This window comes from Nocardia barduliensis (assembly GCF_013315795.1).
In the GTDB taxonomy this organism is placed as follows: Bacteria; Actinomycetota; Actinomycetes; order Mycobacteriales; family Mycobacteriaceae; genus Nocardia; species Nocardia barduliensis.
In genome coordinates this window covers 113,841-159,525 of record NZ_JABLTE010000003.1, presented here as the reverse complement: position 1 = coordinate 159,525, position 45,685 = coordinate 113,841, and the positions used below count along the sequence as shown (strand labels likewise).

General features: G+C 66.9%; 43 protein-coding genes. 25 read left to right on the top strand and 18 right to left on the bottom strand.

Annotation, left to right across the window (positions count from 1 at the left end; translation table 11 throughout):
• The first annotated feature begins 89 nt into the window (after positions 1 to 89).
• Positions 90 to 788 (top strand): PaaI family thioesterase, encoded by a 699-nt coding sequence (locus HOV91_RS02925; protein ID WP_174183852.1) that lies wholly within the window; start codon positions 90 to 92, stop codon positions 786 to 788.
• A gap of 56 nt (positions 789 to 844) precedes the next feature.
• Positions 845 to 1,744, top strand: coding sequence for an enoyl-CoA hydratase/isomerase family protein (locus HOV91_RS02920; protein WP_174183851.1), 900 nt, complete (start codon positions 845 to 847; stop codon positions 1,742 to 1,744).
• 76 nt (positions 1,745 to 1,820) lie between these two features.
• Here HOV91_RS02920 and HOV91_RS02915 read toward each other — a convergent pair whose 3' ends face one another.
• From HOV91_RS02915 to HOV91_RS02890, 6 genes are all read right to left on the bottom strand, one after another.
• The gene (locus HOV91_RS02915) at positions 1,821 to 2,579 is read right to left on the bottom strand and encodes a TetR/AcrR family transcriptional regulator (RefSeq protein ID WP_174183850.1); all 759 of its coding nucleotides are present in this window, start codon (positions 2,577 to 2,579) and stop codon (positions 1,821 to 1,823) included.
• Positions 2,580 to 2,900: 321 nt separating this feature from the next.
• The gene (locus HOV91_RS02910; RefSeq protein WP_174183849.1) at positions 2,901 to 3,701 is read right to left on the bottom strand and encodes an enoyl-CoA hydratase/isomerase family protein; all 801 of its coding nucleotides are present in this window, start codon (positions 3,699 to 3,701) and stop codon (positions 2,901 to 2,903) included.
• A 4-nt stretch (positions 3,702 to 3,705) separates the two neighbouring features.
• Positions 3,706 to 4,941 (bottom strand): CaiB/BaiF CoA transferase family protein, encoded by a 1,236-nt coding sequence (locus HOV91_RS02905; protein ID WP_174183848.1) that lies wholly within the window; start codon positions 4,939 to 4,941, stop codon positions 3,706 to 3,708.
• Positions 4,941 to 5,705: an SDR family NAD(P)-dependent oxidoreductase gene (locus tag HOV91_RS02900; RefSeq protein ID WP_174183847.1), complete on the bottom strand. Its 765-nt coding sequence runs from the start codon at positions 5,703 to 5,705 to the stop codon at positions 4,941 to 4,943. Before HOV91_RS02900 ends, HOV91_RS02905 begins: the two co-directional genes overlap by 1 nt.
• Positions 5,706 to 5,744: 39 nt before the next feature.
• Positions 5,745 to 6,953, bottom strand: a complete 1,209-nt coding sequence (locus tag HOV91_RS02895) for a cytochrome P450 (RefSeq protein WP_312884444.1) — start codon at positions 6,951 to 6,953, stop codon at positions 5,745 to 5,747.
• Positions 6,954 to 7,156: 203 nt separating this feature from the next.
• Positions 7,157 to 7,942, bottom strand: coding sequence for an SDR family oxidoreductase (locus HOV91_RS02890; RefSeq protein ID WP_174183846.1), 786 nt, complete (start codon positions 7,940 to 7,942; stop codon positions 7,157 to 7,159).
• 160 nt (positions 7,943 to 8,102) lie between these two features.
• Here HOV91_RS02890 and HOV91_RS02885 point away from each other — a divergent pair, with 160 nt between their 5' ends.
• Both HOV91_RS02885 and HOV91_RS02880 read left to right on the top strand, forming a co-directional pair.
• Positions 8,103 to 9,338 carry a cytochrome P450 gene (locus tag HOV91_RS02885; protein WP_174183845.1) on the top strand — a complete coding sequence of 412 codons (1,236 nt, stop codon included), beginning with the start codon at positions 8,103 to 8,105 and terminating at the stop codon, positions 9,336 to 9,338.
• Between the two features lie 73 nt (positions 9,339 to 9,411).
• On the top strand, positions 9,412 to 10,908 hold the full coding sequence (locus tag HOV91_RS02880; RefSeq protein WP_174183844.1) for an acyl-CoA carboxylase subunit beta: 1,497 nt from the start codon (positions 9,412 to 9,414) through the stop codon (positions 10,906 to 10,908).
• A 53-nt stretch (positions 10,909 to 10,961) separates the two neighbouring features.
• On the opposite strand, the gene HOV91_RS02875 is transcribed toward HOV91_RS02880, so the two are convergent.
• Together HOV91_RS02875 and HOV91_RS02870 are read right to left on the bottom strand one after the other, a co-directional pair.
• Positions 10,962 to 12,089 carry an NDMA-dependent alcohol dehydrogenase gene (locus tag HOV91_RS02875; RefSeq protein ID WP_174183843.1) on the bottom strand — a complete coding sequence of 376 codons (1,128 nt, stop codon included), beginning with the start codon at positions 12,087 to 12,089 and terminating at the stop codon, positions 10,962 to 10,964.
• A gap of 45 nt (positions 12,090 to 12,134) precedes the next feature.
• The gene (locus HOV91_RS02870) at positions 12,135 to 12,953 is read right to left on the bottom strand and encodes an enoyl-CoA hydratase/isomerase family protein (protein ID WP_438822621.1); all 819 of its coding nucleotides are present in this window, start codon (positions 12,951 to 12,953) and stop codon (positions 12,135 to 12,137) included.
• A gap of 330 nt (positions 12,954 to 13,283) precedes the next feature.
• Here HOV91_RS02870 and HOV91_RS02865 point away from each other — a divergent pair, with 330 nt between their 5' ends.
• From HOV91_RS02865 to HOV91_RS02815, 11 genes are all read left to right on the top strand, one after another.
• Entirely contained in the window at positions 13,284 to 13,535 is a 252-nt protein-coding gene (locus HOV91_RS02865) for a hypothetical protein (RefSeq protein ID WP_174183841.1), read from the top strand.
• A complete protein-coding gene (locus tag HOV91_RS02860) occupies positions 13,532 to 15,157 on the top strand; it encodes an AMP-binding protein (protein WP_174183840.1) in 1,626 nt (541 codons plus the stop codon). The genes HOV91_RS02865 and HOV91_RS02860 overlap by 4 nt, the downstream gene beginning before the upstream one ends.
• Positions 15,158 to 15,159: 2 nt before the next feature.
• Positions 15,160 to 15,993 (top strand): amidohydrolase family protein, encoded by an 834-nt coding sequence (locus HOV91_RS02855; RefSeq protein WP_246349739.1) that lies wholly within the window; start codon positions 15,160 to 15,162, stop codon positions 15,991 to 15,993.
• 27 nt (positions 15,994 to 16,020) lie between these two features.
• The gene (locus HOV91_RS02850; RefSeq protein WP_174183838.1) at positions 16,021 to 17,073 is read left to right on the top strand and encodes an acyl-CoA dehydrogenase family protein; all 1,053 of its coding nucleotides are present in this window, start codon (positions 16,021 to 16,023) and stop codon (positions 17,071 to 17,073) included.
• A 13-nt stretch (positions 17,074 to 17,086) separates the two neighbouring features.
• A complete protein-coding gene (locus tag HOV91_RS02845; RefSeq protein WP_174183837.1) occupies positions 17,087 to 18,289 on the top strand; it encodes an acyl-CoA dehydrogenase family protein in 1,203 nt (400 codons plus the stop codon).
• A 129-nt stretch (positions 18,290 to 18,418) separates the two neighbouring features.
• Positions 18,419 to 20,077, top strand: coding sequence for a thiolase C-terminal domain-containing protein (locus HOV91_RS02840; protein ID WP_312884443.1), 1,659 nt, complete (start codon positions 18,419 to 18,421; stop codon positions 20,075 to 20,077).
• Positions 20,074 to 20,982 (top strand): alpha/beta hydrolase, encoded by a 909-nt coding sequence (locus HOV91_RS02835; RefSeq protein WP_174183836.1) that lies wholly within the window; start codon positions 20,074 to 20,076, stop codon positions 20,980 to 20,982. Before HOV91_RS02840 ends, HOV91_RS02835 begins: the two co-directional genes overlap by 4 nt.
• A 49-nt stretch (positions 20,983 to 21,031) precedes the next feature.
• On the top strand, positions 21,032 to 21,448 hold the full coding sequence (locus HOV91_RS02830) for a Zn-ribbon domain-containing OB-fold protein (protein ID WP_174183835.1): 417 nt from the start codon (positions 21,032 to 21,034) through the stop codon (positions 21,446 to 21,448).
• 17 nt (positions 21,449 to 21,465) lie between these two features.
• Positions 21,466 to 22,614 (top strand): thiolase family protein, encoded by a 1,149-nt coding sequence (locus tag HOV91_RS02825; RefSeq protein ID WP_174183834.1) that lies wholly within the window; start codon positions 21,466 to 21,468, stop codon positions 22,612 to 22,614.
• A gap of 67 nt (positions 22,615 to 22,681) precedes the next feature.
• Positions 22,682 to 23,695, top strand: a complete 1,014-nt coding sequence (locus HOV91_RS02820) for an aromatic ring-hydroxylating oxygenase subunit alpha (protein WP_174183833.1) — start codon at positions 22,682 to 22,684, stop codon at positions 23,693 to 23,695.
• 37 nt (positions 23,696 to 23,732) lie between these two features.
• Complete coding sequence (locus HOV91_RS02815) at positions 23,733 to 24,350, top strand: cysteine hydrolase family protein (protein ID WP_174183832.1); 618 nt, start codon at positions 23,733 to 23,735, stop codon at positions 24,348 to 24,350.
• Between the two features lie 135 nt (positions 24,351 to 24,485).
• On the opposite strand, the gene HOV91_RS02810 is transcribed toward HOV91_RS02815, so the two are convergent.
• The 6 genes from HOV91_RS02810 to HOV91_RS02785 form a co-directional block, all read right to left on the bottom strand.
• Positions 24,486 to 24,788, bottom strand: a complete 303-nt coding sequence (locus HOV91_RS02810; RefSeq protein ID WP_174183831.1) for a hypothetical protein — start codon at positions 24,786 to 24,788, stop codon at positions 24,486 to 24,488.
• A complete protein-coding gene (locus HOV91_RS02805; protein ID WP_174183830.1) occupies positions 24,785 to 26,305 on the bottom strand; it encodes a class I adenylate-forming enzyme family protein in 1,521 nt (506 codons plus the stop codon). Before HOV91_RS02805 ends, HOV91_RS02810 begins: the two co-directional genes overlap by 4 nt.
• Positions 26,306 to 26,384: 79 nt before the next feature.
• Entirely contained in the window at positions 26,385 to 27,683 is a 1,299-nt protein-coding gene (locus HOV91_RS02800) for an amidohydrolase family protein (protein WP_174183829.1), read from the bottom strand.
• A 91-nt stretch (positions 27,684 to 27,774) separates the two neighbouring features.
• Positions 27,775 to 27,921, bottom strand: coding sequence for a DUF1059 domain-containing protein (locus HOV91_RS02795; RefSeq protein WP_174183828.1), 147 nt, complete (start codon positions 27,919 to 27,921; stop codon positions 27,775 to 27,777).
• Positions 27,922 to 27,961: 40 nt separating this feature from the next.
• Positions 27,962 to 29,182 carry a CaiB/BaiF CoA transferase family protein gene (locus HOV91_RS02790; protein ID WP_174183827.1) on the bottom strand — a complete coding sequence of 407 codons (1,221 nt, stop codon included), beginning with the start codon at positions 29,180 to 29,182 and terminating at the stop codon, positions 27,962 to 27,964.
• Between the two features lie 212 nt (positions 29,183 to 29,394).
• Positions 29,395 to 30,555: a phosphotransferase family protein gene (locus HOV91_RS02785; RefSeq protein ID WP_174183826.1), complete on the bottom strand. Its 1,161-nt coding sequence runs from the start codon at positions 30,553 to 30,555 to the stop codon at positions 29,395 to 29,397.
• A gap of 335 nt (positions 30,556 to 30,890) precedes the next feature.
• Between HOV91_RS02785 and HOV91_RS02780 the strand changes: the two genes are divergently transcribed.
• The 8 genes from HOV91_RS02780 to HOV91_RS02745 all read left to right on the top strand — a co-directional run bounded on the left by HOV91_RS02780 (position 30,891) and on the right by HOV91_RS02745 (position 38,816).
• The gene (locus tag HOV91_RS02780; protein ID WP_174183871.1) at positions 30,891 to 32,381 is read left to right on the top strand and encodes an aldehyde dehydrogenase family protein; all 1,491 of its coding nucleotides are present in this window, start codon (positions 30,891 to 30,893) and stop codon (positions 32,379 to 32,381) included.
• Positions 32,382 to 32,433: 52 nt separating this feature from the next.
• On the top strand, positions 32,434 to 33,282 hold the full coding sequence (locus HOV91_RS02775; RefSeq protein ID WP_174183825.1) for a mycofactocin-coupled SDR family oxidoreductase: 849 nt from the start codon (positions 32,434 to 32,436) through the stop codon (positions 33,280 to 33,282).
• Positions 33,283 to 33,285: 3 nt separating this feature from the next.
• A complete protein-coding gene (locus HOV91_RS02770; RefSeq protein ID WP_174183824.1) occupies positions 33,286 to 33,477 on the top strand; it encodes a rubredoxin in 192 nt (63 codons plus the stop codon).
• Positions 33,474 to 34,757 carry an NAD(P)/FAD-dependent oxidoreductase gene (locus tag HOV91_RS02765; RefSeq protein ID WP_174183823.1) on the top strand — a complete coding sequence of 428 codons (1,284 nt, stop codon included), beginning with the start codon at positions 33,474 to 33,476 and terminating at the stop codon, positions 34,755 to 34,757. The genes HOV91_RS02770 and HOV91_RS02765 overlap by 4 nt, the downstream gene beginning before the upstream one ends.
• A 105-nt stretch (positions 34,758 to 34,862) precedes the next feature.
• Complete coding sequence (locus HOV91_RS02760) at positions 34,863 to 36,044, top strand: thiolase family protein (RefSeq protein WP_174183822.1); 1,182 nt, start codon at positions 34,863 to 34,865, stop codon at positions 36,042 to 36,044.
• Positions 36,045 to 36,157: 113 nt separating this feature from the next.
• On the top strand, positions 36,158 to 36,919 hold the full coding sequence (locus HOV91_RS02755) for a crotonase/enoyl-CoA hydratase family protein (RefSeq protein WP_174183821.1): 762 nt from the start codon (positions 36,158 to 36,160) through the stop codon (positions 36,917 to 36,919).
• A 49-nt stretch (positions 36,920 to 36,968) separates the two neighbouring features.
• Positions 36,969 to 37,739: an SDR family oxidoreductase gene (locus tag HOV91_RS02750; protein WP_174183820.1), complete on the top strand. Its 771-nt coding sequence runs from the start codon at positions 36,969 to 36,971 to the stop codon at positions 37,737 to 37,739.
• 516 nt (positions 37,740 to 38,255) lie between these two features.
• Positions 38,256 to 38,816, top strand: coding sequence for a choice-of-anchor K domain-containing protein (locus tag HOV91_RS02745; RefSeq protein WP_174183819.1), 561 nt, complete (start codon positions 38,256 to 38,258; stop codon positions 38,814 to 38,816).
• 68 nt (positions 38,817 to 38,884) lie between these two features.
• Here HOV91_RS02745 and HOV91_RS02740 read toward each other — a convergent pair whose 3' ends face one another.
• Positions 38,885 to 40,561: a 4Fe-4S binding protein gene (locus HOV91_RS02740; RefSeq protein ID WP_174183818.1), complete on the bottom strand. Its 1,677-nt coding sequence runs from the start codon at positions 40,559 to 40,561 to the stop codon at positions 38,885 to 38,887.
• A 275-nt stretch (positions 40,562 to 40,836) separates the two neighbouring features.
• Between HOV91_RS02740 and HOV91_RS02735 the strand changes: the two genes are divergently transcribed.
• The gene (locus HOV91_RS02735) at positions 40,837 to 41,685 is read left to right on the top strand and encodes an SDR family oxidoreductase (protein WP_174183817.1); all 849 of its coding nucleotides are present in this window, start codon (positions 40,837 to 40,839) and stop codon (positions 41,683 to 41,685) included.
• Positions 41,686 to 41,733: 48 nt separating this feature from the next.
• The gene (locus HOV91_RS02730; RefSeq protein WP_246349736.1) at positions 41,734 to 42,534 is read left to right on the top strand and encodes an enoyl-CoA hydratase/isomerase family protein; all 801 of its coding nucleotides are present in this window, start codon (positions 41,734 to 41,736) and stop codon (positions 42,532 to 42,534) included.
• A 159-nt stretch (positions 42,535 to 42,693) separates the two neighbouring features.
• Here the strand turns inward: HOV91_RS02730 and HOV91_RS02725 are convergent, their stop codons facing one another.
• The 3 genes from HOV91_RS02725 to HOV91_RS02715 form a co-directional block, all read right to left on the bottom strand.
• Complete coding sequence (locus HOV91_RS02725; RefSeq protein WP_174183816.1) at positions 42,694 to 42,942, bottom strand: hypothetical protein; 249 nt, start codon at positions 42,940 to 42,942, stop codon at positions 42,694 to 42,696.
• Positions 42,943 to 43,155: 213 nt separating this feature from the next.
• A complete protein-coding gene (locus tag HOV91_RS02720; protein ID WP_174183815.1) occupies positions 43,156 to 44,121 on the bottom strand; it encodes an alpha/beta hydrolase in 966 nt (321 codons plus the stop codon).
• 20 nt (positions 44,122 to 44,141) lie between these two features.
• Complete coding sequence (locus HOV91_RS02715; protein WP_174183814.1) at positions 44,142 to 45,503, bottom strand: flavin-containing monooxygenase; 1,362 nt, start codon at positions 45,501 to 45,503, stop codon at positions 44,142 to 44,144.
• Positions 45,504 to 45,685: the final 182 nt, after the last annotated feature.

The following is a 45,685-nucleotide window of genomic DNA, read 5'->3' as shown; positions in this document are numbered from 1 at the left end:
GGGATGGGCCATACTGTTATATGTACAGTAGACAATACAGTCAGTCGTCTGCCAAGGTGGCGTGAAGTACCGACGAGAAAAGAGTCGCGATGGCCGAGAACGGGAGCGCACCTTCGGACGACCCGGCGGCCGATTCCGGGCCGCCTCTGCGCTTCGGCGAGAGCCCGTTGCCGCAGACTGTCGCGGCGGCCGCGGCGATACGCCGGATCAGCGGCCTGCTGCTCTCGCTGGAGCATCCGCATCCGGCCGTGGACACCATGATCGCGCGAATGGCCGAGTGGGAGCACGAACTCGCCGCCGCGGCCCCGCCGAATCCGGCACCCAGGGTGGGCGACGACGTCGACGCGCCGTCCCAGCGCGTCTATCTGGACCACGCCTTCGATATCGGCGCGTTCAATCCCTGTTTTCCCGAGTACGTCTTCGACCACATCGATGCGGGCACCGCACGTGGCCGCATCACGTTCCCGCTGGTGCACGAGGGGCCTCCCGGTCTGGTGCACGGCGGATTCCTCGGCGTCTTCTTCGACGCCGTGATCCAGCACCAGAGTTGCGCGGCCGGCCTGGCGGGCAAGACACGGTCGATGGACATCACTTACCGCCGCCCCACACCGATCCTCGTCGAACTGGACTTCGACATCACGCGCGCGGTGCGGGAGCGGGGGATCGAATCGACCGCCCGGCTGCTGCGCGGCGGCCAGGTGCTGTGTTCGGCGGTCGTGCGGACGGTGGCCGTCCCGCTGGACCGTCTGACCACCACGCGTTACGGGAAACGCCAGGCGCGCATCTGACCAGGTCCGAAGGCTCCCCCGCAGAACCCCCGCGAACGAGAAGGAAGAGACACCCGATGACCAGTTCCAGCGCCGCCGACGGCCGCGTGCTCTACGAGGTGGATCCGGACCGCAGGATCGCCACCATCACCCTGAACAACCCCGCACAGCGCAATTCCTACGACGCGGCCATGCGCGACAGCGTCGCGCGCTACCTGGACGAGGTCGCCGAGGACGACGACATCACCGTCGTGCTGCTGCGCGGGGCCGAGGGAGTGTTCAGCACCGGAGCCGATATGAACAACGCCTACGGCTGGTACGGCGAACGCGCTGCGGGCAATGGCGACCGCCCGGCCAAGAGCAGGCCGAGTCAGCGTAGGCGGCTCACGGTCGACCGGAAGTCCTTCGGCTTCTATCACAACTTCATGGGGTTTCCGAAGGTCACCGTCGGCGAGATCAGCGGCTACGCGCTCGGCGGCGGCTTCGAGATGGCGTTGATGACCGACATCTCGGTCATCGCCAGGGACGCGAGAATCGGCATGCCCGCGGCGCGGTTCCTCGGTCCGGCCCTTGGCAGCCTGCACATGTTCTTCCATCGGCTCGGTCCGGTGCTCGCTCGACGGATGCTGCTGACCGGCGACATCATCGAAGCCGGCACCGTGGAACACCTCGGCGTCTTCACCGAGACCTGTGACCCCGGGGCGGTCACCGCGCGTGCGCGGTATTGGGCTCAGAAGGCGGCGAAGATGCCCGCCGACGGCGTCGTCATCGCGAAGGAGGCGTTCCGGCTGGTCGAACAGAGCCAGGCCTATCAGGGCGAAGAGGTGGCGAGCTATCTGTTCCACGCCTTCGGCACCAATCTGCAATTCGCGCCCGGGGAATTCAATTTCGTGAAGACCCGGGCCGAACACGGCACCAGGGAAGCGTTCCGTCTGCGAGACGCGCATTTCCACGTGCCGGAGCCCGACCTGGGGTGACCGCCACCGGATATACCGCGAGGGCCGACGCGATCGCGTCGGCCCTCGCGGTGGCTCTCCTCGGCGTAACCGATTTCTATCCGGTTGCCGCGGCCTTCTCGGCGGTGCGGCGTGGCGCGCGCGGCTTCTGGTTGTTGTGGGTCTCGATCAGTGCGCTCGCGTGATCGAGGATGCACCGGAGGCCGTACTCGAAATTGCGGTCGTCGGGAGCACCGGATTTGCGTCCCTTCGCCATCGCCTCGGCGAGCAGCGGAGTCGTCTCCGGCTCGATGGCGATATCGTCGTAGTAGGCGCCCGCCTCGGAATCCTGCTCTTTGTTCTTGTCGTAGAGCCGTTGCAGGACAACGGATCCACGGATGTGCAGATTCAGCGCCGAATAGGTGTCGAATGCCTCGTCCACCGGCAGTCCGGCCTCGACCAGGCTGGCCACCGCGTACTCCATCGCCTTGGCGCCGAGCTGGGCGGCGTGCGGACTGAGCGCCGACCTGATCAGGATCAGGTCACACAGAATGGGGTTGCCGAGGAAGACGCTGCGCATCGTGCGCGCGTGCTCGCTCAAGGATTCGCGCCAATCGTGGGACTCGACGAACGGCGTGGCGAAGACATACTGGCTCAACGCCCGATCGGTCATCGCGTTGAGTAGGTCGTCCTTCTTGCGGAAGTACCAATAGATACTCGTGACGCCCACGTCGAGGTGCTTACCGAGCAGCGGCATGCTCAGACCGTCGATCGACACCTGCTCGGCGAGTTCGAACGCGCCCTCGATGATGTCGTCCGGATTGAGAGAGCCACGCTCGCGCCTCGGCCGCTTCCCGGCGGCGCTTCGTTTCGTCATTCCCGATCCCACTTCCGTGATAGGTCCACTTACCTGAACACGAACACGTCACTTCAGGTCCAAGCCGATGAGCCTGTGCTGGAATCCAGTCCGCGAAAGGTGTTCCGGCGAACCGTCAGTCCGGGCTGAAAGCAGCACGGTAAATCATACCACGAGTGTTACTGTAGGTACGATTGCCAACTCCTGTGATTCAGATCCCGCGCGCCCGTTGTTTCGGTACGCGGTACCCACGCGTATTCGGTTCCAAGTTGCGTGGGTCACACTTATCCGACCGGTCCTGGAATTCTTTCCGTCATGGCCGGACGGAATTGCCGCGTTCGTCTATCCGCCTGCACCCCAGGTCCCGGTGAAGACCGGAGCGCGTTTTTCCGAGAAGGCGGCAAATGCCTCTAGGACGTCACGTCCGGACAGATTGATGGTCTGGGCGCGTGCTTCGCCGGCCAGGGCCTCCCGCATCGTGTGGTCGGTGCCGTCGTTCAACAGCGCCTTGGTCTGCGCCAGTGCCGTCGGCGGCCCCGCGGCGAGTTCGGCCGCGAGATCGGTGACGAAGGCGTCGATGTCCTGGTCCGGTTTGATCCAGGTGACCAGCCCGAGGGAGTGGGCCTCCTGCGCGCCGATCATCTCGGCGAGCAACGCCAGCCGCTTGGCCTGTTGCAGACCGACCAGCTTGGGCAGCAGCCAGGAACCTCCGCAGTCCAGCGACAGCGCCCGGCGGCTGAAGATCTGGCAGAACCTCGCTTCCGGGGTGGCGACCACCAGATCGCATCCGAGGGCGAGATTCCATCCCGCGCCGGCCGCGACGCCGCGCACCTTGGCGATGGTCGGCACGGGCAGATCGTGCAGACGCAGGACGGCCTCGTTGATGGCGCGCATGTCCCGGCTGGGGTCGGGAAACTCGTCGACACCCGCGGCGTCGGAGATGTCCGCGCCGGAGCAGAAGGCGTCGCCCGCGCCGGTCAGCACCAGCGCGCGGATCTTCCGGTTGTAGGTGGCGTCGTGCAGGGTGTCGCGCAGCGCCGCCCACATGGCCATGGTGATCGCGTTCTTGCGGTGCGGGCGATTGAAGGTCAGGGTGCGTACGGCGCCGACATCCTCGATGAGGAGGGGTGATTCGTCGTTCACGGATTCATCCTTTCGTCTGCGCCGTGTCGGCAGCGGCGGAGCCTATCGCGCCGGATTCGCGGAATCGGTCGATGTCCGTAGCTCCGAATCCGGCTTCGGCGAGCACGGCGTCGGTATGCTCCCCGAGACCGGGGACCGCACCCATGGGTGGGTCGTAGCCCGCAATGATCGGCGGGGGCAACAGCGAGGGCACCGGACCGGCGGGGGTGTCGATCCGCCGCCAACGATCTCGCGCGGCCAGATGCGGGTGCGCGTTCACCTCGCCGGGTGTGTTGTATTGCGAGTTCCCGATTCCGGCGGCGTCGGCGCGATCCTGGATGTCGGCCAGATCGTGCCGTGCGCACCAATCCGCCAAAGCCGCATCCAGTTCCGCGCGGCGCAGCACGCGGTCGGCATTGCCCGCATAGGCGGGGTCGTCGGCCAGATCCGGCCTGCCGATGAGTTCACGGGCCAAGCGCTGCCATTCCCGATCGTTCGTCGTCCCCAGAACTACCGTGTGGCCGTCGGCGGTGGCGTAGGCCCCGTACGGCGCTACCGCGGGTGAGCTCATGCCCAGGGGCTGCTGGTCGACGCCGGTGTGCCTGGTGTAGGTCAGGGCGTACCCCATCAACTCCACGGCGGTGTCGAACAGGCTCACCGAACCCACCGACGGCGCCCCGGACGCCCCGCGTCGTTTGCCGTGCAGCATCGCGAGGATCGCCAGTGCTCCGTACAGCCCCGAGCAGACGTCGGCGATCGGCGGCCCCGGTTTCGCGGGCGCCCCAGGGCCACCGGTGACCGCGCACACTCCGGCCTCGGCCTGGATCAGCAGGTCGTAGGCGCGCTTGTGCGACAGCGGACCACCCGCGCCGTAGCCGTCGATCTCCATGACGACGACATCGGGATGACTGCGTGTCAGATCGTCCGGGGCCAGGCCGAGCGCGGCGGTCGCTCCCGGCGCGAGATTGGAGACGAAAACGTCGGCGTTGTCGAGTAATCGGTGCAGAATCGCCATGCCATCGGGATTCTTCAGGTCGAGAGTCACCGACTCCTTGCCGCGATTGGCCCAGACGAAATGCGCCGCGAGTCCGTGCACGACGTCGTCGTAGTGACGCGCGAAGTCGCCGCCGCGCGGATGCTCGACCTTGATCACCCGCGCGCCGAAATCGGCCAGCGTGCGGGTGCACATCGGAGCGGAGACGGCCTGCTCGATCGACACCACGGTGACACCCGCGAGCGGACCCGTCGTCGGTTCGCCCATCACATCACCAGGCCGCCGTCCACCGGCAGCACCTGCCCGGTGACGAACGAGGCGGCATCGGAGGCAAGGAAGACGAATGCTCCCGCTACCTCCCGCGGTTCGGCCCAGCGGCGCATGGGAATGCGGTTGAGCATCTGCTCGGCGAATTTCGGATCGGTGCGGATGGTGGCGGTCATCGGCGTGGCCGCGGCGGGCGCGAGCGCGTTGACGGTGATCTGCTTGCGCGCGAGTTCCCGCGCCAGGGATTTCGTCATGCCGACGATGCCGGACTTGGCCGCCGAGTAGTTCACCTGGCCGAGCGTGCCGACCAGTCCGGCGGACGAGGTCACGTTGATGATGCGGCCGGTGCCGTCGGTCGCCAGATACGGCAGCGCGGCCTGCGCGCATCGGAACGCGCCCAGCAGGTGGATGTCCAGCATGCGCAGCACCGATTCCTCGGTGGTCGCGCCGAACATCGCCGGCTCGGTGACTCCGGCGTTGTTCACCACGATGTGCAGGGTTCCGCCGGCCAGGCCCGCGGCGGCGGCCGCCGCCGAATCGGCGGCAGCCCGGTCCCGTACGTCGAGCGCTGCGGCGGCGGCACGCCCGCCGTCGGCGACGATCTTCTCGGCCGTGGCCGCGGCTGCCGCCCCGTCGACATCGGTGACGAGCACCGCCGCGCCCTGGGCGGCGAGTGCGGCGGCGACCGCCGCGCCGATTCCGCCCGCGGCGCCGGTGACCAGCGCGGAACGGCCGGTGAGATCGAAGATGTCGCGGCCGGTCACAGGTCTCCTCGGGGTCGGAAGCTACGGTTGCGGTGCGGCTCAGACGACATCGAAGGTCACCGGAAGCGCGGTCGGCGAGCGGAACGGCTGGCCGAAGATGTGCGGATCGCCGTCGGGCAGCAAGGTGATGTTCGTCAGCCGCCTCAGCAGCGACTCCATCGCGACCCGGGTCTCCAGGCGGGCCAGGTGCAGGCCGAGGCAGGTGTGCGCACCGGCGGTGAAACTGATGTGCGGAATATGGGTGCGGAAGATGTCGAATTCCTCCGAACGCTCCCAGCGGTTCTCGTCGCGGTTCGCCGAACCGAGGCAGAGGTCGAGCACCGCGCCTTCGGGAATGGCGACGCCCTCCAACTCGGTGTCTTGTGTCACATAGCGCTGGACGAGCGTCAGCGGCGTCTCGAACCGCAGTCCTTCTTCGATCGCCTGCGGGAGCAGATTGTGATTCTGCTGGACCGCGGCGAATTGTTCGGGATGGGTCAGTAGTTGGAAGAGCAGATTTCCCGACGAGCGGTAGGTCGTTTCCAGTCCCGCGGGCAACAACAGCCGCAGGAAAGAATAGATCGCGCGGTCGGTCAGCTTTTCTCCGTCGATCTCGGCCGTGACCAGATCGCTGATGATGTCGTCGCTCGGTGCTGACCGGCGGCGTTCGATGTGGCCGAGGAAGTATTCTTTGAGATCCTTGGACGCCTGCAATGCCCTCGGCACGTTGCCCGCATAGCTGATGATGGCCACGGCGGCTTCGCGGAAGAAGGGCAGGTCCTCTTCCGGCAACCCGAGCAGGCGGGCGATGACCCGGGTGGGGAACTCGAAGGTGAAATCGCGCACCAGGTCCGCGCGCCCTTCATCGATGAATTCATCGATGAGTTGCTCGCAGATCGGCCGGACGACCTCCGGTTCCCACACTGCCAGCGATTGCGGCTTGAATGCCGCGGACACCAGATTGCGGTGCGCTTTGTGGGTGAGCCCGTTCATCGCAAGGATGGTCGGCCCCATGAACACGCCGATCGTGGTGTCGTAGAGCTGGGTGCTGAACACCGTGTTGTTGCGCAGCGCCTTGTTCACCGCCGACCACGACACCGCCGCGAAGGTGTCGGAGGGGCGCAGTTCCTCCGGGGTTCTCGAGTAGTCCATCACGGTGCCGTGGAACACACCGCCCGCACGCCGCCGCGCGGCGAAGAATGGGTAGGGATCGTGCGGATCGGGCACTTGCGCGATCGACTTCGATTTGTCCTCAACTGGGCTGTTCACAGCGCACCTCTGGCTTCGTCACACTGCACGGCAGTCTGGGGTAAAACATACTGTAATGCATACAGTAGACAAGCTCATTCGCTTCGGCAATGTGATCGTGGGCGGTGGGCTCCCTTGTCGCGGCCGCGGATAGGACCGTCGCCCCCGGAAACGACGAAGCGCGGCCCGCCGTCCGGCGGACCGCGCTGTGCGGCGCGCGGCGGTCAGAGTTCGATCGCGGGGCCGACCGTCATCGGGGCGACGAATCCGCCGTCGACATGGATGTCCTGACCGTTGACCCAGCGGGACTCGGGTCCGGCCAGGAAGGCGATCACCGGCACGATGTCGGCGACCGTGGCGTGCCTGCCCACCGTCGCCTTCACCGAATCGAGGACTTCCTTGCCCATCGAGGCCTCGAAATCGGTCAGGATCGGCGTCTCGGTGGGGCCGGGACTGACGGTGTTGACCCGGACGCCGTACTTCTGCCACGTGGCCGGGGCGAGACGCTTGGCGAAGATGATCGCCGCCTGCTTCGACGTGCTGTACACGGGATAGGCCGGGTCCTGCGTCCCCTGCCAGCGTTCGACCGCGTCGGCGTCGGTCGCCGCCAGCAGTCCGGCGAGATCATCGATGCGCTGCTGCCAACCGAGCGCGGCGACCGAGGCCACGGTGACGATCGCGCCGCCTTGGCGCAGCAGCGGGAGCATGCCGGTGGTGAACAGCCGCATGCCGAGATAGTTCACCTTCAGGACATCGGCCGCAGGGGCTGTGCCCGGCACGCCCGCCACGTAGGCCAGCGCGTCCCAGCCCGGCCCGATCCGATCCAGCAATGCCGCGATGGCGCTCGCGTCGCGCAGGTCGCATGACTCACGCTGCGCGGCGGGCGTGTCGTTCGGGCGCAGGTCCACCGCGAGCACGTGGTCCCCGCGCTCGTGGAAGTGCGCCGCCGTGGCGGCGCCGATGCCCGATCCCGCCCCGACGACGACGATCCTGCGTTGCTCAGAGACCATGGATTCCACCGTTCCGATGCGCGCGTCCGCACCAGTTACAGAATGCTTGACAGTAAGGGCAACTATAAATCAGGCTTGTGGTCGAGGCAACGCCCTCGGAATGCCGCGTGCGCTGCGTACCGGGGACGCTGGAAGAATCTGAGGACCGGAAAGGGTGCTGATGAGCATGCCGATCGTCGACGAAGCCGCGAACGTCCTCGCGGATCCCACCGTCTACACGGACGAGACGAGGCTGCATAACGCCTTGGCCGCGCTGCGCGCCGACCGGCCGGTCGCGCGGGTCGAGGTGCCCGCGTACAAGCCGTTCTGGGCGATCACCAAACACGCCGACGTCATGGCCGTGGAACGCGCCAACCGGGTGTTCACCAACTGGCCGAGGCCCGTGCTGATGACGGCGGCGTCGGACGAGATGCAGGCGGCGGTCGGCATCAAGACCTTGATTCACATGGACGACCCCCAGCACCGCGTGGTGCGAGCGATCGCCGCGGACTGGTTCGGGCCGAAGGCGATGCGCGCGATGGGGGTCAGGATCGAGGAGCTGGCCAAGCGCTATGTCGACAAGATGCGCGACACCGGGGGCGAATGCGATTTCGTCCGCGAGGTGGCGGTGAATTTCCCGCTGTATGTGATCATGTCGCTGCTCGGCGTCCCCGAGGCCGACTTCCCGCTCATGCTCAAACTCACCCAGGAACTCGTCGGCAGCGACGACGACGAATTGAAGCGTTCGACGCCGTCGGACGAGACGATGAACTCGCTGCTCGAGATGTTCGCGTACTTCAAGACCCTCACCGACTCGCGACGGGCGAATCCGACCGACGATCTGGCCTCCACCATCGCGAACGCGACGATCGACGGGCAGCCGCTGTCGGATGTGGAGACGATGTCGTACTACGCGATCATCGCGACCGCGGGACACGACACCACCACCAGCAGCATCTCCGGCGGCCTGCGCGCGCTGATCGAACATCCCGACCAGCTCGCGCGCCTGCGCGCCGATCTCGATCTGATGCCGCGCGCCACCGAGGAGATCATCCGCTGGGTGACCCCGGTGAAGGCGTTCATGCGTACCGCCGCCGAGGACTCCGTGGTCAACGGCGTCTCCATCCCGGCAGGTGACTCGTTGCTGCTGTCGTATGTGTCGGCCAATCGTGACGAGGACGCGTTCGACGAGCCTTTCCGCTTCGACATCACCCGCGAGCCGAACAAACACGTCGCCTTCGGGTTCGGGGTGCACTTCTGCCTGGGCGCGGGCCTGGCTCGCATGGAGATCGGCAAATTCTTCGCCGAATTGCTGCCCAGGCTGAAGTCGATCGAGCTCGCCGGTGCGCCCGAACTCACGGCCACCACCTTCGTCGGCGGGCTCAAACACCTGCCGATCCGTTTTTCCCTCGACTGACCGGACTCCTTCGCAGCGCGTCCACCTCTCTCGCGCCGTCGCCGGCGCGCCGAATCACAGAAGTAGGCCCGATATGACAAATGCCGGAACTTGGCACGAGACGCTCGATGATCTCGGCCGTCGTCGCGCGCGCGTGCTGGAGATGGGCGGCCCCGAGCGTCTCGCCAAGCACCGGGGAAAGGGCAAACTGGACGCCAGGGCGCGGATCCAGCGGTTGCTGGACCCGGGCACGTTCCAGGAGTTCGGCACCCTCGTCGGCGGCGAGGTCGCCGCGGACGCGATCGTGACGGGCTCGGGGATGATCAACGGCACGCCGGTGATGGTGGGCGCCGAGGACTTCACCACACTGGCGGGCACGATCGCCCCCGGCAGCAATTCCAAGCGCTACCGGCTGGCCGAACTCGCGGTGCGCGACAAGGTGCCGTTGGTGATGCTGCTGGAGGGCGCCGGGTTCCGGCCCACGGGTGATCACTACGGACGTACCCCCACCGATCTGCTCGCCCAGGCCAAATGCTCGGGCAAGGTACCGATGGTCACCGGTGTGCTGGGCCCGTCGGCGGGGCACGGCGCACTCGTCGCGCCGGTCGCCGATTTCGCGATCATGAGCAGGCAGGGCGCCATTTTCACGGCCGGACCTCCGGTTGTGCGAGTGTCGACCGGCGAGAACATCTCGAAGGAGGACCTGGGCGGTCCCGAGGTCGCGGTGCCCAGCGGGGTGATCCACAACGTCGCCGAGACCGACGAGGACGTCCTCGACGAGATCCGCCGCTATCTGTCCTACTTCCCGTCGAGCGCGTGGTCGTATCCGCCGGTGTATCTCCCGGACGAGTCGACCGGCCCGCGGGCGACTCCCGAGCTGCTGGACATCGTCTCCCGCGACAATCGGCACATCTACGACATGCGCGCCGTCCTCGACGTGGTCTTCGACGGCACGGATTGGTTCGAGGTGCAGCCAGGTCGCGGGACGGCCATCATCTGCGCGCTCGCCCATCTCGGCGGTCATCCGGTCGCCGTGGTGGCGAATCAGCCACAGGTGCTGGCGGGCTCGATCGACGCCGAGGCCGCGGACAAGGCGGCGCACTTCATCATGGTCGCCGATTCCTTTCACCTGCCGATCATCTTCCTCGCCGACAATCCGGGCATGCTGCCGGGCAGCGAGTCCGAGCGCGCGGGCGTGCTGCGCAGCGGGGCGAGGATGTTCGTCGCGCAGACCGCGGCGACGACGCTGAAGCTGCACGTGACGCTGCGCAAGGCGTACGGATTCGGCTCCATGGTGATGTCGCTGATCGGGTTCGACGGTCAGGCGGGAACGTTCGCCTATCCTGGTGCGACGATGGGCGCGATGAGCGCGGCCGCGTTGAGCAGTGCCTCCCACGCGCAGGACGATCTGGCCGCCGAACTGCGCGAGATGGAACTGAAGGCGTCCTATCACTCGGCGGAGCACATGGGCTTCGACGAGTTGATCCGGCCCGAGGAGACGCGCAACATCCTGCTGTCGTCGTTGCGGCGCGGGCTCTACAGCAGGCAGGCGGTCGCGGAACCGGTGCAGCGGACCGTCATCATTCCCTGAACAGCCGGAAAATGGGCGCCGGACGAAGTGTTCGGCGCCCTTCCGGTGCGTACTCAGCGGTCGGCATCGGTGAATCGAATGATCCCGCGCAGGTCGTGACCCTCGCGGATCTCCCGGTAACCCTCGTTGATCTGGTCGAGGCGGTACTCCTTGGTGACCATGCCGTCCAGCTCCAGATCACCGAGTTTGTACAGCGCCAGTACCTCGAGGATGTCCTCGTGCGGATTGCCGCCGCCGAACAGGCTGCCCTGCAGGTTCTTCTGCAACAGCGTGCGCATCGACAGGGTGAGCGGCACCTCGGCGGCCATCGCGGTGCCCATGGCGGTGAGTACGCAGGTGCCCGCTCTGGCGGTGAGCTCCATCCAGGCCTCCAGATCCTGGCCGTCGCGCCGCCCCATCGAAGCGATGACCTTGTGGCACATCCGCCCTCCGGTCGCCTCGGCGATTCCCTCGGCGGCGGCCGCGAGGTCGGGATAGACGTCCGTGGCACCGAGCTTCTCGGCCTGTTTGCGTTTCCACTCGACCGGATCGATGACGAAGATCCGGTGCGCTCCGGAGAGCACCGCGCCTTGCAGGGTCGACGCGCCGACGCCGCCGAGTCCGATGATGGCGACGTCCTCGCCCGGCTGGATTCGCGCGGTGTGGACGGCCGACCCGTAGCCGGTGGTGATGTCGCAGCCGACCAGGCAGGCGATCTCGAACGGGATCGAGGGATCGATCTTGACCACCGAGGCCCGGTGCACCACCGCATACGGCGCGAAGGCGCCGACCAATGCCATGGGGTGCACATTGCGCCCCTTCGCGGTGACACGGAAGGTGCCGTCCGCGACGGCGGCGCCGCCGAGCAGACCGGCTCCCAGATCGCACAGATTGCACAGACCCGCCCGGCACGGCGCACAGGTGCCGCAGGACGGGACGAACGACATCACCACGTGGTCTCCGACGTTCAGGTCGTAGACTCCCGCGCCGACCTCGACGACCACTCCCGCGCCTTCGTGCCCGCCCAGCACCGGGAAATCGGCCATCGCGATGTCGCCGGTGACGAGATGGTGGTCGGCGTCGCACAGCCCCGCCGTTTCCATCCTGACCTTCACTTCACCCGTCCTGGGCTCGCCGATCTCGATGTCCTCGATCGACCACGGCTGGTCGCGATCCCAGATCAGCGCGCCTTTGGTTTTCATTCGATCCTCTTCATTCTCTGGAACTGTCCATGCGAGGGCCGCGCGTCAACGACCGTGGAACTCCGGACTGCGGCGTTCCCGGAACGCGGCGAGCCCTTCTTTGAAATCGGCGGTGCGGCAGGAGAGTTCTAGCCCGTAGAGCTCGTTGTCCATCGCATCGGTGAGACCGGTCCGCAGATTGCGGTGAATGGACTGTTTGGCGAGACCGAAGGCCACGGTGGGTGCGGCGGCCAGGCGGGCGAGCAGTTCGTCGGTCGTCCGGTCCAGCTCGTCCGGCTGGACGGCCTGATGGATCAATCCCCAGTCGGCGGCCTCCGTGGCCGTGATCTTCTCCCCGAGCAGCAGCATCCGCTTCGCCCGGGTCAGGCCGACCAGGCGGGGCAGCAGCCAGGTGGACCCGGTGTCGGGACTGAAGCCCCTGGGCAGGAACGGCTCCCAGAACACGGCGCCGGTGTCGGCGAGGGTGAAGTCGGCGGCGGCGGCGAGGTTGCATCCCATGCCGGCGGCCCATCCGCGGACGGTACACACCACGGGCAGGTGAACGGTGTGCACGAGTTCGATGACCCGGTGGGCGGTATGGGGGATACGCCGGACCAGGTCGCCGGTCGGGGGGCGCTTGCCCGTGGCGTTGGTCGCGACCCAGTCGACACCCGAGCAGAAATCCTCGCCCGCGCCGCTGATGTGCACCACGCGCAGTTCGTCGTCGGTGGCGGCGTCGGTGAGCGCCGCCACCAGGGTGTCGATCATGGCGTGGGAGAGCGCGTTGCGCCTGCCGCGGCGGTCGATGATGAGGCGCAGAATCGGGCCGTCGCGCTCGACGCCCAAGGTCCCCGCGTTGTCGCCGGACGCGTTCTCGTCGGTCACTGTGGTCCCCGATTCTCGCTGGATATGCTGGTGTTCGCGACGTGTACTGTCAGATATACAGTAAACAATACCGTCCGCTCTCGCGGAAGGTGGCGCATTCGCGGCCCTCGCGCCGGGTCGGGTCTGCGGGCGGGATGCGATGGTATGCCGGTGCGGCCCTGCTCGCCGTACTCTTGCGCCAAGTTCTACTGAGACGTATACAGTAGACATATCTATTCGGTTTGCGGCAGGCGGTTCGACCCCGGCAGGCGGCCCCGGCATGGAGCGTCACGCCGGAGGCCCGCGTCCGGACATGTCGAAGCGACCATCCAGCGAAATGAGAGGATGCTGATGACCGCGCTGAGCTATCCCGCGATCGATGTCGGGGGCCATTGTCACGAGCTGCTCGACGCATTCACTCGGCATCCGGGCAAGGACCTCCGGCGACGCGGCGCGCACATCGTCCGGGTCGTACCGAACTACGCGGACGACCTGCCCGCGCCGGCCGAGAGGATGGGCGCCGATCGGCTGCTGTTCGGATCGGACCGGCCGCACGGCGAAGGCAGGGAAGCCGCGGTGTCGTTCGTCGGGGCGCTCTGTTGACCGAGTGGACGATCAGCGCTGTCTTCGACGAGATAGCGGCGGCGGTGCCGGATCGTACGGCGACCATTTGCGGCGAGCGGCGCCGCACGTTCGGCGAAACGGCCGCGCGAACAAGAAAATTCGCGAACTACCTGGCCGAGCGTGGCTTCGGCGCGCACACTCCCCGCGCGGAACTCGAGCGCTGGGAGTGCGGCCAGGATCGCATCGCGCTGGTGATGCGCAACGACCAGTATCTCGACGTGATGCTCGGCTGCTTGAAAGCGCGTGTCGTTCCGGTCAACGTCAATCACCACTACACCGCGCACGAGATCCGGGATCTGCTGGCCTACATCCGGCCGCGGGGCATCGTCTATCACCGGTCCTTCGGATCCGTGGTGGAGCAGTCCGCGCCGGAGGGCGTCGAACTGCTTTTGTCGGTCGACGACGGCAGCGAAGCGCCCGCACTCGCGGGTGCGATGGCGTACGAGAAGGCGGTGGAACTCAGCGCCGACGACCCGGTCATCGAGACGTCGCCGGACGATCTGGTGATGTTGTGCACGGGTGGCACCACGGGCAGGCCCAAGGGCGTGCTCTGGCGCCAGGGCGACATGTACGTGTCGTCGATGAACGGCGCGGACCACGAATCGGCCGAAGGGCTGCACCAGCTCGCCCGGATGACCGGGCACGTGTGGTTCGCGGTGTCGCCGTTGTCGCACGCGGCCGGGATCTGGACCTCGTTCGCCGGATTGCTCTCCGGGCAGACGCTCGTGCTGTACGACGACCGGCGGAAGTTCGACGCGCGCGACGCCCTGCGGATCGCCGAACGGGAGAAGGCCGCGCTCATGACGATCGTGGGCGACGCGTATGCCGGACCCCTGGTGCGCGCCCTACGCGAAGGGAGCTACGAGTTGTCCTCACTGCTGGCGATCGGCAGCGGCGGCGCGGCGACCAACCCCGTGCACAGGCGGGATCTGCTGGAACTTCTTCCGCACGTGTACGTCGTCGAGGGCTATGGGTCGTCGGAGACCGGCGGTATGGGGTTCGGGCGCAGCACCAAGGGCAACGAAGTCGACACCTTCGCCCCAATGCCGGGTGGGACGGCGGTCTCCCACGACCGCACGCGCTTCCTGACCCCGGGGGAGACGGAGGTGGGTTGGGCTGCCCGAACCGGCCGGGTGCCGTTGGGCTATTTCGATGATCGCGCGGCCACCGAGCGCACCTTCCCTGTCATCGACGGACTGCGCATGGCGATCCCCGGCGACCGGGCGACCGTCGACGCCGACGGTACGTTGCGCCTGCTGGGGCGCGACGCGCTCGTGGTGAACACCGGCGGTGAGAAGGTGTTCGTCGAAGAGGTCGAGGAGGTGCTGCGGGCACATCCGCGCATCAGCGACGCGCTCGTGGTCGGCCGGCCGAGCGCGAAATGGGGCCAGGAAGTGGTCGCCCTCGTGTGCGCCGACCCTGGTGACCAGGACATCGAAATGGCCCTGCGGCAGTTGTGCAAGTCGCGATTGGCCGGATTCAAGGTGCCGAAGGCGGTGATCTCCGTGCCAGAGATCCGGCGGCTCGGCAACGGCAAGCCGGACTATCGGTGGGCGATGCAGCGGGCGGCCGACGGCGCCGCGGACGAAATCGGAGCATGATCATGCGTAAAGTCAACGACTGCCTGGTGAACGTTCACTTCGGTGAACGCGAGCAACCCGGCTGGATGCTCAAGGTCCGTGACGACTACTTCAGGGGCGCCAGTTCCATGTACGCCCAGGTCGATCTCGACCAATTGCTCGACGAAATGGACGAGCAGGGCGTCGAGAAAGCCATCCTGATGTATTCGATGGCGAAGCCGTCGGCGACCGCGCTGAAATTCGTCGAGGCGCGGCCGGACCGATTCTCGCTGGCCTTGAACGGCGTCGACCTCCTGCATCCGGTCTCCTCGCTGCGCGAACTCACCTCGCTGGTCCGCGACCTGCCCATCTCCTACACCACCGCGGGGCCGAGTTTCTGGGGCGACGGCCGGTATCCGCCGACCGACGCGGTCTACTATCCGCTGTACTACAAATGCGCGGAGATCGGGCTGCCGCTGTGCATGAATACCGGGATTCCGGGGCCGCCGATACCCGGCGAGGTGCAGAACCCGATATATCTGGATCGAGTGTGCTACCAGTTCCCCGAACTGCGTCTGTGCATGATCCACGGCGCCGATCCGTGGTGGGACACCGCGATCAGGCTGCTGATGAAGTACGCGAATCTGCGGCTGATGACCTCGGCCTGGTCGCCGAAGCGGCTGCCGGACAGCCTGATTCACTTCATGCGCACCCGCGGTAAGAACAAGGTGATCTTCGGTTCGGACTGGCCGGTGCTCGCCATGCGCAGGCTGGTGCCCGAAGCGCTGGCGCTGGATCTGCCCGAAGACGTTCTGGACAACTACCTCTACAACAACGCTCAGGAATTCTTCTTCGGCGACCGATCCGTCGGCGACTGACACGCCGGAACCAAGGAGCAAACGAACATGGACCGCTACGAATTGCGCCGGCAGGATTACAGCCTGTCGGCGGACCAGGCCGAACTCCAGGCCGTGTACGCGAAATTCTTCCGATCGCGGTGTTCACTCGACACCGTCCGCGCGGCCGAGGAAACCGGCTTCGACAAGGATCTGTGGGAACAGTTGTGCGCGACGGGTGCGACCACGATGGCCCTTCCGGAAGCGGTGGGCGGTGACGGCGCGACACTGGTGGATCTGTCCCTGGTCGCCGAGGAACTCGGGCGCGTGATCGCCCCGCTGCCGTGGATCGATCACATCTGTGCGGCCCGGTTGCTGGCGCGCCTGGAGGCGTTGGCCGTCGATGACCCGGACAGTGCCGGTGTGGTCGAGGGCAGGCGAATCGTCGCTTTCGATACCCGCGTCGATCCGGCGGACGGTCCGCGGCTCATCGCCTCCGGTTCGATCGCCGACCAGATCGTCGTGCGGGACGGCACGGATATCGTGCGCCTGAGCTTCGACACCCGGCCCGCGAAGGTCGACAACATCGGCAGGCTGCCGATGGCCTGGGTCGACCCCGCCGCCGCGGACCAGCGGACAGTGCTGGCCAGTGGCGCGGAAGCACTCGCGGAGTACGATCGGGCACTCGACGAGTGGCGGGTGCTGACCGCCGCCGCACTGGTCGGGATGATCGACGAGACCCTGCGCGTCGCAGCCGAATTCGCCACCACCCGCTACACGATGGGGGTGCCGATCTCGACGTTGCAGGGCATCTCCCACCCGCTGGCGAATATCGCGATCACCGTCAATGCCGCGCGCAACCTGACCCGGCGTGCCGCGTGGTTCCTCGAACACGAGCCAGAGTTCCAGCCCGGCCTGTCCGCGGCGGCGTTCGTCTACATCGCCGAAGAGGCGCCACGGGCGGCGACCATGGCCGTCCAGGTGCAGGGCGGCCTGGGCGTGGCCACGGAATCGGCCGCGTCGGCATATCTGGTGCGGGCCAGGGGGTGGCCGCTGGCCGCCGGGGATCTGGGCGCCAGCGCTGTGCAGGTCGCCGAACTCTTCGCGGCCGCGTCGGCCTAGAACGGAGCACATCATGGATTTCTCCCGAGTCGAACTCGCCGCCGACGACCAGGAATTCCTGGATCAGGCGCGGAAATTTCTCGAAACCCACGTCACCGACGACGTCCGCCGCCGCGACCGCGAGACCGGGGACAATTTCGACGAGGCCGTGCACCTGGCCCTCGGTGCGGAAGGGTGGCTGACCGCGGAACTGAACTCCGAGGAGGAGGGCGGTCTCAACCGGCTGCGCCGGCGGTTGTGGGATCTGGAGAAGCGCCGGGTCCACATTCCCTGGGTCACCTGGGGCACGACCGCCATCGTCGCCAAATCCGTTCGCAAACACGGGTCGCCGGAATTGCGGGAAGAGGTTCTGCCCGGACTCGAGCGCGGCGAGATCCGGCTGTGCCTGGGATATACCGAGCCCGAAGGCGGGTCCGACGTCGCGATGTGCAAGACGCGCGCGGTGCGCGACGGCGATCAGTGGGTGATCAACGGCTCGAAGATGTTCACCACCGGCGCGCACAACTGCCAGTACGTCTTCCTCATCACCAACACCGACCCCGAGGCGTCGAAACACAAGAGCCTCACCATGTTCCTGGTTCCGCTGGACAGTCCCGGTATCGAGATCCAGGGCATCCGCACCGTCGACGGCGACCGCACCAACATCGTCTACTACAGCGACGTCCGCGTCGACGACAAATACCGCCTCGGTGAGGTGAACGGCGGCTGGGCGGTGCTGATGGGCCCGCTCAACGAGGAACACGGTGTGGTCGGGGCGGCCGAGGACGGCCTGCAGGATGTCTCGATCCTGGTCCATCAGGGCACCATGATGGCGACCTCGGTCGACGCGGTGGTCTCGATCGCGGCGCGCAAGGGTCCCGACGGGCGCAGGCTGCTGGACGACGGTTCGGTCGCCTATCGCCTGGGTCGCAGCATCGCGCGGATGGAGGCGTCGCTGTCGGCCCCGCACATGTTCGGGCGGGTCGCCATCGCCCAGACCATGCGCGACATCTCGCCCGATCTGATGGACATCCTCGGGCCCGCTTCGGTGCTACCGGCGGACACCGAGGGCGCCGCCGACAACGGCGGGATGGAGTACATCTACCGCTGGGCGCCGCTGTGCGGCATCTACGGCGGCACGCTCGAGGTGTTCCGCAACATGATCGCCCAGCACGTCCTCGGACTCGGGCGGCCCAACTACTCGCTTCCGGCCAAGCCGAAGGTTCAGGCGAGCTGAGCGGCGCGGCCGTGCCCCCGATCCCGGGAGGTCGACAGCCGCACTGGTCGCGCTGGACGGGGTGCGGGCAACAGCCGCCGAGCGGCGCGGATCCACGAATCGCGCTGAATCGGCTCGAAAGGAGTACACGTGGCCGAACGCACGCAACGGCCGCTGCCGTCGATCACGCCGGAGACCGAATTCTATTGGGCCTCCGGCGCGGACGGTCGCCTGCGGATCCAGCAGTGCCGGTCCTGCACCGCGCTCATCCATCCGCCGCAGCCGGTGTGCAGGTACTGCCGCGGTGATCGCATGGAAATCCGCGCTGTCTCGGGATTCGCCACGCTGATCGGCTTCACCGTGAATCACCGTTTCGCGCTACCCGGGTTGCCCGCGCCGTATGTCGTGGCGCAGGTCGCGCTCGAAGAGGATTCGCGGGTACGGCTGACCACCAACGTGGTGCAATGCGACCCCGCCGAGCTCGAATTGGGCCTGCGCATGGAAGTGGTGTTCCACCAGGCCGGCGCGGTGTGGGTACCACTGTTCCGGCCCGCGGATCCGGCGTCACCGCCTGCCGCGCTTCCCGCGGACCCGATCGAGCCGTCCGCCATACGCGAGCACGTCCGGCCCATGCCGACAGCGGAGAAATTCGAGGACAAAGTCGCCATCACCGGTATCGGGAGGTCGCGGATCGGGCGACGGCTGATGGCCGATCCGCTGGCCCTGACCCTGGAGGCCTGCCGCGCCGCCGTCGAGGACGCCGGACTGCGCCTCGAGGACATCGACGGGCTGTCCACCTATCCCGGCTCGGGGAATCTCGGCCCGTTCACCGAGGGCGGTGTCACGGCGGTGGAATCCGCGCTGGGGATCCGCCCGACCTGGTACAACGGCGGCGCGGAAACCTTCGGTCCGGGGGGTTCCGTGATCGCCGCGATGCTGGCGGTAGCGGGCGGACTGGCTCGGCACGTGTTGTGTTTCCGCACGGTGTGGGAGTCGACGTACGCCGAACACGTACGTGCCGGAAGGATTGCGCCGTCCGGGGGTATCACCGATCCGTGGCTCACGCCCTTCGGGGCGATCTCGGCCGCGCACCTGCTCGCGCAGACCGCGCAACGCCATTTCCACCGTTACGGCACGGATCGGGAGACGCTGGGCTGGATCGCGCTGAACCAGCGGGCGAACGCGGCGCTCGACCCGTCCGCGATCTACCGGGACCCGCTGACCATGGACGACTACCTGTCCGCGCGTCCCGTCACCACGCCTTTCGGCCTGTACGACTGCGATGTGCCGTGCGACGGCGCGATCGCCGTGGTCGTCTCGGCGCGGGAGACCGCGGCCGACCTGGCGCAGCCGCCGGTGTTCGTGGAGGCGGTGGGAACCCAGGTCATCGAACGGCTGGAATGGGATCAGAGCACACTCACCCACGAGCCCCAGGTTCTCGGCCAGGCGGCGCATCTGTGGACCCGCACGACACTGCGTCCCGGCGACGTGGACGTCGCCGAACTCTACGACGGCTTCACCTTCAACTGCCTGTCCTGGATCGAGGCGCTGGGCTTCTGCGGCATCGGCGAGGCCAAGGACTTCCTCCAGGGCGGCAAGAACATCGCCCGCGACGGCCTGCTGCCGTTGAACACCCACGGCGGCCAGCTCTCGCACGGGCGCACCCATGGCATGGGCCTGATCCACGAGGCGATCGCGCAGCTGCGGGGTCAGGCGGGTGAGCGGCAGATTCCCGATGCCCGTGTCGCGGTTGTCAGCAGCGGCGGCCTGACGCCCAGCGGCGTCATGCTCTTGCGGGCGGACCGATGAGCGCCGAGGGAGCCGGGCTCGTGCGCGAGCGCGGCGACACCGTCGTCTCCCGTTCGGTCGAGGTGGAGGGGATACCGATGTCGGCGCTGTGCGCCGAGGTGGACGATCCGCGCGCCGTGCTCGTCGCGGTGCACGGAGGGGCGACTTCCGCGCGCTACTTCGACGTGCCCGGCAGGCCGTGGTTGTCGCTGTTGCGACTCGGCGCCCGGCTGGGATTCACCGTGCTCGCCCTCGACCGGCCGGGATACGGCACGTCCGAACCGTGGGGCGAGGTCTTCGCATCGCCGCAGCGTCGAGTCGATGCGTGCTACGCCACGATCGACGCGCTGCTGGGAGCGAGCGGGCGAGGGGCCGGGGTGTTCCTCGTGGGGCATTCGGCGGGCTGCGATCTGGCGGCGCGAATGGCCGCCGACGATCGCGGCGACGAACTGCTCGGCCTCGAGCTGGCGGGTACCGGTGTCCGCAAACATCCCGAGGCCGTCCGGATCATCGAGGAGATGCGGCATACCCGCAAGGCGGGCGCGATCCGCGATCTGCTCTGGAGTCCACGCGACGGCTATCCACCGGAGGTGTTCGGTGGCCGTTCGCTCACCGTCGGCACGCCGGGATACGAGGTCGCCGTCGTGCGGGACTGGCCGACGGATTTCCCGGTGCTCGCCCCGCGAGTGCGCGTTCCCGTGCGATTGACCCACGCCGAATACGAGCGGGTGTGGCGAAGCGATCCAGCGGCGCTCGCCGAACTCGAGGGGTTCTTCACCGCCACACCCCGTTTCGTCATGCACCAGCAGGCCGGCAGCGGCCACAACATCAGCGTCGGCTTCGGTGCCGCGGCCTATCACCTGGGACTGCTGGCGTTCGTCGAAGAGTGCGCGCTGCGATCGAACCGGGCTGGAGCGAGTCGGTGACACCTGTGCGGACACCTCAGCCCTTGAAATCCGAACGTGAGGACCCTAGATGCAGAGAATGATTTCCCCCGAGATCTCCACCTGGCCGGAGGAGGATTTCCAGCTCGTCGGCGGGGCATGTCGCGAGTGCGGCGCGACAGTGTTCCCGATCCAGGACTTGTGCCCGCGCTGCAGTAGACAGTCGATCGAGCGGGTCACGTTACCGCGCAACGGAACGCTGGTGGCCTGGACGACGCAAGGGTTCCTGCCGGGCGCGCCCTATCTCGGGGACGAGACGCCGAAGACCTTCGTTCCCTTCGGCGTCGGATTGGTCCAGCTCGGCGACGTGATCCGCGTCGAAGGCCGGCTCACGGAGAACGACCCGCAGAAGCTGGCATTCGGGATGGAAGTCGCGCTGACGGCCGTACCGCTGGGCACCGACCAAGAAGGCAACGAGGTCCTGACCTTCGCCTTTCAACCAGTCTGAGGGACAGGGATTCTGACATGACCAACGACGTAGCGATCATCGGCGTGGGTATGCACCCCTTCGGCCGCTTCGAAGGCAAGACCGCCATGCAGATGGGCGCCGACGCGATCCGGGCCGCGCTCGCCGACGCCGGGCTGGAATGGCGAGACATCCAGTTCGCCATCGGCGGTAGCTGGGAGGTCGCGAATCCTGACGCGATTGTGGGCCTGATGGGGTTGACCGGCATCCCCTTCACCAATGTGTTCAACGCGTGCGCTACGTCGGCCAGCGCCACCGAGGCGTGCGCCGACGCCATCCGGCTCGGTAAGTACGACATCGGCATCGCGATCGGCATGGACAAGCATCCGCGCGGGGCGTTCACCGTCGACCCGACCCTGGTCGGAATGCCCAAGTGGTACGGCGAGAACGGTCAGTACCTGACCACACAGTTCTTCGGGATGAAGGCCAATCGCTACCTGCACGATCACGGCATCTCCGTCGAAACGCTGGCCAAGGTGGCCGCCAAGAACTACCGCAACGGCGGATTGAATCCGAACGCCTTCCGCCGCAAGCCGGTCTCCGAGGAGGACATCCTCAGCGCGACGATGCTCAACCACCCCCTGACGCATTACATGTTCTGCGCGCCCGATGAGGGGGCCGCCGCGGTGATCATGTGCCGTGCCGACATCGCGCATCGCTACACGAGCAAGCCCGTGTACGTGCGGGCCGTCGAGGTGCGGACGCGCAAGTACGGCGCGTACGAGGTCAACACGACGTACGCGCCGGTGCAGGAGGACGTGTCGCCCTCGGTCTACGCGTCTCGCGCGGCATTCGAGTCCGCGGGTGTCTCGCCCGCGGACATCGATGTCATCCAGTTGCAGGACACCGATGCCGGTGCCGAGGTCATCCACATGGCCGAGGCCGGATTCTGTGCCGACGGCGAACAGGAACGGTTGATCGCCGACGGCGTCACCGAGATCTCCGGCTCCATGCCGGTGAACACCGACGGTGGCCTCATCGCCAACGGCGAGCCGATCGGCGCTTCCGGGATGCGTCAGCTCCACGAATTGGTGCTGCAACTGCGCGGGGCCGCGGGGGAGCGTCAGGTCGCCGGCGAGCCCAAGGCGGGGTTCGCTCTTCTCTACGGCGCACCCGGCACTGCCGGGGCCACGATCGTCACCACCTGATCCAAGGGCGCCCAAATGCGCTACAGTATGGACAACAGTATAGGTTTCACAGCCCTGGAGGTGCTCCGTGAAAGTCCCGTTCACCTGGAAGGTCACCGGCTGGTTCATGGTCGGCTGGTCGGCCGAGTTCCCGCTCGGCGAGGCGCGGCCGCTGCGGTACTTCGGGGAAGACCTGGTCGCCTACCGTGACGAGGCCGGCGAATTGCATATCCTGACCGGCCATTGCCGCCATCTCGGCGCCCACATCGGCCACGGCGGCAAGGTCGTCGGCGACTGTGTGGAATGCCCGTTCCACGGGTGGCGGTGGGGACCGGACGGCACCAACCGCAATATCCCCGGCGAGAACCGGGTGAACCGCGGTCTGCGGCTACAGGTGTATCCGGTGAACGAGCAGAACGGCTGCGTGTTCATGTGGCACCAGCCCGAGGGAAAACCGCCGCAGTGGGAGATGCCCGATATCCTGCGGCTGTTCCCGGAACTCGGGTCCGATCCCGCGAACTACTACCGGCCCTATCCCGAATTCTCGCGCAAGACCGAGCGGGAGCCGGTGCACCCGCAGGTGGTGCTCGAGAACGGCCCGGACAGTCTGCATTTCGAATACGTGCACGGCGCCACCGTCACACCACAGATGCTGGACTACAGCGTGGTCGACCACACCTGGAACTTCCTGACCGGCTGGCCCGACGCGCGCAGTGACGATCCGAACAAGATGGCGTTGAAGATACACGCGCAGATGTTCGGTCTCGGGGGCTCGATCAGCGCCTTCGAGGGATCGTCCAAACACCGGCTGATCTTCGCCACCACACCGGTCGACGACGAGTGCTCGGACCTGTTCTATTCGATCTGGTGGCCGAAGAATCCCGGGGACGACTCCGACGTGCCGCCGCCCGAGGTCCGCGAGCGCGTCGAGAAGCAGTTCCTGGTCACGGTGTGGGAGGACCTGAGCATCTGGCGCTACCAGAAGTACGTCGAACGGCCCCCGCTGTCCCCGAAGGACGCCAAACCCTATCTGTCGCTGCGCAAGTGGGCCACGCAGTTCTACGACGTGCCGCCGGCGGACGCCACGACGGTCTCGGCGTGAGCGTGCGCATCGAGCACGCCGCCGGGGCGGTGCACGCGTGAGCGCGCGTCCGCTGGCCGATCTCGTCGCGCCCGCGCACACCGCCCTCGTCACCCAGGAATGCCAGGGCGCGGTGGTCGGCCCCGCCGCGGGCTTGCCCGTGCTGGCCGAGGAAGCGCGCCGCACGGCTCTGCCCAATATCGGCGCGTTGCTCCCGGCCGCCCGCGCCGCCGGGGTGCGGGTGGTGCACTGTCTGGTCTGGCGGCGCGCCGATGGCCTCGGGTCCAACCACAACGCCAAACTCTTCGCCCTCGGTCGCCGCGGTGTCGCGGTGACCCCGGGCAGCGAGGGGGCGAGGCTGCTACCGGAATTCGGCCCCGAAGCCGACGATTTGGTGCTCGGCCGCCAGCACGGGCTCGGGCCCATGGGAGGCACCGATCTCGACGCCGTGCTGCGCAATCTCGGTGTGTCCACCATCGTGGCCGTCGGGGTGTCGTTGAACGTGGCCATCCTCAACCTGGTGATGGACGCGGTCAACGCCGCCTACGAGGTCGTCGTGCCGCGTGACGCCGTCGCCGGCGTCCCCAGGGAATACGGCGAGGCGATCATCGACAACACTTTATCGATGATCTCGACCGTCACCACGACCGAAGAGCTGCTGGCCGCCTGGCGCTGAGCCCGGTGACCGATCACCAACGGCGCTCCCGCCTCTTCGCAAGGGCCGGAGCGCCGTCAGTAGTCACATGCCCGAGTATCTTCGAGCCGTACCGCAGAGCCGGGCCGCGGACAGTCCGCGGCCCGGCTCGCATCGTCAGTCGCTGGATGGAAGCTGTTTGGCTTCTTTGAGGTCCAGCGGTACCGCGTCCACATCCAGGGTGCCGTTGCCGGACCGGGTGACGAGAATTTCGGCGCCCGTGTCGTGCACGTAACGTTTGCCCACGGTGGTGCCGCCGGCGAACTCCGGATCGATGACGGCACCGGTGCCCTTCTTCTCGCCGAGCGGCACCATGGGCGCGCCGCCGCAGCGCAGACCGTCTATTGCGTCGCTGGACTTGATGACGATCACCTGCGTCTCGCAAACCTGGCTCTCGAGCCGGGTGCCGCTCTTGATCACGATGACTCCTGAGGGGTGGATAGGACTGGGGAGATTTCCTGGACGAGGGTGCGCCGCAGGACCTTGCCCGTGGGAGTGGTGGGCAGCTGGTCGCGGAAGACGACGCGATCCGGTGTCCGTGAACCGCGAAGGTTCTCGCGCACGTACGCGCGCAAGTGCTCGGGATCCGGCGCGGAACCCGGGGCAGGCACGACGACAGCCGCGATGATCTGGCCCCACTCCTCGTCGGGTATGCCGACTACGGCGACCTCCCGGACGTCGGGATGTTCGACGAGCACATCCTCGAGTTCGGCGGGCGCGATGTTCTCGCCACCGCGGATGATGGTGTCGTCGGAGCGCCCGCCGATGAACAGGTAGCCGTCGGCGTCGAGCTCGGCGAGATCCTTCGTCGGAAACCATCCGTCGGAATCCAAGACAGAACCGATCTCGGCATAGGTACCCGACACCTGCGGGCCCCGGACGTACAACTCGCCGACTTCTCCCGGCGGGAGAACGGCGCCTTCGGCGTCGCGGATCTGTAACTCGACGCCGGGCACGGCCCGGCCGACGGAACCGAGCCGTCTGGCGACGGCCGGATCGTCGGAGGCGTGCGCGATCCGGTGATCCTCGGGGGTCGACACGGCGATGGTCGAACTGGTCTCGGTGAGGCCGTAGGCATTGACCAAGCCCACGCCGGGCAGCAATTCGAGTGCGGCGCGCACCAGCGGGAGCGGTGCCTTGGATCCGCCGTAGGCGAGGGTGCGCAGGCTCGGCAACTCGATGCCGGGTGTGGTGCGCAGAGTCGTGACGATGCGGTCGAGCATGGTCGGAACGACAGTGGCGTTGGTGATCTGCTCGCCGCGGACCAACTCGACCCATCGGGCCGGGTCGAACTGCCTCAGGTACACGGTCTTGCGGCCGGCGTACAGATTCGACAGCGCCGCGCCGACACCGGCGATGTGATAGGGAGGCAAGCAGACCAACGCGGCGTCCCCGGGTTCGGCGGAGGCGAACTCGACGGTGCCCATCACGTAGCTGGTCAGGTTCGCGTGGGTCAGTTCGACGGCTTTGGGACGCGAGGTCGTACCCGAGGTGAACAGCAGCACCGCGACGTCGTCGGGCGAAGCGTCGACGACCGCGTCGTGCCCGCCGGTGCTGCGGACGGTGGCGAAGAACAACGCGGAATCGATGACCTGCTTGCCGGAGCCCGCGACCATCTCGGCGTATTCCGAGTCGACCACGACCAGCGGGGCGGGCAACCGGTCGATCAGTTCGCGCAGCGCCGTCGCGCTGAGGCGGTAGTTCAACGGCGTGAACGCCCGTCCGGCACGTGCGGAACCGAACAGCAGCAACGGCAGCATGATGCCGCCGGTGCCGACATATGCGACATGCTCGGCGCCGGAGCTGCCGATCAATCCAGCCGCGCGGTCGGCCAGCACGCCCAGTTCCGCCGCCGTCGTCCGGGTGCCATCGGATACGACGGCGACCCGGTCGGGATCGCTCGCCGCGATCATCTCGAGCATCACCGAAATGCTCAACGCATCACCTCATCGGTTTCACAGAGGGACGCGGCCACCCCGCCGTGTGGGGTGGCGGGGTGGCCGCGGATTCGTTCGGTCAGCTGGTGGTGTGCGCGGTAGCCGCCTTGATCTGACTCTGGAAGGACTGGAGTTTGGCCTCCGCGGTCGTGGACCTGTGACTGCGCGCCTGGATGCTGACGTCGTGGCCTGCCGCGGCGGCCCGCAGCGCGCCGACGGTGGCCTTCTCCCTCGGTACATGCTCGAAAGGGTCGAAGGAGTACCAGCGCATCGCGTTGAGATGCGTCATCTTGTCGATCTCGTCATCGGGAACCTGCTCGCGTTCGAGCACTCCGGCCAGCACCTCGGGGGCGTCGGGCCACATGGAATCGCTGTGCGGGTAGTCCATTTCCCACGAGATGTTGTCGATGCCGATCTCGTGCCGCAGCCGTACACCGATCGGGTCGCTGATGAAGCAGGTCATGAAGTGGTCACGGAAGACCTCCGAGGGCCGCTTCCCGCCGAAGTCCTGCAACGTCCAGGCCGAGTGCATCTCGAAGGTGCGGTCCACACGCTCGAGGAAGTACGGAATCCATCCGGTTCCGCCCTCGGACAGTGCGATCTTGAGGTCCGGGTAGTCCTTGACCGGTCGCGACCAGAGCAGGTCCGCGGCGGCCTGCACGATGTTCAGCGGTTGCAGGGTGATCATCACATCCGGCGGCGAGTCGACCGCGGGGATCGACAGACGCCCGGACGATCCGATGTGGACGCTCAGCACGGTGTCGGTGTCCACCAGCGCCTTCCACAGCGGATTCCAGTACGGGTCGTGGAAGCTCGGGTATCCCAGCGCCGCCGGGTTCTCGGTGAACGTCAGCGAATGCACGCCCTTGGCCGCGACCCTGCGTACCTCGGCCGCGCACAATTCGGCATCCCAGATCACCGGCAGCGCCATCGGAATGAAACGGCCCGGGTAGGCGCCGCACCATTCATCGATGTGCCAGTCGTTGTACGCCTGCACCAAGGCGAGCGAGAATTCCGGATCCTCGGTCGCGAAGAGCCGTCCCGCGAAACCGGGAAAGGAAGGGAAATTCATCGACGCCAGGATCCCACCGGCGTTCATGTCCTTGATGCGTTCGTCGACATCGAAGCAACCCGGCCGGATCTCGTCGAGACCCTCGGGTTCCAGTCCGTACTCCTCCTTCGGCCGTCCGGCCACGGCATTGAGCGCCACGTTCGGAATGACGGTCTCCCGGAATGTCCACACGTCGGCGCCGTCGTCGGTGCGCACCAACCGGGGCGCGTCGTCGACGTACTTCTTGGGCAAATGGTTTCTGAACATGTCCGGGGGCTCGATGATGTGATCATCGACGCTGATCAGGATCATGTCGTTCTTATCCACGAGCACACTCCTACGCTATATACAGTATGACTTACAATATAGACCATGGTCTCCCTCTCGGGATGGTCTGTGCGCGAGCCTTCCGGCCGGATCAGTAGGCCATGAACAGGATTTGCTCACGGGTGTAGTCGTGGTCGGGATGCTGTTCGGCGAGGTGCCGCCGAGCCTTGTCGACCAGGTCGTCCTCATCGGTCCCGACCAGGAACTCTCCACACGGGCAACTCAGGTGCCGCTTCATCGCCCGGCTCCTTTCGCTGCGGTGTCCACGCATCCCGGCGTCACAGGATCGCGCCGCTTTCCTTCGCCGCGATGATGTCCTCCCATTCCATGCCGAGCTCGAGCAGGATGGTCTCGGTGTGCTCGCCGTACTCGGGGGATCGGCTCGGCGGTGCGGGTGTCTCATCGAATTGCACCGGGGCCGCGACGGTCCGGTAGTCGTTGCCGGCACTGTCGGTCACCGTCATGAGATAGCCGTTGGCCGCGACCTGGGGATCGGCGAGAACTTCCTGCGGACTCGCGATGGTGGCCCAGACGCCCGGCTCGTCGGCGAGGGCCTTCTGCCAGTCGGCCAGATCGCGCTCGGCGAAGGTCCTACGCAATTCGGCCGTCGCGGCTTCTTGGTTGGCGACCAGGTTCACCAGCGGTACGAATCGTTCGTCCACACCCAGGTCCGGCCGGCCGATGCGCTCGCAGAAGCCGCGCCAGTAGCGGTCGGCCTGCAGAAGCACCAGCTGAACCCAGCGGTTGTCGCGGGTCTTGTAGCGGTTGACCGCGGGATTCAATGCGGTGCCCGCTTCACCGGCCGGGATGCGATCGATACCGTAGTAGTCGGCGGCCGCGATATCCGGTGCGACGGCCCACATACCCTGCGCCAGCAGCGAACTGTCGACAAGGGGAGCGTGACCGGTGCGTTCGCGATGGAACAGCGCCGCCGTGATGCCACCGGCCAGCGTGATGCCCCCTTGGAGATCGCCGAAGGCCGGGCCCTGGGCCATCGGGAACTCGGCATTGGTGGGCGTGAGCGCGTAGGCGACGCCGGCGCGGGCGAGGTAGCTGGCGGCGTCGAATCCGCCACGATCCTTATCCGGGCCGCGGCTGCCGTGACCGCTGCCCCTGGCGATGATCACCTTCGGATTGAACTCGCGGATCCGCTCGACCGACAGTCCGGCCCGCTCGAGCGGTGCGGGAAGCCAGTTGGTCAGGAAGACATCCGCGTTCGCGATCAATCGGCGGAGAATCTGCCTGCCCTGCTCGGACTTGATGTCCACCCCGATACTGCGCTTGCCGTGATTGCCGAGCTCCATCATGAAGTTGGCCCGCACCTGCGTGCCGGTCCCGTCGAGTCCGCCGACGACCAGGTTGCGGCACGGATCGCCGCCCTTGGTGTCCTCGATCTTGATCACGTCGGCGCCCCAGTCGGCCAACGCGGCGCCCGCGCTCGGCACGTAGGTCCACGATGCCAATTCGACTACCTTGACGCCACTGAGCAGACCCGACATCGGCGCTCCCTTCCCGCGATTGATCCGTTGCGACGAACTATACGGTAAAGGTTACAGTTAGTCATCCAGGATCGCTGTCGTGCAGGTGCGACGGCCGCCTGGGGAGTGAGCGGCCCTGCTGGGAGCGGGCGGCGGTACGAGATGTCAGCGTCTTCTCGGGTCTGCCGCCGCCTCGCCAGCGGGGAACGGCCTGGTCGACCGGTGTCGAAGTCTCAGACCCGCTTGCCATCGATGAGCGCGGCCAGTACTCCGAAGCTGTCGTGTGCCTGCACGCCCGCCACTGCTCGTTCGACACCGACCCGGGAGACCTCGAGCGGCTGCATGCGCGCGCCGGCTTCGGCGGTGCAGACGGCGGCGAGATAGAACTCGGTGATGCCCGCTCGATACAGCGTCCACAGGCGATCACCGTCGACGGGAACGCCCGCGGCGTCCAATCCGGCGGCATAGCGCTCGACCAGGTCCTTTTCGATCGTGCGAAGCAGATCCGGTTCGACCGACGCGGTGGCGAAGTAGGCGACATCCCGGATGCCCGCTCCGGCCGTCGCGATCTGCCAGTCCAGGAAGCCGGGACCCGCGCTCTCGAAGAAGAGGTTGCCCAGATGGGGGTCACCGTGGATCAGGGTCTGGGGCTGCGCGGCCCAGAAGGCGTCGATGTCCGCGCTGCGCTGAAAGAAGATGCGGCACTGCCGCTTCATCGTCTCCGGTATCAAGGGCGCCGTATGTCCCGTGATCTGCCGTAGGAAGCGGCGGCGGATGATGTCGCCGAGACGGACGTCCGCCGAGGAGCGCTCGGCCAGCGGCGCGAGGTCACCGGTGAAACGGTCGGTGCCCCAGTGCGCGCTGTGCAGGGCGGCCATGGCATCGATCACGGCCTCCGCCTCCGCTTGGCTCACCGAGTCGCGGACCGTGCGGAACTCCGCTGTCGCCGACAGATCCTCGAGCACGAGGATGCTGCGCCGCCGCAGAGGGTCGACCTGGGCCGCATAACAGCGCGGCACGCGGATCGGGGGCGTGTCGCCCAAGGCGCGATAGGCGACGATTTCGCGGGTGCCGAGGCGGAAGATATTCATCAGCACGTGTTGCAGATAGTTGCGCGGCGGCAACTTCAAGAACAAGGTCTCCGGGATGTCCGCCTCGGATTCGACGGCTATTCGGGCCCGCGCCGCGGTGCCGGAGTGGTGATCGAGTACGCGTACCGAGGTGATGGCGCCGGGTGGCAGGCCGAGTGTCGCGGCGAGCCGACGTGCGGTCGCGTCCTGGACGCGCAGCGGAATTCGGGTGCCGTAGGAGTTGGTGCGGTCCAATGCGGCTCGAATCGCCTCCTTGCCTGCCATTCCGAGACTGCGAGCGGTCGCGACTGATTGCGAGGTCATTGGTCACCGTCCATCTTGAATTCTTGGCGTTAGGAGAGAGTCCTGCCGCATTGTCCTCTCGGCGCCCGATGGCGGCACGCCATGCCTACCGACAGCTCGGTTTCGGTCGAAACCCGTCCGGTGTGGGTTCCGGCGGGCATCGCCGAGCGGAGGGCCGCGGTTGTTTCACGCCACTGGGGCGGAGCTGAAGTCCTGCGTCTCCCACTTCCTGATTGATACGTCCCTTGAAGTGCTATACGGTAATAATTACAGTTGGACATCCAGGATGGTGATCGGGAGGTAATGTGAGCGACGTCGCCGGGGAGCGGGTGGCCCTGAGCCCGGAGCTGGGGCGCATGGCTGCCGAGCAGGCCGAATTCCGGATGCTCATCGACGGAGAGCTGACGGGAGCGGAGTCGGGCGCGGCATTCGACAACCGCAGTCCGGCGACAGGGCTCGTGCTCGGCGCCACCGCCGCGGCGGGCGAACAGGACATGCTGCGCGCGATCGCCGCGGCGCGGCGGGCCTTCGACGACACCGGTTGGTCGACCGACCGGGCGCTGCGCCGCCGCTGCCTGGAGCAACTCCAGCATGCGCTGGAGGCGGAGAAGGAGCAGTTGCGCACCGAACTCGTCGCCGAGGTCGGCTGCCCGGTGATGACCACGCGGAACGCGCAGCTGGAATGGCCGCTGGCCGAGGCGTTGCGCTACCCGGCCCGCCTGATCGAGGAGTTCGCCTGGGAACGCGTGCTCGAGGGCGGCGGTCTGTTCGGTGATCGCAACAAGCGCACCGTGCTTCAGGAGCCGGTGGGCGTGGTCGCCGCGATCTGTCCGTCGAACTTCCCGGTCGAGGTCATCTTGAACAAGCTGGGGCCCGCTCTGGCGGCGGGAAACACAGTGGTGCTCAAGCCGGACCCGAATACCCCCTGGAACGCCACCCGGCTCGGCCGGCTGATCGCCGAGCACACCGACTTCCCGCCGGGTGTGGTGAATGTCGTGACCACCCCGTCCAACGACGTGGCCGGGCTACTGGCGACCGATCCCAGGGTCGACCTCATCTCGTTCACCGGATCGACCGCTGTCGGGCGCACGCTCATGCGCCAGGGCGCCGACACCATGAAGCGCACCTTCCTCGAACTCGGCGGCAAGTCGGCGCTGATCGTGCTCGACGACGCGAAGCCGGAGATCGCACTGCGCAGTGCGGTCGGGGTGTGCGTCCACGCGGGTCAGGCGTGCGCCGCGACCAGCAGGATGCTGGTGCACCGCTCGATGTTCGACGACATGGTCGCGGCGGTCGGGGCGGCGTTCCAGGCGGTGCCTGTGGGCGATCCGGCGCTGCCGGAGACTCTGGTCGGTCCGGTGATCAGCGCCGCACAGCGCACCCGTGTACTCGACGCGTGCGCGCGGGCGACACGTGACGGTGCGCGACTGGTCACCGGCGGAGGAACGCCGGAGAAGCTGCCCGCTCATCTGACAGCCGGTCATTTCGTCGAGCCGACGGTGTTCGTGACCGGAGATCCAGGACTCGCGATCGCACAGGAGGAGATCTTCGGTCCGGTGTTGGTGATCATTCCCTTCTCCGACGATGACGAGGCCGTGCGCATCGCCAACGACAGCGCCTTCGGCTTGGCGGGCGCGGTGCTCTCGCGATCCGCGCAGCGCGGCATGGATATCGCGCGCCGGCTCAGGACCGGTGCGGTCGGCGTCAACGGCGGCATGTTCTACGGCGCCGACGCGCCATTCGGGGGCTACAAGAACAGCGGGGTCGGCCGCCAGTGCGGCATCGAGGGATTTCAGCAGTACCTGGAGACCAAGACCATCGGCTCCCGGACGCCGCGGCAGAGCTGAGCGCTCACCCGGCGGATCGACCCACCATCGAAGTACGGAAAGGTTGTCACCAGTGGGAAAATTGGACGACAAGGTCGCGGTGATCTCGGGCGCGGCCCGAGGACAGGGGCGCTCACACGCGGTGAACCTGGCCGCCGAGGGCGCGAGCATCATCGCCCTGGATATCTGCGCCGACCTCGAGGGAAACACCTACCCCCTGGCTCGGGCCGAAGATCTGGAGGAAACGGCCAGGCTGGTCGAGAAGGAGGGCGTGCGCGTCCATCCTGTCGTCGTCGACGTGCGTGAACGCGGCGCCGTCTGGAGCGCGATCGCGCAGGGCGTCGAAGCGCTCGGGCGACTGGACATCGTGGTCGCCAACGCGGGTATCGCCCCCATGGGGCGTGGGCAGACCATCCAATCGTGGTCGGACACGATCGACACCGACCTTGCCGGTGTCTTCAATGTGGTGCAGGCGAGCCTCCCGCATCTCGGTCCCGGCTCATCGATCATCGCCACGGGTTCGCTCGCGGCGCAGTTGGGCAGCTCGACCAAGCAGGGGCCGGGCGGTTCCGCCTACAGCTTCGCCAAGCAGGTCGTCGCACACTACGTGAACGATCTGGCGATCCAGCTCGCGAAGAAATCGATCCGGGTCAACGCGGTGCATCCCACCAACGTGAACACCGACATGCTGCACAACGAGGGCATGTACAAGGTTTTCCGCCCCGACAAGGAGGCTCCGACGCGCGAGGACGCCGAAGTGGCGTTCCCGGCGATGCAGGCCATGCCGATCCCGTACATCGAACCGCAGGACGTCTCGAATCTCGTCGTCTTCCTGGCCTCCGAGGACGCGCGCTATATCACCGGCAGCCAATTGCGGGTGGACGCGGGCGGTTTCGTCAAAGCCGTGCCCTGGGGGAAGTGAGCGATGACCGATACCACGACCGTCTACAAACTCTATCGCTGCGTCATCTGCGGATGGGAGTACGACGAAGAACTCGGCTGGCCGGAGGACGGGATCGAACCCGGCACCCGCTGGGAGGATATTCCCGAGGACTGGACATGTCCGGACTGCGGCGCCGAGAAGGCCGATTTCGAGATGATCGAGGTCGAGCGATGACCGTCCCGCCGCGCGGGCGGGTGGTGATCGTCGGCACCGGCGTCGCCGGGGCCAGCGCGGCGGAGACGCTGCGCAAAGAGGGATTCGCCGGATCGATCGTCCTGGTCGGTGACGATCCGGCGGCCCCATATCGACGCCCGATGGTGTCCAAGGAGCTGCTGTCGGGCGCTGCCGGTGCGGGGAAGGCGCGGCTCAAACCCGCCGCCTTCTGGTCGGATATGACGATCGAATTGAGCACGGGAGTGTCCGCGCGCGAACTGGACACCGCGGCGGCGAAGATCGAATTCGACGACGGCTCGCAGATGTCCTACGACGCGCTCATCGTGGCAACGGGAGGACGGCCGCGGCGGCTCGACCTCTTGCCGGAGGCCCACACCCTGCGTCATCTGCATGACGTCGCACCGCTTCGGTCGGTCTTCGACCGCGTCGGCGCGACGGGCGCCGCGCCGACGGTCCTCGTCATCGGCGGCGGACTCGTCGGCATGGAGGCGGCCGCCACCGCACGCGCCATCGGCGCCGAGGTCACCGTGCTGGAAATGGCGGAACGTGTGCTCGAACGCGTTGTGCCCGAGATCGTTTCGGCGAGTTACGAACGTCTGCACCGGGGTCGCGGGGTCGCGGTGCACACCGGGGTGCGGATCACCGCGGCGCACGAGGAGAACGGCCGCACGCGCGTGGTCGCCGAGGACGGGCGAGAATGGGCCGCCGACGCGGTGATCGTCGCGGTCGGGATGACACCCAACACCGAACTGGCCGCGCGCGCCGGCGTGAGTGTCGGTGACGGCATCGTCGTCGACGAATTCGGCGCGACCTCGGCGGCCGGGGTGTTCGCGGCCGGGGACGTCGCGCGACTGCCGAACCGCATCCTCGGCGGTACCGAACGGATCGAGCACTGGAATCACGCCCAGGCCCATGGTGCCGCCGCGGCGCGAACGGTACTCGGCGTGCGCGTGCCCTACGAAGAGGTCCCCTGGTGCTGGACCAACCAGTTCGGCCGCAATCTCCAGATCGCGGGCTGGCCGGGCTCGGGCACCGAGTTGATCGTGCGCGGTGACATCGACGCGGGCCCGTTCCTCGCGCTGAGCCTCGCAGGCGACCGTCTGGTCGGCGTGCTGGGTGTGGGTACGCCCCGCGATGTGCGGGCGGCACAGACATTGATCAAGCAGGGGCCGTACCTGCCGAGGGCAGTACTCGAGGGCGATGAACTCGATCTCATCGAGTTGGCCACGACTCCGGAGCGTTTCGCCGCCGGTGCGGCGACCGTGGCGGTGACCGAATAATGCTGCGCCGCAGCCGGATTGCGCCGCACAGTGCGCATCGCAGTCGTCGAAATACAGGGAGGGCCGCGCCTGTCGGCGCGGCTGCACAACACGAAGGTTGAGATCATGCCCAAACCCGTCATCGTCAGCGCAGTCCGCACCGCGATCGGGCGCTCCTTCAAAGGCGCGCTCACCAACGTGGCGTCGGAGACGCTCGCGATCGAAATCCTGACCGAGGCCGTTCGCCGGTCCGGTATCGACCCGGCCGAGGTCGATGACGTCATCCTCGCCGAATTGAACTACGGCGGCGGCGACCTCGCGCGACACGCCGCGGTGGCCGCGGGCATGGAGAGTGTGCCGGGCCAAGCGGTCAACCGGCAGTGCGCGGGCAGCCTGACCGCGATCGCCAACGCCGCCGCACATATTGGCACCGGCATGGAGCGGGTGATCGTCGCGGGCGGCGTGCAATCGCTGTCCACCGCCCCCGTGATGAAGTGGCGAGTGCCGGGATCCGGGCCCGAACTCGAGTTCAAGGAGCCCTGGATTCCGCCGTCGCACCCCGAGACCCCGGACGCGCCGACCACCGACATGTCGATCACCGTCGGCTGGAACACCGCGAAGAAGGTCGGCATCAGCCGTCAGGAGATGGACGACTGGGCGCTGCGGTCGCATCAGCGCGCAGTCGCCGCGATGGACGCGGGCAAGTTCGCCGACGAGATCCTGCCCCTGAAAGTCGCGCAGGCCGACGGATCGGTGATCGATTTCGCGGTGGACGAGCACCCTCGCCGCGACACCACCGCTGCACGGCTGGCGGCCCTGCCGGTCCTGCATCCCGAGATCGAGGGATTCTCGATCACCGCGGGCAACAGCAGTGGCATCAACGACGCCGCCGCGGCGGTGACGGTGACCGCCGACGACTACGCCGCGGGCGCCGGCCTCGAGGTGCTCGCGACGGTGCGGGCGTGGGCCAACGTCGGCGTGACTCCGGCGGACAACGGCATCGCGGCATCGCATGTACTCGGCAAGGTGCTCGATCGGGCCGGTCTGAAGGTCGGCGACGTGGCGTTGTGGGAGATCAACGAAGCGTTCGCCTCGGTCCCGATCGCCGCGTGCCGGGCACACGGTATCGACGAGGAGAAGGTGAACTTCTCCGGCAGCGGGTGCAGCCTCGGCCATCCGATCTCGGCATCGGGGGCACGTCAGGTAGCGACCTTGATCTACGAACTCCGGCGCCGTGGTGGCGGCATCGGAGTGTCGGCGATGTGCGCGGGCGGCGGCATGGGTGGAGCTCTCGTCATCGAGGTCTGATCGCACATCGCGGAGTGCTCTGCGCCGGGGTGCGTAGCCGATCCCGGCGTAGAGCGCCGTTTTATATCGAAGCAATTATGGTAAGGCATTCGACAGTAGGAATGGAGGTATCCGTGTCGGACGAAGTGCAGCTGGAACGCCGCGGACGAACGCTGGTGATCACGATCAACCGGCCCGATGCGCGCAACGCGATCAATCTCGCGGTCAGCCAGGGATTGGCCGACGCGGTGGACGAACTCGACGCGAGCCCTGAGCTGTCCGTCGCGGTGCTGACCGGCAGCGGCGGAAACTTCAGCGCCGGAATGGATCTGAAGGCGTTCGCGGCGGGCGAGTACCCGTATGTGCCCGGTCGCGGTCTCGGCTTCACCGAGAAGCCCCCGGCCAAGCCGATCATCGCCGCCGTCGAGGGCTACGCCCTTGCGGGCGGCACCGAACTGGTCCTGGCGACCGACTTGATCGTGGCCGCCAAGACCGCGCGGTTCGGGGTACCCGAAGTCAAACGCGGCCTCGTCGCGGGCGGCGGCGCGCTGTTGCGGCTGCCCCGGCGTATTCCCTACCAGAAGGCACTCGAACTCGCCCTGACCGGTGACAACTTCACGGCCGAGGAGGCCGCGGCCTGGGGCTTCGTCAACGATCTCGCCGAGCCGGGGGAGGCGCTCGACCGGGCGCTGGCTCTCGCCGACCGGATCACGGCCAACGGACCGATCGCCGTCGCGGTGACCAAGGAGGTCATCGTCAAGGCGAGCGAGTGGAGCGCCGACGAGATGTGGCAGAAGCAGATGGAACTCATCGCCCCGGTCTTCGCCACGCAGGACGCCCAGGAAGGCGCGAAGGCTTTCGCCGAGAAACGGACCCCCAACTGGACGGGTAAGTGAGGTCACGGGCCCACTCATCCGCCGTCAACCCATGAAGTAAGGAGACGCAGTGTCGTTCGAAGGTTCAGTAGTTCTGGTGACCGGCGGTGCCGGTGGCCTGGGTGATGCGACGGTGCGCAGGCTGCATGCCGAGGGCGCTGCCGTCGTCATCGCCGACGTCAACGACGAGAAGGGCAAGGCCCTGGCCGACGAGCTGGGCAACAAGGCCGTGTACGTGCGCACCGACGTGCTCGACGACGCGACGATCGAGAACGCCTTCGCGAAGGCGGACGAGCTGGGCACGCTGCGCTACGCGGTGATCGCCCACGGTGGCTTCGGCGTGCTGGAGAAGGTCGTCAATCGCGACGGCAGCCCGCACACGCTGAAGGGTTTCACCGACACGATCGCGCTGTACCTGACGGGCACCTACAACGTGCTCCGGCTGTCCGCGGCCAAGATCGCCAAGCTCGAACCGAAGGACAATGGCGAGCGCGGCGCGGTCGTCATGACCAGTTCCATCGCCGGGTACGAGGGCCAGATCGGTCAGTCGGCGTACGCGGCGGCCAAGGGCGGGGTGATCGGGCTGACCTTGACTGCCGCCCGCGACCTCAGCGCGGTCGGCATCCGGGTGAACAGCATCGCGCCGGGAACGATGCACACCCCGATCATGGACTTCCTCGGTGAGGAGAAGCTCGCCCAGTTCGCCGCGTCCGTGCCGTTCCCGAAACGCCTGGGCGCGCCGGCGGAGTACGCGTCGCTGGCGCAGCATCTACTGGAGAACCCGTACATCAACGGTGAGGTAGTGCGCATCGACGGCGGCCAGCGCTTCCAGCCGAAGTGAGCGCGATCCTGCCGCGCTCCGCGCGGCAGGAATCGGTTGCGGGCGATTGCGAAGCGCGGAACAGGCCCGCTTCCCGAGAAGACGGATGGACGGCGTCGAGACGACGACCTTCGTCACCTACGGCCCGCCCTGCGGGTGGCGCGATACGTCGAGCCCCGACGGCACGACGAAACACTGACGCGACCGGGAGACCCGCATACACGCGAGCCGGAGAACTAGCCTGCGTGGTGACGAAGTCTGTGATGGGGTGGCATCGCGTGGCGGTGCCATCTCATCGGTCTGCGACGGTGACCGGCAGGTCGCGCCGCCCGGCTGAATACCAGCCGAGCCTGCCGATCATGGGCCGGGCCGCTCGGGTTGGCATCGGTACAGCGAACATCCTCGAGTAATGCGGTGACTATATCGTGTTGTCACACAACCGATTTCGATGACAATCTGTCCTCAGTGCGGGAAGATGGGTCTCGCGGTAGATCGGCAGTTCGTCGGTCGTTCCGGAGACAAGGGGGCAAGTCTGTCATGGGGAAAGTCGACACCAGGGGTACTTGGACACGCGTCAGCGTGGACGAGTCGCAGTTCGAGGGCTTACGGCAGCCCGGAGTCAAGTCGAGCACAGGCATCAAATCGAGTATCAGATGGGGCAACGGTCAGGACGAGGAGAAGAGCGGTTACGACTTCACCGGCCTCACCGATGTCGACGCGCGCCTCGACGGCCAGAACTTCCGGCTCGGGATCTTCACACACTACAACCGTCGGATTCACCTGCCACACAGTCAGTTCTCGGTCTTCCTGAAGGTCACCGTCGATTTCCGGGACGAGGGATTCGACCACACCTTCACCCTGCGTTTCCGCCACGACGAGACGCCCAACCAGCCGGGTGACGTTCCCGATGTGGTGCGACCGCCGATAGTCCACGAGAACGACGTCGTCCGTGTCGACGGCACCGAATACCTGGTGACCATCAGTGGTTTCCTGGACGACAAGGATGAAGTGAAGCCGTACTTCGAAAACCCCGAAGGGGAGATCAAGAGAGTCTGGCTCGTTGCCAAGTTCGAACCCCAGAGTGAGCCGGGTTCCTGAACCCGGCTCCGGCGGACCAGACGGCATACCGCCCGCAAACGCGGCCGGAGCGGTGGCCGTACAAGTGGCTACGACCGGATCGCCGCGGCCACGAGCAGGTCTTCGCGGGTGGTGAATTTGATCCTGGGTCTGCCGGCCGCCGCACCCGCGGCCTTCTCGGCCTGGTCGATGGCTTTCCATCCTGCACGGTCGACCAGGTCGGGCTGGCGTCGCCTGATCAGGGTTTCGAGTGCGGCCCTGTCACCGGCGGGGTCGGCGAGTTCACCTGCGATGAAATCGGCCACGAGGCGTTCGACGGTTTCGGCGGAGTCGAGGCGATTCGATCCGATGACGCCGCGTGGTCCGCGCTTGATCCAGCCGCTGACATAGACCCCGGGCAGCGGCGTGCCGTCGGCGCCGATGACCCGGCCGTGCTCGTTGGGTACCACACCACGGAGTTCATCGAAGGGCACATCCGCCACCGCGGCGCCCTTGTAGCCGATCGAGCGCAACACCAGACCGGTGCCGAGGGTTTCGGTGCGGCCGGTAGGGCGTGCGACCAGTCGTCCGTCTTGCTCGAGGAGTTCGTTGTGCGCGAACTCGATCGATTCGACTCTGTCGCTGCCGTGCACCGCGGTCGGCGAGGTCAGGTAACGGAAGACGATCCGTTTGTTGCCCGGGTCACGGCGACCGCGAGCGAATTCCTCGGCCAGGGTGTACTTCAGCTTCAGCGAAGGTTCGGCCTCGGGGTCGTCGAGCAGGGCCCGGCTGACTTCGTCGAGTCGCAGGTCGGCTTCGTCGATGATGACGTCGACACCCTTCAGATGTGCCAGTGCGAGGAACTCCGGGCTGGTATAGGCGGCTTGCAACGGCCCGCGTCGCCCCAGGACGACGACCTCGCGAATCTTGCTGTGGCGCAGCGCCGCGAGCGCGTGGTCGGCGATGTCCGTCTCGGCCAGCTCGTCGGGGTCTACCGTGAGCACCCGCGCCACGTCCAGAGCCACATTGCCGTTGCCGACGATCACCGCGCGTTCAGCCGACAGATCGAACACCCGATCGGCGTAGTCGGGGTGACCGTTGTACCAGGCGACGAACTCCGTCGCGGAATGCGAGCCCGGCAGATCTTCGCCGGGCACACCCATCCTGCGGTCGCTCGAGGCGCCGACGGAGTAGATCACGGCGTGATGGTGGGCCTGCAGTTCCTCGTGTGACACATGGTTGCCGACCTCGACATTCAAGTAGTACCGCAGGCTGTCGCGGGCGAACGCCGACTCGAACAACCGCGCCACCGTCTTGGTTCCAGGATGATCCGGGGCCACGCCGGCGCGCACCAGCCCCCACGGCGTCGGCAGCCGGTCGAACATCTCGATCTCGACATCGCAACGCCTGAGTAGCTCGTCGGCGGCATAACATGCGGCGGGGCCCGCTCCCACGATCGCGACCCGCAACGTGCCGAGATCCTTCGGCGGACGGGTCGGCGCGGCGATCGGTTCGAAATTCGATTCCAGCGGATGCCGTTGGAAGTAGGCGGCATTGATGTCGCGGAACCGTGCCAGTGAGGCGGTCAGGTCGTCCTCGGAGAAGATGGCCTCCACCGGGCACGCGTCCATACAGGCGCCGCAGTCGATACAGGTGTCGGGGTCGATGTAGAGCATCTCGGTCGTCGCGAACTCCGGCTGATCCGGACGGGGGCGGATGCAATCCACCGGGCACTCGGAGACGCAGCTGGCGTCGTTGCAACAACGCTGCGTGATTACGTAGGCCATGGTGTGATGCTCCTTTGGGAGTCTGCGATGCCCGTGGCCGCCGACCGGGAAGCGCTCTCGGCGAGCCGATCGGCGGCATATGCGGGCGAGTCACCGCCCGCGCCGCAGAGGTTGACTGACGGCAATACTGTAACGTTAACTGGAGTTAGATCGGTAACCGAGCGGCCTTGCTTGCTCACGGCGTCGGCCCGAGAGGATCACGGGCACGCCCTGCAATGGCCGGCCTTCCGGCGCGGAGGGTCCGATCCGGGGTCGAAAGATGGGAGAGCCGGTCGATGCCGGAAAACGACAAGCCGCTCGCGGGCCGAACAATGATCATGTCGGGCGGCAGCCGCGGCATCGGTCTCGCGATCGCGAAGCGGGCGGCCGCGGACGGGGCGAACATCACACTCGTCGCCAAGACCGATCAGCCGCATCCGAAGTTGCCCGGCACCATTCACACCGCAGCCGAGGAACTCGAGCAGACCGGCGGCACGGTATTGAAGGTCGTCGGCGACGTGCGCGACGACGCGGCGGTCGCGTCGGCGGTCGAGCGGACCGTCGACCGCTTCGGCGGGATCGACGTCGTGGTCAACAACGCCTCCGCCATCGACCTCTCGTCCACCGAGGCGCTGGCGATGAAGACCTACGATCTGATGCAGGACATCAATTGCCGGGGCAGTTACCTGCTGTCGAAGCTGTCCATCCCGGCGCTGCGAGAGTCCGCGCGTGCCGATCGCAATCCGCACATCCTGACGCTGTCGCCCCCATTGAACCTCGATCCCCACTGGGCGGGAGCGCATCTCGGCTACACCATCGCCAAATACGGCATGTCGCTGACCACGCTCGGATTGGCCGAGGAACTGCGGGGCTGCGGCATCGGCGTCAACTCCTTGTGGCCGCGAACCACGATCGCCACGGCGGCGATCCGCAACCGCCCCGGTGGCGCGCAGCGGATGGCCACCTCCCGCACGGCGGACATCTGCGCCGACGCCGCCTATCTCGTGCTCACCTCACCGGCTGGAAGCACGACGGGAAACTTCTTCATCGACGAGCAAGTGCTGGTCGAGCACGGGGTCACCGACCTCGACCGATATCGGGCAGTGCCGGGGGACGGACCGCTCACCGTGGACCTGTTCCTGTAGAGCCGGTCTCGACGCCGGGAAGAGTGCGACGGTAAGGAACCCGAAGAAATGGCAGAGGATCTGATGCTGCAGCAGCTGCGGCGCGGCGGAGTGTGCACGCTGACGCTGCACCGCCCCCATCGCAAGAACGCGATCACTCTCGATCTGTGGATCGCCCTGCGCGAGGCGCTGGACGCGATCGCACACGATCCCACCGTGCGGGCGGTCGTCCTCACCGGCGCGGGCGGATCGTTCTGCTCCGGTGCCGACGTCGTCGACAGCGATCCCTTTGCCGCGCCGTTCACCAAACTCCAGGCGATATCGGAGGTCGCCCAGCGCCTGCACGACTTGCCGGTGCCGACCGTCGCCAAGGTGCGTGGTGTGGCAGTGGGCGCCGGATGGAATCTGGCGTTGGGATGCGACCTGGTCGTCGCGACACCGGACGCGAAGTTCTCCCAGGTCTTCGCCCGCCGTGGTCTCTCACTCGATTGCGGGGGGTCGTGGCTGCTGCCGAAGCTCGTCGGAGTGCAGCAGGCAAAACGGCTGGCGCTGCTGGCCGAGACGATCGATGCCACCGAAGCGCGTGAACTCGGCCTGCTCACCTGGATCAAGTCGGAGGAGGGGATCGACGACTTCGTCGACCAGGTGGCGCAGCGGCTGGCGGCGGGCCCTCCGGTGGCGGTCGCCCAGACCAAAGCGCTGCTGAACGAGGGTGCCGACCGGACTCTGCGCGAGGCGCTGGCGAGCGAATCTCGCGCACAGGCAGTGAATTTCGCCACCTCGGACGTTCCGGAGGCGTACGCGGCCTTCACGCAGAAACGCGACGCGGCCTTCACGGGCGGCTGGAACGTGCGCCGCCCCGAGGCGTGATCCGAGACGGTGACCGGCGCTCCTGCCGGCCCGGTGCGCTACTCCGGTACGTGCCGACCTGACGGTTGGATGTGGCGGAAGCGTGCCGTGCCGTCTCGATGCGCCCCAGAATCTGCACACGATGATTCGCGCGCCGAGCCGATAACCGGGGCGACGACGTCAGCCGGCCAGGCTGGTGTACCAATGGCCGACGTCGTCTCCACGTGAATAGCGGTCGAGCCATCGGTCGGCGAATTCCGGCAGCGCGTCGTGTGCCGGATCGTGGAAAGGTGTCTGACTCGACAGAACTCGCCGGATGGTCACCAGCTTCTCCCGCCAGGGGATCGCGGCGAAGGCGGGACGGGCGCTGTCGATCGCGGGCGAGCCTCGGCGCAGTCGCCGTCGGGCCGAAGCCGAGATGCCGGCCAATGGCCTGATGGTGTGGGCGTCGATGGCGCGTTCGGTCAGCGGTCGAAGTCGAATCGGATTTTGCGGATCACCAGGTCGGTCATTGTGCTATCTCATTTCTGCACGGGGCGCGGCCGCCATCGAACGCCGTGGAGCCGCGGCGCCTGCCGGCGTTTCAGCGATCACCGCTCGGCGGGCGGTCACCCGTAGCGTTGGTCGGTAACTCGCGGGGAGTTATTGCGTGCCGAGGATGCCGGTGGCTGTCGCGGCGTTCTTTGTCAGCGTGCGGGTGAGGAATTGTGCCTGGTGCTCACGTACTTGCTCGTGCCACGGCTTGCCGGGATAGACATCGAAGTGGTCGCAGGGGTAGTGGCGGATCTGGGCTCGCGCTCGCGTCGCCGCTCTCATCGCGGCGTCGACGGAGACGCTGCGGTCGAAGTCGGCGATCTGGAACAGTACGGGGCAACGCACTTTTGCGGCGAATCGGATGGGTCGATGAGCCAGGGCGTCGAGCGCGAACGAGGCGTTCACCTCGTTGCGCCAGTTCGGCCCGGCGATCGAGGCGTAGTCGTCGAACGCGCCGGGCACCCTCAGGAAAGCTGTGTGGTGGGGCCAGCCTACCGCAGGCGCCATGAGGCGAGTGCGGCCGGTGGCGGCGGCGCGCTTGTCCTGTATCCCCCGCAGCAGCAGACGTACTGTCGCGACTGCTGTGCAGGTGCGTGACATCAGGCTCGTTTCGGGTAGAGAACGTCGAGTTCTGTCGGGTAAACCGGAGATCAGCGGGGTGAGCGCGACGATCGCGGCGATGTCGGTACGACCGGCCGCTACTTCGAGAACGGTGCCGCCGGACAGGGACACCCCCCACAGCACGAGTCGCCGAGCGTCGATGCCGGGCAGTCGCGCGGCGTAGTTCAGCGCGCTGCGGTAGTCCTGGATCTGACCTGCCAACGAGATGACTTGCCGGGGTTGGCCGGTGCTGTCGCCGAATCCGCGATAGTCGAAGGCCAGGACGTCGAGTCCGGCTCGGACCAGATGTTCGGCGAAGCCGGCCAGCCCGCAGTCCTTGGTTGCGGCGAATCCGTGCGCCATGACGACTGCGGGCCGTCCGGCATCAGTGGCGAGGCGGTCGGAGGCGGCGGGAAAGTGCCAGGCGTGGCATTCGCCGTCGTGAGAGGGGAAGGTGAGTGAATGGAGTGTCATGGCGTTTCCGTTGCGTGTGGTCACAGTCGGCTCGTGGCCCGCAGCGCGGGTCCCTGAACGAGTGCACGGCGCCGCCCTTCAGGCAGTTCCCGGGTGCGCATCTGTCGTTCGTAGGTGAGGAAGTCCACTTGCTGGGTGTGGCGGGGCCGGTCGGTGACGTGGCCGAGGTACATCTGCTCGTCGGCGGTGATGACGCGTTCCATCTCGGGGATCGACGGTGGCCGGTAGTGGCCTGCGGCGTAGGCGGCGATCATGCGAGCTTGGCATTCGACGAAGGGGAACAGTGTCGGTACCGACTGGGCGAATCCGGCGAAAGCGAGGTCGTCGAGCCCCGGCTTCAGGATTCGTTTGTAGAGGCGGATGCGGTTGCCGGGCGCGCTGAGGAATTCGGGGTCGAAGAACGGGAAGGTGACGTTGTATCCGGTGGCGTAGATGATGACGTCGATCTCGGCTGAGGTGCCGTCGGTGAATCGGACGGTGGCACCGTCGAGAAGTGCGACATCGGGTTTGGGGATCACGTCACCGGAGCCCAGGCGTAGCGGCAGTTCGACCGACTGGGTTCCGTGCGCCTCCATCAGCCGGTGCTGTGGTTTGGGTAGTCCCCAGTGTTCCGGATTGCCGGAGACGAACTCGCCGAAGGCGTTGATCATGGCTCGGAAAAGTTTTCGTGGGATGAACGGCGGATCGACCATGTACTTGTCCCCGGGGCGGCCCGCCACGTATTTCGGCACGATCCAGGCACCGGAGCGGGTGGACAGGTAGACGGTGTTGCGCATGGCGCGGGCGGACAATTCCACGGTGATGTCGGCGGCGCTGTTGCCGAGGCCGACGACGAGTATCCGTTTGTCGCGCAGGAGGAGCGGTTCCTTGGGATCGATGTACTGGTGGGAGTGGATGGTGGGTCCGGTGAATCGGCCGGGGAAGTCGGGGTAGCGCGGGTCCCAATGGTGGCCGTTGGCGACGACGAGGAAATCGAACTCCCGCCGATCGCCGTTGTGGGTGTGCAACGTCCAGCCCCCACCGGCGCGGTGTTGGGCGCGTTCGACGCCGTTGCCGAACTCGATTCGCTCCAGCAGCCCGAACGCGGCGGCGTAGTCGTCGAGGTATTCCTTGACCTGTGAGTGGTGCGGGAAGTCCGGATAGCTCTCGGGCATCGGGAAGTCCTGGAACGACAGCCGGTATTTCGAGGTGTCGATATGCAGTGACCGGTAGGCGCTGGAACGACCGTTCGGGTTGCGGAACGCCCAGTTGCCGCCGATGCGGTCCGAGGTCTCGAAACAGGTATACGGAACGCCATAGTCGCCCAGCATCTTTCCCGCCGTCAATCCGGCGATACCCGCGCCGATGATCGCTGTGCTGGGGGCGGTGGACGGCACTGTCATTGGCCTCATCCTTCAATGGCGATGGTGATGTCTGTGGTGCGGTCGTGAGCTGCCACCCCGACTGGACATATCGGAGATATCGTCCACTCATACGTTACTATCGGCCGGCATCGGAAGTACAGGATGTTCTCAGCGAGGAGGTTCGGATGCGCGCGGTGATCATGGACAGCAAGGGAGCGGTG

Coding starts and splice junctions, on each gene's coding strand:
- HOV91_RS02925 (WP_174183852.1), top strand. CDS start 90: ATGGCCGAGAACGGGAGCGCACCTTCGGACGACCCGGCGGCCGATTCC.
- HOV91_RS02920 (WP_174183851.1), top strand. CDS start 845: ATGACCAGTTCCAGCGCCGCCGACGGCCGCGTGCTCTACGAGGTGGAT.
- HOV91_RS02915 (WP_174183850.1), bottom strand. CDS start 2,579: ATGACGAAACGAAGCGCCGCCGGGAAGCGGCCGAGGCGCGAGCGTGGC.
- HOV91_RS02905 (WP_174183848.1), bottom strand. CDS start 4,941: ATGGGCGAACCGACGACGGGTCCGCTCGCGGGTGTCACCGTGGTGTCG.
- HOV91_RS02890 (WP_174183846.1), bottom strand. CDS start 7,942: ATGGTCTCTGAGCAACGCAGGATCGTCGTCGTCGGGGCGGGATCGGGC.
- HOV91_RS02885 (WP_174183845.1), top strand. CDS start 8,103: ATGAGCATGCCGATCGTCGACGAAGCCGCGAACGTCCTCGCGGATCCC.
- HOV91_RS02880 (WP_174183844.1), top strand. CDS start 9,412: ATGACAAATGCCGGAACTTGGCACGAGACGCTCGATGATCTCGGCCGT.
- HOV91_RS02875 (WP_174183843.1), bottom strand. CDS start 12,089: ATGAAAACCAAAGGCGCGCTGATCTGGGATCGCGACCAGCCGTGGTCG.
- HOV91_RS02865 (WP_174183841.1), top strand. CDS start 13,284: ATGACCGCGCTGAGCTATCCCGCGATCGATGTCGGGGGCCATTGTCAC.
- HOV91_RS02855 (WP_246349739.1), top strand. CDS start 15,160: ATGCGTAAAGTCAACGACTGCCTGGTGAACGTTCACTTCGGTGAACGC.
- HOV91_RS02850 (WP_174183838.1), top strand. CDS start 16,021: ATGGACCGCTACGAATTGCGCCGGCAGGATTACAGCCTGTCGGCGGAC.
- HOV91_RS02845 (WP_174183837.1), top strand. CDS start 17,087: ATGGATTTCTCCCGAGTCGAACTCGCCGCCGACGACCAGGAATTCCTG.
- HOV91_RS02835 (WP_174183836.1), top strand. CDS start 20,074: ATGAGCGCCGAGGGAGCCGGGCTCGTGCGCGAGCGCGGCGACACCGTC.
- HOV91_RS02830 (WP_174183835.1), top strand. CDS start 21,032: ATGCAGAGAATGATTTCCCCCGAGATCTCCACCTGGCCGGAGGAGGAT.
- HOV91_RS02825 (WP_174183834.1), top strand. CDS start 21,466: ATGACCAACGACGTAGCGATCATCGGCGTGGGTATGCACCCCTTCGGC.
- HOV91_RS02795 (WP_174183828.1), bottom strand. CDS start 27,921: ATGAAGCGGCACCTGAGTTGCCCGTGTGGAGAGTTCCTGGTCGGGACC.
- HOV91_RS02790 (WP_174183827.1), bottom strand. CDS start 29,182: ATGTCGGGTCTGCTCAGTGGCGTCAAGGTAGTCGAATTGGCATCGTGG.
- HOV91_RS02785 (WP_174183826.1), bottom strand. CDS start 30,555: ATGACCTCGCAATCAGTCGCGACCGCTCGCAGTCTCGGAATGGCAGGC.
- HOV91_RS02780 (WP_174183871.1), top strand. CDS start 30,891: ATGGCTGCCGAGCAGGCCGAATTCCGGATGCTCATCGACGGAGAGCTG.
- HOV91_RS02770 (WP_174183824.1), top strand. CDS start 33,286: ATGACCGATACCACGACCGTCTACAAACTCTATCGCTGCGTCATCTGC.
- HOV91_RS02765 (WP_174183823.1), top strand. CDS start 33,474: ATGACCGTCCCGCCGCGCGGGCGGGTGGTGATCGTCGGCACCGGCGTC.
- HOV91_RS02760 (WP_174183822.1), top strand. CDS start 34,863: ATGCCCAAACCCGTCATCGTCAGCGCAGTCCGCACCGCGATCGGGCGC.
- HOV91_RS02745 (WP_174183819.1), top strand. CDS start 38,256: ATGGGGAAAGTCGACACCAGGGGTACTTGGACACGCGTCAGCGTGGAC.
- HOV91_RS02740 (WP_174183818.1), bottom strand. CDS start 40,561: ATGGCCTACGTAATCACGCAGCGTTGTTGCAACGACGCCAGCTGCGTC.
- HOV91_RS02735 (WP_174183817.1), top strand. CDS start 40,837: ATGCCGGAAAACGACAAGCCGCTCGCGGGCCGAACAATGATCATGTCG.
- HOV91_RS02730 (WP_246349736.1), top strand. CDS start 41,734: ATGGCAGAGGATCTGATGCTGCAGCAGCTGCGGCGCGGCGGAGTGTGC.
- HOV91_RS02720 (WP_174183815.1), bottom strand. CDS start 44,121: ATGACACTCCATTCACTCACCTTCCCCTCTCACGACGGCGAATGCCAC.
- HOV91_RS02715 (WP_174183814.1), bottom strand. CDS start 45,503: ATGACAGTGCCGTCCACCGCCCCCAGCACAGCGATCATCGGCGCGGGT.